Genomic DNA, 57,671 nt, shown 5'->3' on the forward strand with positions numbered 1-57,671 from the left:
ATGAATCTGCGCGAATCTCGGGAGGGGCATCGAAGGGTGGCGCCAGAGCCGACGAGTCCCGGATTTCCGCGGAAGCAGGCGCGGGAGCACCGCTTGTGAGCGTCGACCGGTCGAACGGTTCATGCAGCCTCGGGAGCCTCCGCGGGTATCGCACGACGAGACGGCTCTGTCGTCGTGCATAGGGTGGGCGCGGAGTCGGTGCCTCCGCGCCTCAACTCGCTGGGTCTCCTGCGTGTTGTTCGTGGGGATCGCGTGCGACTGGGCCGATCGGGTGATGTGGTCTGGCTGACGCGGCGCCCTCGTCCTGCTGTTTCGTTGTCGTTCGGAGGAAACCCATGGCCACACGACCCACGCGCACTCGTGCGAACACATCCCGCACAGCACGTGCGCTCGGCGCGATCGCAGGTGTGCTCGCCCTGACGTCGGCTGCCCTGGCCGTGCCGTCGGTCGCCGTCGCTGGCACCCGTGCGCCGGCCAATCCATCCACCGTCACGACCCAGGACGCCACGCCTGGTCCGGACGTGGGGGGAGCGCCGGAGATCACGAGCCAGCCGGTGGATCAGCAGGTTCCGGCGGGGCAGGATGCGACGTTCACGGCCAGCGCGAACCGGTATCTGGAGGTGCAGTGGTACGAGCTGACTTCCGAAGACGCGATCTTCCAGCCCATCGAAGGGGCAACCTCCCCGACCCTCACGTTGAGTGCGGTCACCCGGGATCAAAGCGGCACAGCGGTCCGCGCCGTGTTCGCCAACGGTCCGGGTGAGACCGCGACCCGGGCGGCGCTCCTCACCGTGCTGCCCAGCACCGACGAACCCACGCCAGGCCCGGAGGTGGGGAGTGCGCCGGAGATCACGAGTCAGCCGGTGGACCAGCAGGTTCCGGCGGGGCAGGATGCGACGTTCACGGCTGATGCGTCCCGGTACCTGGAGGTGCAGTGGTACGAGCTGACCTTCGAAGACGCCGTCTTCCAGCCCATCGAAGGAGCGACCTCCACAACGCTCACATTGAGCGCGGTCACGCAGGATGAGAGCGGCACTGCGGTGCGGGCGGTGTTCAGCAACGGCGCGGGAGAGACCGCAACCAGTCAGGCGCTCCTCACCGTCTTGCGTGACTCCGAGGAGCCGGCGCCCGAACCGGTGCCCACGGGGAGCCCAACCCCTGAACCAAGCGCAAGCAGCCCCGCCATGCCCGACGCGGGCGCTGACGACTCCACCCCGCCCACGACGAGCCTTGCCGCGACCGGATCCGAAACGCCGTGGCCTCTCGCCGGGATCGCAGGAGCACTCCTGATCACGGGAGCACTTGCCCTCCTGACCGCGCGACGCCGCAACAGAACACAGAGCTGACTGCGCTCACGCACGCGGGAGACGGCAACTTCCCGCGTGCGTCGAGGCGAAGGCGGATGAACGGTGAACGGCCACCGTTCATCCGCCCGTAACCCTCGCGTCAGCTCCTCGGCCCCGAACCAGGGTCTACTGACGCGGTGATGTTCCCTCGCGCCGCGATGATCCATTGCGGCGTCCTCGCCCTCGCCGGGGCGCTCGCGCTGTGCGGGTGCGCTGCAGCGGATCCCGACGCAGCTCCCGCCGCCGAGCCGGCCGGCGCGAGCACCGTCGTCCCGGAGCCTGGCCGAACCATCGAGGCGACACCGCCCGGCACGGCACCGGCGATGACCGGGTACCGCATCGCCGTGGTCCACCCGCCGACCGCTGAAGCAGACAGGCTGCTTCAGGGTGTGCTCGCCCTCGCGGATGACGCCGGCGCGAGCATCCAGACCTACGACGCGGCGTCGACGGCGGAGAGCGACGTCGCCCAGGCGTTGAGCGACGCGACCGCGGACCAGCCCGACCTCGTCGTGGGTGTGGGGGCGGATGTGGTCGACACGTTCTCATACGACACCGCCCAGATGCTCGACCAGCAGTTCCTCTTGATCGGGGCACAGCTGGCGGAGCCGACGCAGAACGTGACCGCCGTCATCTGGGAGGGCGCGACATCTCGCGGATCGGCGGCCGCCCCCGACGCCGACCTGTCCTCGGAGTCCGCGACCGTCGAGGTCGCCGAGCGCGCAACCGCGTCGGGGATGGCATCCATCCGCGACGGCGTCACCGGGGTCGTCCTCCATCTGTCAAGCCCGTAGGAGCGTTCCCAGCAAGCCGCGCAATCGATACCGGCCGTTCATCTTTCGTCCCCGCCCGGGTCACCCGACGCGACGAACGTGGGGCGGGCGCATCGCGCACATCCCCCTTTCGGTTGTGTTCCATCCCGTTTCCCCTGCCCAAGATTGGTGTGACCTTCCTTGCTCTCTCATGACGCTCTCCCGGCCCCGGCCGGAAACCCGCGCACGAGCCGCGTCTGGCGGCGCTACGCCGCCGGCGTGGCCCTCTGCTCCCTCACCGCGGCGTCGTTCGCCGCGACGGCTCTGCCCGCGGCGGCTGCCCCCGCGACGCAGACGGCCGTGACCGCCGCGGTCACCGGCATCGGCGTCGAGCCCGTGCGCATCCAGGCGGAGGACTACTCCACCGACAACGGCGGCGGTCTCAAGAAGGAGTCGAGCACCGACGCCACGGGTCAGTCGCTCGGCAACGTCGGCGGCACCTGGCCCGGCGGTGAGATCGTCTTCGACACGGTCTCGCTCGGAGCGGCCCCGCTGTCGACGCTGACCGTTCGCTACGTGAACAACTCCGGCCGCGTCGGTCAGAACGCGTCGCTGACCTTCTCCCTTGACGACACGAGTGCCGGCAGCGAACTCGTCACCGTTCCCCTCCCCGTGACCGGCGACAACTGGAACGCCTACGGCACGACGACCGTCGACCTGCCGATGGCCGTCTCGGGTGATCACAAGCTCATCGTGACGATGGATGCCGACACCGACTCGGGCCACCCCTACGTCGGCAACTTCGACTACTTCGAGTTCGGTCCCGAGGCGTTGCCCGACAGCTACCTCACCACCGACGACGAGTGGCGCTACTCCGACGACGGCACCGACCCGTCGGGTGACGGATCGCTCTCGTGGACCACCGCCGACTTCGACGACTCCGCCTGGAAGCAGGCGGCCGGCTCGTTCGGCTCCAAGCGCGGCGCGGCCGACCTCGGTGGCGGCTTCGTCGCCGACACCCTTGTGCAGTACGCGCAGACCGGTTCGTCGGACACGATCCCGACCTACCACTTCCGCAACGAGATCGAGATCTCCGCTGAGCAGCTCGCGCAGCTCGACGGCCTCGAGGGCACCATCACCTACGACGACGCCGTGCGCGTCTACGTGAACGGTGAGAAGGTCGCCGGATTCGTCGACGACCGCGTCGAGACCGCCGCGAACCAGAACCTCACCTACGCGGGCGCCAGCAACGGCAACCCCCTCACGAGCACCTTCACCATTCCGGCGGAGGCCCTCGAGGCGGGCGAGAACACCATCGCCGTCGCGCTCTACCAGGACCGCGAGTCCAGCAGCGACATCTACCTCGACGTGACCTCGCTCGTGCCGACCGTGACCGTGCCGGAACCCGACGAGGCGACGATCACCGACGTGGTGCTCGGCGTCGGAGCGACCGAATCCGAGCGCAACATCTCCTGGTACAGCGACATCGACACGGAGCAGGTGGCGCAGATCGCACCCGCGGCCGACGTCGACGGCGACACCTTCTCCGCATCCGCGACGACCATCGAGACCTCCAAGACCGGCGGCACCTCGAGCGGCGAGTACTTCCGCGACGCCTCGTTCACCGGCCTCGCCGAGAACACCGAGTACGCCTACCGCGTCGGCAGCGACGAGAAGGGCTGGTCGGATGTATACACCTTCCGCACCCAGGACTTCGACGGCGACTTCTCGTTCCTGTTCTTCGGCGACCCGCAGCTCGGTGCCTCCGGCAACGTGACCAGCGACGCCGCCGGCTGGGCCGACACGCTCGACATCGCAACGCAGAGCTACCCCGACGCCGAGCTGCTGTTCTCGGCCGGTGACCAGGTGGAGACGGCGCCGAACGAGCAGCAGTACGAGCTGTTCCTCGCGCCGGAGCAGATGCAGAGCATCCCGTTCGTCGCGACCAACGGCAACCACGACGTCGGTTCGAAGGCCTACGAGCAGCACTTCAACCTGCCCAACGAAGACCTCACGGCCGGTGCCGGTGGGCTCACCACGTCGGGTGGCGACTACTGGTTCATCTACAAGGATGTGCTGTTCATCAACATCAACTCCAACAGTCGCGACTACGACTCGCACAACGCGTTCATGGAGAAGGTCATCGCCGAGCAGGGAGAGAACGCCACCTGGCGCGTGCTCGCCTTCCACCACTCGATCTACTCGGTCGCATCGCACTACGACGACGGCGACATCGAAGACCGTCGCGCGCAGATGCCGTCGACGATCTCGGATCTCGGGTTCGACGTGGTGCTCATGGGCCACGACCACAACTACACCCGCAGTTACCTGGTCAAGGACGGCGAGCTCGCCGACGCGGCAGAGGTCGCCGGTCAGTCGATGATCGAGGCGAAGGACGGCGAGGTGCTGTACGTCACCGCCAACTCCGCCAGCGGCTCGAAGTACTACGACACGCAGGCCCCGGACGCCTGGTTCGCTTCGGTGATCAACCAGGAGAAGGTGCGCAACTACTCGGTGATCGAGGTCACCGACGACGAGATGACCCTGCGGACCCTGCGCAGCCAGGCCAACGGCTCGGCGATGCCGGTCAACAGCGTCGTCGACGAGGTCGTGCTCACGAAGGATGCCGCACCGGAGCTCACCGTTCCGGATGACGCGGAGATCACCGTCGGCGACGAGTTCGACGCCCTCGCGGGTGTGTCGGCCAGCGACAACGTCGACGGCGACCTCACCGACGAGATCTCGGTGGACGGCGCGGTCGACACCGCGACCGCCGGCAGCTACACGCTGACCTACACCGTCTCCGACGCCCGCGGCAACGAGACGGTCGCCACGCGCACCGTCACCGTGGTCGCCGACACTGAGGAGCCGGGCACTGAGGAGCCGGGCACTGAGGAGCCGGGCACCGAGGAGCCGGGCACCGAGCAGCCCGACTTCACGCCCAGCGCGCCCGTGACCGACGGCGCCGACCTGCCGGCCTCGCTCGAAGACGTGATCACCGCCACGCTCGACGGTCGCACCGTCTCGCTCAGCGGTCTCGCCGCGAACGAGTGGCACTTCGGCTACGTCTACTCCACGCCGACGGCGCTGGGCTGGATGGACGTGTCGGCGACCGGCACCGCAACGGTGACGCTGCCCGACTCGCTCGAGGCCGGCACGCACCGCATCGTGGTTCTCGACGCCGACGGCATGATCGTCGGCTGGACGGAGATCACGCTCGCCGCCGACGCCGCACCCGCAAGCGGCGGACTCGCCGCTACCGGTGGCGACCTCGCAGCGGGATGGGGCTTCGCCACCCTCGGCGCGCTCCTGCTCGCCGCCGGCGGGGCGCTGCTGATCGCACGACGCCGCGCAGCCGCCTCGCGCTGACGCCGGCTGCATCGGGGACCGGGCCCGCACCGCCCGGTCCCCGATGCACGGGCGCCTCCCCGCCCCTTCCCGCACCACCCCGCGCCTCGCCCCCGCATCCCCTCCCGAGCCTCACGCATCCCCCTTCCCGAGCCCCGCATCCCCCTGCCCTGGAGCCTTCCGCGCATGTCGCACACATCCCGTTCCCTCCGCTCCCTCTCCTCCGGCGTTCTCGCAGCGCTCGTCGGCGCCGCTCTGGTCGGGAATGCCGTCTTCGGGGCGGCCGTTGCGCCCGCGGTGGCCGCGCCGGTCGCATCCGCAGCCGCACCGACCGAGGGAACCGACTTCGCGGCGCTGGTGAACACCTTCGTGTCGACCGAAGACGACTTCGGCCAGGACCTGCCCGGCGCCGAGGCTCCGAACTCGATCATCAAGATCAACCCCATGACCACGCCGGGGCGGTCGCACAGCGGATACGACTACGCCGAGGACCAGATCGCCGGCTTCACGCACACGAACCTCAACGGCGTCGGCGGTTCCGGCGGCGGCGGTGACCTGCTGGTCGTGCCCACCTACGAGACCTACTCCGCGCGTCCTTCGTCGGGCACGTACGCGAAGACCTACAGCCACGACGCCGAGGAGGCCGAGCCCGGCTACTACGGCGTCGACCTGCAGACCTCGCGCGGCGCGATCCTCGCCGAGGCGACCGTCGACGTGCGCACCGGACAGGACCGGTTCACCTTCCCCGAGGCGGGAACCGCATCCGTCGTCGTGGACCTGCGAAACAACTTCACCAGTCGCCGCGACGCCTCCCTGACGACCTCGACCCTGTCGGACGGTCGCGCCGCACTGTCGGGCGAGTTCACCGGTCACTTCAACGGCTACGACTACCGCATGTACTACTACGCGGAGTCGACCGTCCCGGTCAGCTCGCTGCGCACGTGGGGGTCCTCGGGGGCGCTCGACACCACGGCGACCCGCACCGGCACCGACCTCGGCGCCGTGCTCGAGTTCGACGTGGATGCCGGTGAGCAGGTCGGACTCGAGGTCGCCATCTCCCCCATCAGCGCCGCACAGGCGCGCACCGACCTCGGCGTCGAGATGGGCGAACGCACCTTCGAGGAGGTCCGCGCCGACACCCACGCCGACTGGAACGCCATCCTCGGCCGTCTCGCGGTCACCGCATCCACCACGAGCGACCCCGACGGCGACCTGCAGCAGCTGTTCTACACGCACCTCTACCGCATGTTCGGCGCCCCGGTGAACGCCACCAGCACGAGCGGCACCTACCGCGGCCTCGACGGCGAGATCTACGCCGCCGACGGCTACATCCACTACGACGGCTGGGGATTCTGGGACGACTTCCGCAAGTACGAAGTGCTCGCGATCGGCTACCCCGAGGTCTTCCGCGACATGGCGCAGTCCATCGTCGACCTCTATGCGAGCTTTGCGAACACCGGCAGCGGGTCGCTGTCGAACCAGGTGCACTCGGTGCCGACCGTGCGCTTCGAGCGCGCCGCGGTCGTCGTCGCCGACGCCGTGGCCAAGGGCGCGCAGCTGAGAGGCCTCGAGGCGGCATGGCCCGCCCTGGTCTCGCAGTCGCAGGGTGGATACGCCGACGCCGGCAACGTGCAGCGCGGCTACATCGCGAACGAGGTCGACGACACCCTCGGCACCGCGTATGACGACTGGGCGCTCGCGACGATCGCCGACGCGCTCGGCAAGACCGCCGAAGCCGACGCCTACCGGCTGCGCGCGGCGAACTGGACGAACCTGTACAAGAGCGACGCGGTCACCCTCGCCGATGGCACGACGACTGGTCTGGTCTTCCCCAAGAACGCGGCCGGCGTGTGGGCGGATGTGAACCCCGAGCGCTTCGAGGCCGGCAACGTGTACCAGGGCACGCTGTGGCAGTACAACTGGTACGTCGCCCCCGACATGGGCGGGATGATCGAGAAGATGGGAGGCGCCGAGACCACCCTCGAGGCGCTGAGCTTCATGTTCGGCGAGCACGCTCCCGACGACGGCTCCCGGATGCTGCACGCCAACGCCAACGAGATCGATCTGCAGGCGCCCTATCTGTTCAACTACGTCGGCTCGCCCGCGCAGACCCAGCACTGGGTGCGCAGCATCTACACCGACGAGACTTGGAACCGCTACATCGCCACCGGCTCGACGCACGAGGCGCCGACCAACGGCGGCGAGTTCACCCCGCCCGTGAAGACGTCGGTCTACAGCAACTCGCCGCAGGGGTTCCTGCCGACGATGGACAACGACACCGGAACCATGTCATCGATGTTCGTCGCCGCCGCGATGGGACTGTTCCCCGTCGCCGCCGGGTCGGACGAGTACCAGATCGGCACGCCGTTCTTCGAGAACGTGCGGATCTCCTACGAATCGGGTCGCACGTTCGACATCTCCGCCGACGGTGTCTCGCCCGACGACTACTACATCCAGTCGGCGACCCTCAACGGCGAGAGCTTCGACCGCACGTGGGTCACCTACGACCAGCTCACCGGGGGCGGATCGCTGGCCTTCACGATGGGCGACACCGCCTCGGACTGGGCGGCCGACGGAGTGGCTCCCGCGTCGCTGAGCGACACCCTCCCGAGCTCGGTCTACAACCCGACCGGCGCCGTCGTGGTCTCCGAGCGCGAGTTCCGCTCCACCGCCGGCGACGGGTCGATCGAGAACACGGTGGCGCTGACCATCACCAACGGCACGTTCGCCGGGCGGAACGGTGACGATCTCGCCGCGAGCGGGGCGATCACCGCCTCCGGAGTTCCGGACGGCCTCACGCTGCGGGCGGAGCGCACCGGTGACCGCTCGGTGGATCTCATCCTCACCGGCAACGCGACGGCCTCGACGGAGTTCGACAGCATCGACGACCTCGTCGTGCAGGTGACCGACGCCGCGTTCAGCCGCACGCCGTCGACCGGCGCGCAGGAGTTCGTGTTCAAGGTGACCTTCACCGGCGCATCCCTCGCGGTCGATCGCACCACGGTGCTCGCCGCCGCCGACGGCACCGTCGACGCCACGGTCGGGCTCACCCTGCGCGGTGCGACCTTCGCCGGCGCCGACGGTCGCGACCTCGTCGCCGACGGTCTCGTGACCGTGCCGGGGCTGCCGGCCGGCGTCGCCGCCGCGTTCGTCAAGACCGGTGCCGCGACGGCCGACCTGCGCCTGACCGGGTCGATGGGGGATGCCGCCACGGCCGCCTTCGCGCTCGCCTTCACCGACGCCGCCCTCGAAGGAGCGGCCGCAGCCGCGCTGCGCGGTGACGGCGTCTCGGGGCTCGGAACGCTCACTCTCGCAATCGATCAGGAGTGGCGCCGTCAGCTGACCGAGGCGCTCGCCGATGCCGACCTGGTGGTGCGGGGTGCCTACTCGACGGCCTCGTTCGCCGCGTTCGACGAGGCGCGAGAGGCTGCCCGGTCCCTGCTCGCCGAGGACTCGGCGGGCGACGACGCGCTTCGCGCCGCGCTGGACCGGCTGGAACGCGCTGCGGACGACCTGCGGATCTCCCCGGCGACCGACCGGGTCGTGCTCGACGGCGTCGCCTACGCCGATGTCGCCTTCGACGACGACTTCTCGGTCGATCGACTGGCGGAGTACACCGCCTACGGCGACGCATCGGAGCCGGCCGCCGACCTCGCGGTCGATGCCGAAGAGGGCGTGCTGGAGGCCATATCCACCGACGGTCGCCGCTGGACGCACCTCGCCCTTCCGGCCGAGACGAGCGAGCCCTTCGCGCTCGTGGTCGAGCCGCGCGCCTTCGCCGGCACGGGTTCGGCGGAGGACAGCCTGTTCATCGGACTGACCGATGGGGTCGGCAACCGCGCGCACAGCTGGTTCAACAACACCCGCTCCGAGACCGGGTTCGACGTCGTCGTGGACGGTAGCGGACGGGATGTCGGCGCGGGCATCCAGGGCGGCGTCTCGTGGGAGCCGGGCGACCGCTTCGCGACGGTCGTCGACGACGGCCGGATCACCTCGTGGGTGGAGCGGAACGGCACCTGGTCCGAGCTGCGCAGCGGTTCGCTCGACGCCGTGCTGAGCGTCGACGAGCGTGCCGACTGGGCACCCACCGTGAGCCTGCGGCTCGACCCGGGCACCATCAGCCTCGACCGTGTGACGCTGCTGCAGGCCGACGACGACGCGCCGGTTCTTCCGACACGCGTCGAGGCGGAGGAGTTCACCTCGTCGAGCGGCGGCTCGCTCGTGGCCGAGGGCACGAGTCCGTCGGGCAACGTCGGCGGGACGTACGACGGCGGCGAACTGGTCTACGACGACGTCGCCTTCGGCACCGGCCCGCTCACGACGCTGACCGTGCGCACATCCACTCGCGACGAGCGCGTCGGGGCGAACCCGCGCCTGGAGTTCTACCTCGACGAGCAGACCGAGGAGAACCGGGTCGCGAGCGTCGCGCTTCCGAAGACCGGGGGCTGGGGGAACTACGTCACCACCACCGTGGACCTCGAACGCGAGGTGTCGGGACGCCACACGCTCATCGTCGTGATGCACTCCGACCCTGTCCCGGGGCAGGCCTATCAGTACGTGGCGAACTTCGACTGGTGGGAGTTCGCGCCGGACGAGCAGACGCCGCAGCCGGTGAATCGCGACGAGCTGCAGACGGCCGTGTCGTCGACATCCGAGCTCGTCGCTCAGGAGGAGCGGTTCCTCGCGATCGACTTCGCCGTGTTGGAACGGGCCGTCGCCGAGGCGGAGGCCGTGCTGGGCGACGAGGCGGCGACCCAGGCCGAGGTCGACGAGGCGCTCCGCGTGCTGCAGGCGGCGCAGGGGCAGCTCGAGTGGAAGGTCATCCGCGCTCTGCCGGTGCTCATCGCCGAGGCGGAGGCCGTGGACCGCTCCCCGTACACCGACGAGTCGCTCGGCCGCCTCGACGACGCTCTGGCGCAGGCACGCGCCGTCGCCGGAGGGTCGAGCTACGAGACGTACACCGCCGCGCACGACGCGCTGCGCGAGGCGCTCGCCGCACTCGAGCAGCCCGAGGAGCCGGGGACGGAGGAGCCCGGCACGGAAGAGCCGGGCACGGGGGAGCCTGGGACCGAGGAGCCTGGCGCGGGAGAGCCTGAGACGGAGCAGCCGGGCACGGAGGAGCCTGGGACCGAGGAGCCTGGCGCGGAACAGCCTGAGACGGAGGAGCCCGGGACGGAGGAGCCGGGCACGGAAGAGCCTGGGACCGACGGGCGACCGGGCTTCGTGCCGGCTGCTCCGACCGTTGACGGTGACGATCTGCCGCTCGTGTTCCGCGACGTCATCACCGTCTCCGTCGCGGGCCGCGACGTGACGGTCGGCGGTCTGGCCGCGGACGAATGGCACTTCGGATACGTCTACTCCGAGCCGCAGCCTCTCGGCTGGGCGCTCGCCGACGCTGACGGAGGCGCCACCCTCACGCTCCCCGCAGGCCTCGACGCCGGCGAGCACCGTCTCGCAATGCTCGACGCCGACGGCGAACTCGTTGGATGGGCCGAGTTCACCGTGGCGGATCTGCCGGTGACCGGAGGAGACGCGACGGCCGCGTGGGTGATCGGCGTTCTCGCGCTGGCCGGCATCGCGGGCGGAGTCGTGCTCGTGCGCCGCCGCTCCCGCGGAACCGCCGCGGAGTGACCAGCGTCCTGACGGGTGCCGGTCAGGCTGCTGCCCGTCCGGTCAGGGCGCTGCCCCGGTGCCGGTGAGGTCGCTGCCCATCCGGTCAGGCCGCTCCCCCGGTGCACCAACTCAGGCTGAGACGGCGGATTCGGTGCCGTGGCGGCGTCCAGAGGCCGTCCCAGCCTGAGTTCCGGCACGGGGCGGTTCGGATACCATCCGGACGCCGCCGGTGGACACGGACGGCGGGAGGCAACTGTTCACGTGGGCGGGTGCGACCAAACGGGGATCGGGTCGCGGGGTTGGTTCCGGCTCCTCCAGAGCCGTCGCGCCCGGTGCGGCGACCTCTCATGCACCAACTCAGGCTGTGCGGGCGGATTCGGTGCCGCAGCGGCATCCCAACACCGTCCCAGCCTGACTTAGGTCCGGCGGAAGGGTCGAAGGACGGAGGCGGCGACGCCTCGGGGCGACGGGTCAGTGAGGCGGAACCAGCTGCTGGAACTCGTTGAACATTGCCATCACCTGATCGTCGAGGTCGACCTGCGCCAGCAGGATGCCGATCGTGCCGTCGGGGTCGACGAAGAAGTCGGTGCCGAGGCCGCCCGACCAGCCGAACCGACCGGCGTGGTCGCCGCCGGTCTGCACGCCGACGCCGAAGCCCCACCCCATCTGGTCCCAGAAGCCGGGGAAGAAGCTGTCCGGCCGCTTGAGTGCGCCCGGGATACGATCGGATGTCATCAGCTTCAGCAGCTCCGCCGAAACCAGCGGCCCGTCACCGACCTCGGCTCCGTGGCTGAGTGCGCGGAGAAAGCGGGCGTAGTCCGCGACGGTGGACACGAGCTCTTCGTGGCTGACGTCGTGGGCGGGAGGTCCGGCGTAGAACCCGCCACCGGCGGGTTCGCTCTCGACCAGCACGTCGCCGTCGCGTCGGTAGGTCGCCGGCAGTCGGTGCGCGGATGCTGACGGGGTCCAGAATCCGGTGTCGACCATGCCGAGCGGGACGAGGAGGTCGTCACGCAGATGGTCGGGCGTGGAGCGGCCGACCACGCGGGAGATGAGGACGCCGAGAATGCCGAAGGAGTGGTGGTAGCGCCATCCCTCACCCGGGGCGAAGGCGAGCGGAAGGCTCGCCGCCCTTGCCAGCCACTCGTCGGCCCCGAGGCCGCTCGGCTGCGGACCTGCCTCGAGTCCTGTCTCGACCATGGCCTGGGCGAGAGGGGAATCGGTCGTCATCATGCCGTATCCGCTGGTGTTGGTGAGCAAGTGGCGCACGGTGATCGGCCGGGGCGATGGCCGCGTGTCGTCGAGCGGCGCGTCCGGATGCGACAGCACGACCGGGTCGGCGAGCTCCGGCAGCCATCGCGCCACGGGGTCGTCGAGCTTGATGAGCCCACGATCGACCAGCCGCAGCGCCGCGACGGTGGTGACGGGTTTGGTCATGGACTGGATGCGGAAGATCGCGTCGACGTCGAGGTCCGGTCCGCCGAGCGCGGACGCACCCACGGCGAGCGGTGCGGGGTCGGCACCCGGTGCGACAACGACGGCGACGGCTCCGGGAACGGTGCCGGTCGAGACGTGACGCGCCAGCAGCTGCTCGAGCGGGGAGGTCATGAGATCACCGTGCCACGCTGTCGCCGTCTGTGCACCAACTCGGCCTCCTGTGCGCCAACTCAGGCTGAGAGGGCGAAATTGGCGCCGCTGCGGGTGTCGAGGCCCGTCTCAGCCTGAATTGCTGCGCGAAGGCGTGCGCGAAACGGGGTGAAGGCGGTGTGAGGCCGACCGGCGGCGTGGTGAGACCGGCCGACGCCGGGGCGAGGGCGACCGGCGCCGTAGCGGAAGCCGCGTGACACCAACTCAGGCTGAGAGGGCGGATCGGGCGCCGCAGCGGCCGTTCGGGGCGGTTCCAGCCTGAGTTAGGGCAAGAAGGGCGGGGGTGAAGGCAGCGGCGAAGATCGGGCAACGGCGAAGACCTGGCGACGGCGACAGACGGGCGGGCCGGCGGACGCGAAGGTGGGACCCTGAAAGGCGGGCGTGCGCGAAGGAGGGCCGCACCGACCCGCGCCGACCCCCGCCGACCCGCGGCGACCCCCGCCGACCCGCGCCGACCCCCGCCGACCCGCGGCGACCCGCGGCGACCCGCGCCGACCCGCGTCGACCCGCGCCGGGCCCGTGCGGAATGCGTGACGCTGCCGACGGTGTTGCCCACGGTGTGAGCTGAGGCGTCCGCGCAGACGGCGGACGGGGAAAAGGACGGTACTCATGGCACGCATCACGGTTCTCGGCGGCAGCGGATACGCTGGAGCGGCGGTGGCCGCTGAGGCGGCGCGCCGCGGACACGAGGTCACGTCGGTCAGCCGCTCGACTCCCGACGCGTCGGCCGAGGGGATCGACCACGTGGCCGGAGACGCGCGCGACGCGCAGACACTGTCGAGCGTCGTGCAGGGCCGCGACGCCGTCGTGGTGGCCCTGTCGCCCCGCGGTGACATGGCAGGCGAGGTGGAGGATGTGCTGGAGCGCCTCCTGGACGAGGTCGCGGGCTCCGCGACGCGCGTGGGCTATATCGGCGGGGCGTCGTCTCTGCAGCTCGAAGAGGGCGGGCGGACACTTTGGGACGTCTCCCACGAGAACCTCCCCGCCGAGGTCAAGCCCGAGATCGAGACGGGTCTGCGCACCCTCGACATCCTGAAGCAGTCCCCGGAGTCGGTCGACTGGTTCTACGTCAGCCCGCCGTCGGACTTCGGCGCCTGGTTCGGCACGCCCTCGCGCGGGTCGTACGTGCTCGGCGGCGACGTTCTCCTCAAGGACGCCGACGGAGCCTCGACCATCTCCGCCGCCGACCTGGCGCTGGCGATCGTCGACGAGATCGAGCGCCCCGCCCACCGGCGTGCCCGCTTCACCGCCATCTGGGGTCCGGCCTGAGCGGCACCCCCGCTGCAGCTGACTACCCGGTCCCGGCGGTCGCGATGGATGCGCGCTCGGTCCACGTGCGCGCGGTGACGCGGTCGAGATCGACCTGGCGACGCATGGCCACGGGTCGCCGTAGCTGGTGAGCACCTTCACGATCACCGGCAGCAGCTCGATCATGAAGAACAGGCCCGCGATGAGCAGGTGCGCCCACCGGATCGCCGGTTCCTGCTCAGCCAGGCGCTCCATGGCGCTCATCTGGCTGAGCAGCCCCGTCGCACCCGCGTTGCCCGACGCGACGGACTCGGCCTGCTCGTTATATGCCGCCAGCGCCATGTCGTATTGCTCCCGGGCCACGGGCAGCTCGTCTTCGGCCTGCTGCTTGTTGATCTCGGATGCGCTCGCCGCGGCATCCGCGCTGGCTCCGTTCGCGGCGGTGAGGGCGTTCTGCGCCTCCAGCAGCTGGGCGGCCGTCTCGTCGTATGCCGCCTGTGCCGCGCTCAGCTGCGCCTCGGCGGCCTCGGAGCTCGATCCTTCGCCCGTGACGCCGGAGCATCCTTCGACCTCGCCGGCACCGGCGCCCGTCAGCTCGCACTGGTAGAGCAGGCGCGCCTCGTCGATGACCGCCTGCTTCTCGGCGAGCTGGGCGGTGAGCTGGTCGACCGTCGTCTGCGCGGCGGCCGCCTCGGCAGAGGTCGACGACGTGCCCGCGATAATGCCCGTCGCCGCCTGGTTCTCCAGTTCGGCGAGGCGCTCGCCGGCAGCGTCGAGCGCCTGCGCTTCGGGCCCGTCGGTGACCGCCGTCTGGTCCTCGAGGGCCTGCACCACGTTGGTCGCGTTCATCTCGCGCGTGATGTCGTTCTGGAAGATCTGCAGCACGAGCGGTTCCGCCACGACGACGCCGATCAGCGCCGCCATCACCACGCGCGGGAACGCGAGACCGAGCAGACGCCACGGATTGCGCGTGGAGGTCATCGTCGAGGTGAGGAACCGGTCGAGGTTGAAGATGATGAGGGCCCACACGATCGCCAGCGGCACGGCGATCCACACGATCACCTCTACGCCGGTCAGGAGCGCGAAGAACATCGACAGCGCCGAGACGACGGCGGTGCCGAGCAGCACGAAGAACATCTGCACGAAGCGCGGGGTCTCAGCCGGCACGTCGTCGAGGATGTCGCCGTCTGCGCCGCCGAGGATCGCCAGGCGTCGTGACAGCGGCATCCGGCGTCGGCGTCCGGCACGGGGACGGCGCCCCCGCGGCGCGACGTCGGGCTCCGGCTCGTCCGTCGCGGTGTCGTCGAGGACGACGGTCGGCTCCGTCGCGGTGCCGGCAGGGAGCGCGGATGCCGCCTCAGCGGCGCCGGTCTCCTGATCGACGTCGTCGCGCGCGGGCTTCAGGTCGGAGAGGTACTGGGGTTCGGCGTCATCGTCGACCGGGAACTCGATCTGGCCGTCGGAGCCGAACTGGCCGGGGCGATGAGCGGAATAGTTCACCGGGACACCCTGCACGTTCTCGCTATGGCCAGCCTGGGCGAACGCCGCATGCGACCCGCGGATCCGCCGGGCGCGGATCCGCCGGGCTCCGTGCCCGGCGCGCGCGTCACACCTCGACGGGAGCGTTCCGGCGCGCCGGCGCCGTGACCACGTCGAGAAGGTGCGGTCCGAGCGGGCGGTCGGTGCCCAGCACCATGCGTGTTCGCACTCCCGGGTGGTCGACGGCACCGAGGCGCTGCCCGCGCAGGTCGGCCACGGTCTGCCCGCGTCCGGGGCCGTCGGTCGTGTCGACGACGACGGGCACGCGCGGGGCGAGGGTCGGGATGACGCCGCCCGCGGCGATCGCCGCCGCCAGCGGATCGTGCAGCGCCGAGCTTCGCGTGCCGTAGGTGGGCAGGTAGAAGTCGAAGTAGAGGTCGAGGATCTCGCCGAGAGCGCGCGCGCCGGGAACATCCGATTCCAGCAGCCGCAGCCGGTCCGCCTCGTGCAGCACGTTCTCCATCGTGACATCCAGCGGCACGATCGTGAGGTCCCAGTCGGCCTCGACGACAGCGGCCGCCGCCTCCGGGTCGTTGCCGATGTTCGCCTCGGCAACCGGCGAGAGGTTTCCCGGGGCGAGCGCGGCGCCGCCCATGATCGTCACGGCGATCACGCGGGACGGCAGGGTCGGGTCCTCGCGCAGCGCCAGCGCGAGATTGGTGAGCGGTCCGATCGCGACGATGTGCAGGTCGCCGGCGTGCTCGTGCGACAGATCGATCAGCAGCCGGGCCGCCGATGCCGCCACCGGTTCGTGGGGCGAGGTCGGCAGGTCGACGTCGCCCACGCCGTTGACTCCGTGGATGTGCGGCACGCCGCCGTTGTACGTCTTGCGCAGGTGATCGCGCGCCCCGATCGCCACCGGAACCTCCGGCGCGCCGAGAAGGGCCAGCAGATCCAGGGAGTTGCGCGCGGCCTGCTCGCTGCTGGTGTTCCCGCTGACCGTTCCGATCCCGACCAGCCGCACCGCCGGCGACGACAACAGATAGGCAAGGGCGAGGGAATCGTCGACTCCGGTGTCGCAGTCGAGGAAGACGGGCATCGGGGCGGTGGCGGGGGCGTTCATCGGGAAGAACCTACCCGCGCCGGGGCGCGCGGACCGACTCGGGAGGAGCATCCGAGGCGAATCTTCACGCGCCCGAAACAGGCGGACGGCTAGCGTCGGATGACACGCACGGAAAGCGACGCCCTCCAGGGGTGGGGAAAGCCTGATGCGGCAACCCACCGCGGTCGCCCGGACCGCCCTCACCGAAGGAGTCACCATGACGTTCCACGTTCCCTCCGTCGACACCTCCGCCTATGTCACCGACGGCTCGCCCGAAGAGCGCTTGGCCGTCGCCGCAGCCATCGACCACGCGTGCCGCACGGTCGGGTTCATCCAGATTCACGGGCACGGCATCCCGCCCGAGATCATCGACGGCCTCACCGAGGCGATGGATGCGTTCTTCGCGCTCGATCTCGACGCGAAGAAGGGCTATCGCACGCCGCCGGAGATCAACCGCGGCTATTCGCCGCCGAAGTCCGAGTCGCTCAGCCTCTCCCTCGGTGTCGAGGCGGCGACGCGGATGAACGACTTCTTCGAGGCCTTCAACATCGGGGCGACCGCCGCCGACTACCCCGAGTCCGCGGATCTCCCTCAGCCCGACTACGCCGACAACGTGTGGCCGGATGTGCCGGACTTCGAGCAGAAGGTGCAGACGTACTTCGGGGAGGCCGCTCGCGTGGCCCGCACGATGACGAGCATCTTCGCCGACGCGCTGGGACTCGAACCGGACTTCTTCGCGGACCGCACCGGTCACTCGCTCGACGTCTTCCGCATGAACAACTACGCCCTTCCGCCCGGCACCGACGTGACCCTCGACGGCGACCTCACCGGCATGGGCGAGCACACCGACTACGGCATCGTCACGATCCTGTGGGCCGACCAGGTGCGCGGACTGCAGGTGCTCGGCGCCGACGGCTCGTGGAACGACGTGCAGCCCGAGGCCGGCGCGCTGCTGATCAACCTCGGCGACGTGACCGCGCGCCTGACCAACGAACGGTGGATGTCGACGCTGCACCGCGTGAAGCCTCCGGTGATCGACGGCACCATCGAGCGCCGCCGCAGCGCGGCGTTCTTCCACGACGGCGATGTCGACGCCGTCATCCGCACCCTTCCCTCGTGCATCGACGACGAGCATCCCGACCTGTACGAGCCGGTGACCGTCGGCGAGCACATCGCCGCCAAGCTCGCCGGCTCGCGAGCCGGCGTACGCAACGTGACAGCTGAACGCGAATCGGCGCGGGTGCTGGCCAGCAAGCGCTGACCTCGCCCGCCGCCGTCGGCGTATGCCGGCGGCGGCATCCGTTCAGATCGTCGCGGACTCGAGGAACAGCAGCGACATCGGAGCGACCATCAGCAGCCCGAGCACGGCGGCCACGATCGACCAGACGAACCTCGAGTGCCGGCGTGCACCGACGACGATGCCGATGATCGCGAGCACGAGGACGACGACGCCCAGCATCGCCAGCAGCGGGATGATGATGATGCCGAGCCACCAGATCGCGTTCATCTCCGGCACGAGCCCGATGAGGAAGACCGCGAGGGTCGGCAGCAGACCGATCGCGGCGACGATCACCGCGACGATGCCGAGCACGTCGCGCTTCCGCGCCGGCGGAGCGTCGACCGGTGTAGTCGGCTCGGTCGTCATGGGCCGCTCGGCCTCCGGGCCGGGTGCTGCGGGAGTGGTCATCGGGTTCCCCTCTGGTCGGATGAGATCCTAGGGCCCGGTGACCCGCGCCGCGCGCGTTCGCCCACGTGTGTCAGTGGAAGAGGCGGCGCCACACGTTCGTGTCGGCGAGGTCGAGCAGCTCATCCCCCCGCCCGGACATCACGGTGCGAAGCGCATACAGCGCGAAGCCCTTGGCCTGAGCGGCGCTGATCGACGGCGGGATCGACAGCTCCTGACGCGCGACCGCCACGTCGATGAGGGCCGGACCCGGTTCGGACAGGGCCCGCTCGAGGGCGCCGCGCAGCTGACCCGGCTCGTCGACGCGGATGCCGGTGATGCCGACCGACTCGGCGACGGCGGCGAAGTCGGGGTTGTCCAGCCCGGTGCCGAAGTTCAGGATGCCGGCCGCCTTCATCTCGACCTCGACGAAGTTCAGCGAGGAGTTGTTGTAGACGACGATCTTCACCGGCAGATCGTTCTGGCGAAGCGACAGCAGATCGCCCATGAGCATCGCGAGACCCCCGTCGCCGGCGAGGGCGATCACCTGCCGGTCTCGGTCGACTGCCTGCGCACCGAGCGCGTGCGAGAGGGCGTTGGCCATCGACCCGTGGGAGAAGGACCCGACGAGGCGGCGACCGGAATGGATGTGCAGATAGCGCGCCGCCCACGTCACCGGCGACCCGACGTCGGGCACGAACACCGCGTCGTCCGCGGCCATCTCGTCGATGAGGCGCGTGAGGAACTCCGGGTAGATCGACGTGTGTCCGTCGTCCGTGGCCAGCTCGTCGAGCTGCGCGCGCGTCTTGCCGTAGTGCTCGAGCGCCGAGCGGAGGTGATCGCTGTCGCGGCCGACGCGCAGCATCGGCAGCAGGGCGCGCGCGGTCTCGCCGACATCGCCGACGAGGCCGAGGTCGATCGGGGCGCGCCTGCCCAGCTGCTCACCGCGCACATCCACCTGGATGATCGTGGCGTCCTGCGGGTAGAACTGCCGGTAGGGCAGGTCGCTGCCGAGGATGAGCAGCGTGTCGCACTTCTCCATCGCCCGGTACCCCGACGCGAAGCCGAGAAGACCGGTCATCCCGACGTCGAAGGGGTTGTCGTGTTCGATGTGCTGCTTGCCGCGCAGGGCGTGCACGATCGGTGCCTGGAGCCGGTCCGCGAGCGCGACGACCTCTTCATGGGCACCCGCGACCCCGGCGCCGGCGAGGATCGTCACGGCGTCGCCGGCATCCAGCAGCTTCGCAGCGGCCTCGAGCTCGCTCTCGCCGGGAACGATGCGCGGCCGGGTCGCCTGAATGGCGGCCGCGGGGCGTCGCTCGGGCGCCTTCTCGAAGAAGATGTCGCCGGGCACGACGACGACGGCGACGCCGCGCTTCTCCACGGCCGTGCGCATCGCCGTCTCCAGCACCCACGGGAACTGAGCCGGGTCGGAGATGAGTTCGCAGTAGTCGCTGCACTCGCGGAACAGCTCCTGCGGGTGGGTCTCCTGGAAGTAGGTGGAGCCGATCTCGGACGACGGGATGTGCGAGGCGATCGCCAGCACCGGAACCCGGCTGCGGTGCGCGTCGAAAAGGCCGTTGATGAAGTGCAGGTTGCCGGGTCCGCAGCTTCCGGCGACGACGGCGAGCTCGCCGGTGATCTCCGCCTCCGCCGCCGCGGCGAACGCGGCCGCCTCCTCGTGCCGCACGTGCATCCAGGCGATGTCGCTGGTGCGCAGCGCATCCGTGAAGGCGTTCAGGGAGTCGCCGGGCAGGCCCCACACCCGTTCGACGCCGGCGCGCTCGAGGATCTCGACGGACTGATCGGCGATGGTCTGTGCCATGGTTCTCCTCGTCTCGGGCTGGTCCCACGGTATGCGCGGGGCGGTGCTCGCTCGCGAGGGGTCGACACCGGGCGGCGGTAGCGTGAGAATGTGCGCGCGCTGGTCATGGATGAGATCGCCGGACCGCTGTCGGTCCGAGACGTCGCCGCGCCGGCCGCCCCCGTGGGCGGAGTCGTCGTGGCGGTGAAGGCGACGGGGCTGTGCCGCAGCGACTGGCACGCCTGGGTCGGGCACGATGACATCGCCCTGCCGCACGTTCCCGGCCACGAGCTCGCCGGCGTGGTCGACGCCGTGGGCGCGGGCGTCGAACGCTGGAGGGTCGGCGACCGGGTCACCGTTCCGTTCGTGTGCGGATGCGGCCGGTGCACGTGGTGCCGCCGTGGCGACGCGCAGGTGTGCCCCGACCAGCAGCAGCCGGGGTTCACCCACTGGGGGTCGTTCGCCGAACGGGTGGCCCTGCACGCCGCGGACACGAATCTCGTCGCGATCCCCGACGACGTGTCCTTCGAGGCCGCCGCCGCGCTCGGGTGCCGCTTCGCCACCGCCTTCCGGGCCCTCACGGCACGTGCGCGCCTGTCCGCCGGGGAATGGGTCACGATCGTCGGCGCCGGCGGAGTGGGTCTGAGTGCCGTGATGATCGCCAAGGCGCTCGGCGCGCGGGTCGTCGCGGTCGACCGCAGCGAACGCGCGCGGCAGACCGCCGTGCGACTGGGCGCCGACCACGTCGTGCCGGCCGGCGACGATGTGCCGGCGCGCATTCGGTCGTTGACCGACGGCGGAAGCCACGTGTCGATGGATGCCGTCGGGTCGGAGCAGACCTGCGCCGATGCCGTGCTGTCGCTGCGCCGCCGCGGACGCCACGTGCAGGTCGGACTGCTGCCGAGCCCCACAGGTCTGTCGCCGGTGCCGATGGCGCGCGCGATCGCGTGGGAACTCGACGTTCTCGGCAGCCACGGCATGGCCGCCGTCGACTATCCGGCGATGCTGTCGCTCATCGAGCGCGGCGATCTGCGTCCGCAGGACCTCGTCGAAGCGGTCGTCTCGCTCGATGACGCCGCCGCCCTCCTGCCCGTGCTCGACCGGTCGTCGCCGGCCGGCATGACGCTGATCGACCCGAGCCGATGACCCGCTCCGACATGCCGCTGCTCGAGCCCGGCGCGCCCGCACTGCCCGGACGGGCACGGATCGCCCAGCGCTGGAGCCGTGCCGTGTTCCTGCACTGGCGGGTGGATTCCGACCGCATCCGGCCGCTGATGCCGGCCGGCGTCGAACCCGATGTGTTCGACGGGTCGGCCTGGATCGCCCTCGTCCCCTTCGTGCTGTCCGACTTCCGGTTCCTGCCCTTCGGGCCGGTGCCGCGCCTCGGCACCTTCTGCGAGATCAATGTCCGCACCTATGGCGTGGATGCCGCCGGAAGGCGCGGCGTCGTCTTCCAGACGCTCGAGGCCGAACACCTCCTCCCCGTGCTCACCGCGCGAGCCCTCTTCGGACTCCCCTACCGGTGGTCGCAGATCGGCATGCGCGATGAGCCCGGCGCGCTGGTGCGGGAGTTCCGCTCACGGCGTCGATCCTCGAGAGGACGACCCGGAGAACCGCGCACGCGCATACGCGTGGCGATCGGCGAGACCGCGGTAGACACGCCGCTGTCCCGCTTCCTCACCGCGCGATGGGGGTTCCATGAGCGGCATCTCGGCCGCACGATCTGGGCGGCGAACGAGCACGAGCCCTGGCCGCTCGTCGAGGCCGAGCTGCTCGCTCTCGACGACGACCTGCTCGCCGCGGCCGGATTCTCCGACCTCGCCGATCGAGCACCCGACTCCGTCCTCGCGATGCCGTTCGACCACCCGGGCCTGATCACGCGGTTCTCGGGCGCCCGCCGGGCCTGACACCGCCCCGACGCGCCGTTCCCGCGCCCACTCCGCGCCCCTACCGCGCCCGCTCAGCGCCGTTTCCGCGCCGGTACGTGGGTCCTCGCGTCAACAAAACAGGAGATCGGCGCCGTGGCGGCGGGGAACAGGGCCGATCACGCCTGGTCGCCGCGAAATCTCCTGTCTTGTCGACGGCGTGGGAGCCCATCCGCAGGCCTCGTAACCGGTTGTTCATCTGCCGGTGAGCATTCCGTCCATAATCGCGGTCTAACTTGGACGCTGCGTCCACATGGACGCGGAAGGGACCCACGTGACCGGCACCATCGTCTTCGACCTCGACGGAACGCTCGCCCTCGGCGACGGACCGATCGTCGCCTACGCCCGCTCCCTCGCCCGGGTCGCCGGTGACGGCTTCCTCACCACGGCCGAGGCGGAACTCGCCTCCTTCGCGGCGGGAGACTCGGGATACCGCGACGGGTACCACGCCGTCGGAACCGCCGCGGAGCACGCCGGCATCGCCTCCGACGACGTCAGCGCGGCCTACGAGACCAGCCGTGACGTGCTCGGCACCCCCGCGGCGCCGGTGGCACCCCCGGCCGGAATCGCCGACCTCCTGTGCGACCTCGCCGGCGACGCCCGGCTCGTGCTGGCGACCAATGCTCCCGACGCCGGCGTGCGGGAGCTCCTCGCCGACTGGGGCATCGCCGACCTCTTCTCGGCGATGCACTTCACCGTCGGCAAGCCGGACGGACTGTCGGCCGTGATCCGCGGCGCACTCGAGGACGGCCCCGTGCTCTCGATCGGCGACATCGCCGAGTTCGACCTGGCCCCCGCGGCGGCTCTCGGTGCCGACACGGCGCTCGTGGGCGCCACCTGCGACTCCTCGCCGTTCCCCGCAACGCTGCGCGGGCGCACGATCGCCGACCTCTCCGACGATCTTCGCGCCTGGACCGCCGCGGCGGCATCCGGCTCGTCTCCCGCTCACCGCTGAGAGGCCTGTCGCGAGTCACCCGGCCTGCTGCCCGGCATCGGCAACATGCTGTCGAACTACACCGACTACCGAGAGTGGGATACGGTCGGCATGCTCCTGATCGTCGTGGTCGCGGCCACGATGCTCATGGATGCGATCTCCGGCGCGATTCGCCGCCGGATCATGGAGGGAGCGGGCGCACGTGACCTGGGTCGGATCCTCTGACGCACCCCCGAGCGCGCGTGTCGCCGCCCTCGCCCCCTCGATGCAGCCCAGCGAGCGACGGGTCGCCGAGGCGATCGCCGCCGACATCGAGTCGGCCATCGACCGGTCGGCGCAGGAGGTCGCCGAGGCCGTCGGGGTGGGCCGTGCCACCGTCATCCGGACCGCGCAGACTCTCGGCTACGACGGCTATCCGCAGTTGCGGGTGGCCCTCGCCCGTGAGCTCGCACGCGGATCGGCGGCCCCCGCCGTGACGAGCGACGGCTCGATGCTCGGCGCGCTGCGGGCCGAGGTGGATGCCTTCAGTGCGCGCCTGCCGCAGACGGTCACCGCCCTCACCGACGACCAGCTCGAAGGCTTCGTCGGCGCCCTGGACGGCGCGACGCGAGTGCTGGTGGCCGCGAACGGCCTGTCCGCACCGCTCGGACTGGACATGGTGCTGCGCCTGACGGCCGCCGGACGCCCCTCAGAGTACCTGCCGGACACCCTCGGACAGGAGATCGCGGCCCGCCAACTCGGCGCGAGCGCCGTCTGCCTCGTCATCTCGGGGTCGGGGGTCAACCGTGCCACGCTCGCGGTCATGACCGCGGCGCGCGAGAGCGGCGCCCGCGTGATCGCGATCACCTCCTTCGCGCGGTCGGCGGTCGCCGAATCCGCCGACATCGCGCTCGTGATCCCCCCGGTGCGCGGATCCTTCCGCGAAGAGCTGGAGCACGCCTCCCGAGCGTCGCTCATGCTCGTCACCGAATCGGTCGTGGGCCTTCTGGTCGCGAGCCGCGGCGACCAGGGTCGCGACGCCCGTTCGGCCACCCTCTCCGTGCTGGGGCACTCGCTCGACGAGTGAGGACTCACCTCCCCCGGCGGAGGTGCGACAATGGGGACCATGCGTCAGTCACGGGCACCTCGGGTCGCTCGTGGTCTCGTCGCCGCATCCGTCGCGACATTCGTCGCGCTGCTGTCCCACGTCGCCGGTGGCGGTGCGATGCCCGGATGGCTCGGCATCGTCGTGCCGTGGGTGCTGTGGGTGTTCGTCTGCACCCTCTTGGCCGGTCGACGCCTCTCCGTCTTCCGCCTGTCGCTGTCGGTCACGCTCAGTCAGGTGCTCTTCCACGTGCTGTTCGTGCTCGGCGCGGCCGATGCCGGGGCGGTGACGGCCGGCGGCCACCACCACGGTGCGATCACGCTGGCGCCGCTGTCCGGCGAGACGACCGCCGCGTTGTATGCCGATGCCGCCATGTGGGGCTGGCACGTGCTCGCGGCCGTCGTCACGGTCGCGGCGCTGCACCGAGGCGAGCGGGTACTCGCCGCGCTGCGCACCCTGGCCGGCGAGCTGGTCGCGTGGTGGCGCCGGCGTCAGCCCGTCGCCGTGCTCTCCCCGGTTCCGGATGCGCCCCGCGCCCCTCTCTTCGTCGTTGCCCCGTCGGTCGACGACGCCCCCCGCCTGGCGCGCCCCTGCGGCGCCGCGGACCGCCCGCCCTCCGAGTGCTCTGACCACCGCCGTCGTCCGTTCCGGGCGACGGGTCGTTCGCGCTCGGCCGAGGCCGAGCGGAGTACTCGCGCACGATCGTGCGCAGAAGGGCGTCGTCGATGTTCCGCATCCGCACGCGCCTCGTCACGGCGGTTGCCGCGACGAGCATCGTGCTCGGATCCACCGTCGTCGTCGCGGCCCCCGCCGCCGCGCACGACGAACTGATCTCGAGCACCCCGGCCACGGACGAGCAGCTCGCCGTGGCTCCCGAGTCGGTGACGCTCACCTTCTCGGGTGAGATCCTCCCGATGGGGGCGGCCGTCGTCGTCGCCGACGCCGATGGCCATGACTGGGCCGACGGCGAGCCCGAACGGAGCGACAACGTCGTGACGATCGCGCTCGAGCCGGATATGCCGGAAGCGGGATACGAGGTGCGCTGGCGCGTCGTCTCCGAGGACGGCCATCCGATCAGCGGTCTCGTGCCGTTCACGATCGGTGATGCCGAGCCTCTCGAGCGGGCCGCGACCGACACGACCGCGAGTACGGGTGACAGCGTCGGCGACCCGGCGTCGTCGCAGAGTCAGAGCACACAGGAGAGCGCGGGCGCGATGCGTCTCGTGCTCATCGGCGCGGGTGGGGCGGCCGTCGCGGTCGCCGCCTTCGCGCTCATCTCCCTCACCCGCCGGCGAAAGGCCGGCACCGGCGACGAGTCGTGACCCGTCGCCATCGCACCCTGAAAGGCAATCCTGTGAACACAACCATCCGCACCACCTCTCGTTTCGGCGTGCTCCTGGCAGCGGGCGCACTTCTGCTCGCCGGCTGTGCGTCCACCTCGACGCCCGCCGCCGACACCGAGGCCGCCACCCAGGCGGACTCCTTCGCGATCAGCGACGCGTGGGTGAAGTCCGCCGAGTCCGGCATGTCGGCGGCCTTCGGGGAGTTGGAGAACTCCTCCGGCGAAGACATCACCGTCGTCGCCGCCTCGACGGAGGTCTCCCCGATGATCGAGCTGCACGAGACGGTCACCGACGAGACCGGGGAGATGGTCATGCAGCCGATCGACGGCGGCTTCGTCATCCCCGCCGAGGGCACCTACGCGCTCGAGCCCGGCGGCAGCCACATCATGCTGATGGGGCTCGAGCAGCCCATCGTGGCCGGCGAGGAGGTCACCTTCACGCTGACCTTCGCCGACGACTCGACGGTGGAGTTCACGGCCCCGGTGAAGGACTACTCGGGCGCCAACGAGAACTACGTCGGCGACGACTCCGAGATGGACATGGACATGGACGAGTCCGACACGAGCGGGTCGGACGACAGCTGATGGCCGCGCCCGACAAGGGCGCGGGCCGATCCGGCTCGACCCGGCGGCAGTTCCTCCTCGGGGGAGCTGTCGCCGGCGTCGGCGCCGCTGCCGCGATCGGCGCCGACCTGGCCCTCTCCCAGAACGACTCCCCGACCGCATCCGCCTCGGTGCCGCTGAACGGCGACACCGTGGTGCCCTTCTACGGAGCACATCAGGCCGGCGTCGACACCGACGCCCAGGCGCACGGCACCTTCGTGGGCCTGAGCCTGCACGACGACGTCGACCGCGACGGGCTCCGCCGTCTCATGCAGGTCCTCACCGATGATGCGTCGCGCCTGACGCAGGGCGAGGCGGCCCTCGCCGACTCCGAGCCCGAGATGGCCTCCCCGCCGGCGCGCCTCACGGTGACGTTCGGCTTCGGTCCCGGATTCGTCGCACGCGCGGGCGGGACCGGACCCGCCTGGCTCGCGCCGCTGCCCGCGTTCGGCATCGACAGGCTGCAGCCGGAGTTCAGCGACGGCGACCTGCTCATCCAATTCGCCGGCGACGACCCGACGACCGTCGCCCACGCCACGCGCATGCTGCTCAAGGATGCGCGCAGCTTCGCCGACGTAAAGTGGACGCAGCACGGCTTCCGTCGCGCCTACGGATCGGTCGCCCCCGGGACGACGATGCGCAACCTGTTCGGCCAGGTCGACGGCACGGCCAATCCGCAGCCGGGCACGAGTGAGTTCGACACCGTGGTGTGGAACACCGAGGGCTGGATGGCCGGCGGCACCGGCGCGGTCGTGCGCCGCATCCAGATGGACCTCGACACGTGGGACCAGCTCGATCGGCCCGGGCGGGAGCAGTCCGTCGGCCGCTATCTGTCCAACGGTGCGCCGCTGACGGGCACCGCGGAACACGACGAGCCCGACTTCGAAGCCACCACGGCCATCGGGTTCCCCGTGATCCCGGAGTTCTCGCACATGCGGCGGTCCCGACCCGACGACCCGACGCAGCGGATCTTCCGGCGCGCCTACAACTACGACGAGGCGCCCACCGGCGACCGGGTGTCGGACTCCGGGCTCATCTTCGTGTCGTTCCAGGCAGACGTCGAGAAGCAGTTCACGCCCATCCAGCGACGCCTCGACGAACTCGATCTGCTCAACGAATGGACGACGCCGATCGGTTCGGCCGTCTTCGCCGTGCCGCCGGGCTGCGCCGAGGGCGGATACATCGGAGAGACCCTCCTCGCCTGACGTTCTGGCTGCGCGGGATCGGGCAGGACTGATGCGTCCCGGACGGGCGTGGAGTACCCGCACAGGGGCGACGACCTAAACTGGACGCATCCGTCCTGTCCGTCAGGACCACCTCCACAGGAACCATCGTGACTTCATCTCCGTCTTCGCGCGCCTTCGACGTGCGCCACGTCCAGGTCGCGCGTGCGGTCTTCGCGGCGATCGCCGCGGTGATGATCACCTTCTCGAGCGACCACTCGGCCGCCGTGGGTCTCGCCGTCTTCAGCGGGTTCGCCCTCGCCACCGCCCTCGTGCACCTCGCCGCGGCGTGGCTGGTGTACCCGGCGGGCGCCCGGTGGCCCGCGGTGCTCCTCGGTCTGATCTCGGCCGCCGCCGGCATGGCCGCCGGCCTGCCGCCGTGGCGCACCACGACGCTCTTCTTCGTCATCGTGGTCGCGTGGGCGGTCCTCACGGGAGTGACCGAGCTCATCGCGGGCATCCGCGGCATGCGCGGCGGGGCAGGCAGCATCCCCACTCGCACCGAGTCCCGCGACGGCGTCGTCATCGGCGCGCTCACCCTCGTGTTCGCCGCAGCGACGCTGATCGTGTCGCCGGAGTATTCGCTCAGCTACACGATCGAGGAGGCCGGCACGTTCGAGCTGACCGGCACCATCATCGCCGTCGGCGTGCTGGGCTTCTACACCGCCATCGTTGCGGTGTACCTCGGCATCGCCGGAGCCAGCCCGCGGCCCAAGACTGCGCCCGCCGAGACGGCCGGATCCGACACCGCCGAGCAGGGTGCTGCCGAACAGGGCGCTGCAGAACAGAGGGGCGCCGACGCGTGACCGACAAGCCCACCCGCCGCGACCTGCTCAAGCCCGTTCAGCTTCTCGGGCTCGCCTTCGCCGCCGCCGCGTTCGCCGGGATCGTCGCGCTCGTGGCGATGGGGTTCTTCCAGGCGCTGCCGGCTGAGGACCACCAGCGCGCGATCGTCGTCGCGCTCGTGGTGGCGGGGGTGAGCTTCATCGCGACGCTTCTCATCGTCGCCCTGCTGCTGCTCGCGGTCGATCCGGCCGAGATGGAGAAGCCGATCGATCGCCCGGTACTTCTCCCCGACGAGGTCGACTCCGCGGGCGACGAGTCCCCCACCTCCTCCTGAGCCGTCTACGCGAGCGTGTCGACGAGGGACGACGCGAGCCCGGTGTAGCCGCCCGGGGTGAGCGCGATCAGGCGCTCCTTGGCGTCATCCCCGATGTCGAGACCCCGCACGAACTCGGCCAGCTCCGCCGCGCCTACGCGACGACCGCGCGTGAGCTCCTTGAGCAGCGCGTAGGGGTCGGAGATCTGCGATCGTCCGGCGGTGATCTCGGCGCGAACGACGGTCTGGATCGCCTCGGCCAGCACCTCCCAGTTGGCGTCGAGATCGGCATCCAGCATGTGCTGCGACAGCGAGATCTCGCCGAGCCCGCGCTCGAGGTTGTCGAGGGCGAGCAGCGAGTGCCCGAACGCGACGCCGATGTTGCGCTGCGTGGTCGAATCGGTGAGGTCGCGCTGCATGCGGCTGGTCACGAGGGTCTGGGCGAGCGTACCGAACAGGCCGCCGGAGATCTCGAGATTCGCCTCGGCGTTCTCGAAGCGGATCGGGTTGATCTTGTGCGGCATCGTCGAGGAGCCGGTTGCTCCGGCGACCGGGATCTGCGCGAAGAAGCCGAGCGAGATGTAGGTCCATGCGTCGGTCGCGAGATTGTGGAGGATGCCGCCCGCGTGCCGCACGCGGTCGTAGAGCTCGACCTGCCAGTCGTGCGACTCGATCTGCGTGGTGAGAACGTTGAAGCCGATGCCGAGGCCCTCGATGAACGAACGCGACAGCTCCGGCCAGTCGACGTCGGGCTCGGCGGCCAGGTGCGCGGACCACGTGCCGGTGGCACCGGAGAACTTCGCGAGGAAGTCGCCGCCCTCGATCTGATCCGCGACCCGCGCAAGACGCCATGCGAACACGGCGAGCTCCTTGCCCATCGTGGTCGGGGTGGCCGGCTGGCCGTGGGTGCGCGAGAGCATCGCGGCGTCGCGGTGCTCGACCGCGAGAGCCTCGAGCTTCGTGATCACCGCGCGGAGCTCGGGCAGCCACACCTGCGTCACCGCTCGCTGCACCGTCAGGGCATAGGCGGTGGAGTTGATGTCCTCGCTCGTGCAGGCGAAATGCGTGAGCTCGGCGATGCCGCCGAGATCGAGTCGGTCGAGCCGGTCGCGAACGAGGTATTCGACGGCCTTCACGTCGTGACGGGTGACCCGTTCCTTCTCGCCGAGCCAGGCGATCTCCTCGGCGCCGAAATCGATGTAAAGCGCGCGCAGGCTGCGCTTGGCCTCCTCATCCAGGGGTGACGTTCCGAACAGCGAACGGCCGGTGAGGGCGAGCAGCCACTCCACCTCCACCTCGACGCGCGCGCGGTTCAGGCCCGCCTCGGAGAGGAAATCGGAGAGCGGGGCCACGACGGCGCGGTAGCGGCCGTCGAGCGGGCTGAGGGGCTGGTCGGGCAGAGAGGTCACCGGAGACTCCCGTCGTCGCGCGTGAGGGGACCGGCGTCAGGACGCCGGTCTGATGGCGGGTTCGAGCTGCCGGAAGAGCGCCCGGCTCGCACCCTCGATCATAGTCAGCACGTCGTCGAACATCCCGGGGCCGGCGTAGTAGGGGTCGGGCACGTCGAGGGTCGGCGCATCCGTCTCGAACGACATCAGCAGCGCGAGCTTGTCGGTGTCGCCCTCGGTGCGGGCCCACTCGTGCAGGATGCGCTCATGGCTGCGGTCGAGCGCGACGATCAGGTCGTTGCGCTCGAAGTCCTCGCGGGTGAACTGCCGGGCACGGTGTCGCGATCCGTCGTAGCCCTTGCGCTCCAGGGCTTCCAGCGTGCGGTGATCGGCTCGCTCGCCGACGTGCCACTCCCCGGTTCCCGCGCTCGTCGAGACCACACGATCGCTCAGTCCGGCCGAATCCGCGAACCAGCGGAAGACGACATCGGCCATCGGGGAGCGGCAGATGTTGCCGGTGCAGACGAAGACGACGCGGAACGGTTCGTACTCGTTCGCGCTCATGATCCCCATTGTGCGTGCACCGGATGCGCTTCGCGCAAGAGGCGGATGCCGTCCGGCCGCTCTCCTCCTGCACAGGTCGCACCTGTCCCGCCTCCGTCCTCAGGCTCGCCGTCGCGGCTGCGACCGAGGCCGGACGCGGCCGCATCCTGAACGCATGCTCTTCACGTTCCCCTCCCCCGCCTCGACCATCTCGGGCGCCGACGTGGCAGCGGCCGAGCGCGCGGAACGGCGTCTCGCGCTCGCGGTCGAGCGCCTGCGGCAGGTCGAGACCGACGCCGTGCGGCTGGCCGAGGCGACGTCGTGGCGCTCCCGCGGCGGGCGGGAGTTCCGTGATGCCGCGCAACGCTGGTGCGACGACATCGCCGGCGCGGCCGCACAGGCCGACGTGCTGCGCGATGACGCGGCCCGGCAGGCGATGCGACTGCAGGATGAGGCGGAGTGGGGATGAGTGAGCGATGAGCGACGACCTCGACATCTCCGCCGGCGGCGCCGTCGCCGTCGACACCGACACCCTCCGTCACGCTGCGCGTGGCTTCGACGTGCTGCACGCCGACCTCGACGACGTCGATCGCTACCTGATGCTCGCCGCCGACGATCTGATGGTGGGCCCGGCGACGTCTCAGCGGCTCGGGGCGGAGATCGACGCGCTCCGGATGCGCACCGCGGAGCGGCGCGAGACGGCCGCCGAGGTCGCGCGAGCGCTCCGCGATGCTGCGGCCGTGTACGAGACCGTCGAACTGTGGGCGGAGCGCCGTGCGGCGGAGCTCGCGGGCGACGACGCGCGAGCCGGTCTGATCCAGCGTCGCCTGACGGCCCTTCACGGCGACCACCCCGACGCGGGGATCGGCGCCGCGATGCTCCTCATGCGTCACACGCTCACGTGGCCGAGCGACCTGGTCGCGCAGGCCCACACCACCGGCGCGCTGCTGAGTCCCTTCGGGGCGGCCGGGCTGTTCGTCGGCGGCCTCGCCGCGAGCGCGCACGGCACCGGCGCCGGCCGGGTGCCGGCATCCGCCCGCCTCACCGGAGCCCCGGCGTCGGTGGCCGTGCGTCGCACCGCGGCGTCGTCGCTGCCGGCACCGCGGTCGTTCGCCGACATCGCCGCGCGGATGCCGGCCGGGGCCGCGCAGGTGCGCATCGAGAAGTACACGTTCACCGGAGCACCCGCGCAGTATGTCGTCTACGTCGCGGGCACGCGGTCGTCGCAGCTCGGCGGCACCCAGCCCTTCGACAACCGCTCCAACCTGCAGCTCTACAGTCGGCAGCGGTCGGCCTCCTACGACGCGACCATCGCGGCGATGGGAGATGCCGGCATCCGGCCGGGAGACGTCGTGCACACCGCCGCGCACTCCCAGGCCGCCATGGTCACCTCGCACCTGGCGCTCGAGGGCACCTACGACGTGCGCACCGTCATGACCTTCGGCTCCCCCGTGCACGCCGACGTCGGCGACGACGTGCTGGCGGTCACCGTGCGGCACACCGATGATCCGGTGGCGGCGCTGTCGGGCGGGGGTTACGCGCAGGCGGTGGGCGCACCCGGAAGCGTCGTGGTCGAACGCAGCGCCGATCCCGACGCGGGGATCGACGATGTCACGATGCCCGCGCACCATATGTCCGCCTACGCCGAGACGGCGGCGTTGATCGATCAGAGCGACGATCCGCGCGTGGACGGCGTGCACGACCTGGTCGATGCGCTGGCCGAGGCGGACGGTGTCGAGGTGTTCGAGTACACCGCCCACCGCCGCTCCGACCGGTCCGCGGGAGGTGGCGGACAGTGAGCCGCGGTCGGCTCAGCCCTTGTCGCGAGGGCGCAGGATGATGCCGGCGATCCAGTTGATGAGCGAGATGACGATCGCCGCGACGATCCCCCACCAGAAGTCCTCGACCCGCAGGCCGAAGTTCCAGAATCCCGTGATCCAGGCGGTCAGCCACAGCAGGAAGCCGTTGATCACCAGGCCGATCAGGCCCAGCGTGAGGATGTAGATGGGGAAGGCGAGCACCTTGATCACGGTGCCGATGAGCGTGTTCACGAGCGCGAAGATCGCCGCGACCAGGAGCAGGGTGAGCACCAGCTGCAGCGTCTCGCCGGGCTCGAAGGGGATGACGCTCACACCGAGCACCGGAATGAGGGTGACGATCCAGATGGCGAACGCGTTGACGACGACTCGAAGCAGGAAGCCCATAGTGGCGACAGTCTCCCACGCGCGCACCTCGGTGCGACAGTGCGCGAGTCGTAGACTCGGGCCGTGACCGACGGATCCGACATCCCCGTGCGCGTGCGCGCCGACATCGCGGCGCTGCCCCCCTACAAGCAGGGGCGCCAGGCGGGGGCCGACGCCTACAAGCTCTCCAGCAACGAGAACCCGTTCGATCCCCTGCCGGGCGTCGTCGAGGTGCTGCGGGAGTCCGTCGGCGTCAACCGCTATCCGGATGCGGCGGCGACCCTGCTGCGCGAGCGCCTCGCCGCACGCTACGACGTCGATGTCTCGCGCGTGCACATCGGTGCCGGCAGCGTGTCGATCCTGGCCCAGCTCGTGCAGGCCGTCTCCACTCCGGGCGACGAGGTGATCTACGCGTGGCGCTCCTTCGAGGCCTATCCCTGGTTGACGGTGCTCGCCGGGGCGACCGGCGTGCAGGTCCCGGTGACCGACGACGCGCGTCATGACCTGGACGCGATGGCGGCGGCCGTCACCGCCCGCACGCGAGCTGTGCTCGTCTGCTCGCCGAACAACCCCACCGGGCCGGTCGTCACCCAGGCCGAGTTCGACGCGTTCGTCGCGCGGGTGCCCGATGACCTGCTCATCATCCTCGACGAGGCCTACGCCGAGTTCGTGACCGATCCCGACGCGGTCGACGGCACGCGTGTGCTCGCGACCGAGCGGCCCAACGTCGTGGTCTGCCGCACGTTCTCCAAGGCCTTCGGTCTCGCGGGACTCCGCGTCGGGTACGCCCTCGGCCACCCTCGGGTGCTCGATGCGGCCCGCAGCACCGCGATTCCGCTGTCGGTGACCGGGCAGTCCGAAGTTGCGGCGATCGCCAGCCTCGAGCTGGAGGACGAGCTCCGAGCGCGTGTCGCCGTGATCGGGGAACGGCGGGATCGCTTGGCCGCACAGCTGCGCGAGGTGGGGTGGCGGATTCCGCAGGCGCAGGGGAACTTCGTGTGGCTCCCTTCCGGTGACGCGTCGATGACGATCGCGGCGGCGTTCGAGGCAGCAGGCCTCATCGTGCGGCCCTTCGCCGGTGACGGCATCCGGATCTCCGTCGGCGAAGAGGAATCTGTGGACAAGGTCCTACGCATCGCGGAATCCGTTGTGCATGATCTCCCAGCGGGCCACCCCGGACGGCGGGCTAGCGTAGAACGGTGACCCCGCCCGAAGCGCCCGCACACGGCACGTCCGAACATCCCGACGTCGTACGCCTCCTCGACGCCGACGGCTCGCTCTCCCCGAGCGCCGCCGCCGAGGCCTATCTGCCCTACATCGAAGCGCTCGACGACGCCGATCTCAAGACCTTCTATCGCGACATGGCGGTGATCCGAGCCTTCGATCAGCAGGCGACGCATCTGCAGCGTCAGGGTCAGCTCGCGCTGTGGCCGCCGAGCTTCGGGCAGGAGGCCGCGCAGGTGGGATCCGCTCGGGCCGCCCGCGCGCAGGACCACCTCTTCCCCTCCTATCGGGAGCATGCCGTCTGCCGCATACGCGGAGTGGACCCCGTCGACATCATCCGTCTCATGCGGGGTCTCACGCACGGCGGATGGGATCCGGCCGACCCCAAGAACGGCAACACCCACATCTACACGCTGGTGCTCGGTGCGCAGGCGCTGCACGCGACCGGGCTGGCCATGGGCATGGTCTTCGACGGCCGAAGCGGCACCGGAGACCCCGACCGCGACGCGGCGGTGATCGTCTACTACGGCGACGGTGCGTCCAGCCAGGGCGACGTGCACGAGGCGATGGTCTTCGCAGCGAGCTACCGCACGCCCGAGGTCTTCTTCCTGCAGAACAACCACTGGGCCATCTCGGTGCCCGTCGCGACGCAGTCGCGCGCCCCGCTCGTCCAGCGCGGCACGGGATACGGCATCCCCAGCGTGCAGGTCGACGGCAACGACGTGCTCGCCAGCTACGCGGTCACGCGCCGGGCGCTCGACGAGGCGCGCGGCGGCGACGGTCCGCGTGCGATCGAGGCGCTCACCTACCGAATGGGTGCGCACACCACGAGCGACGACCCCACCAAGTACCGCACGTCCGACGAGGAGCAGTCCTGGGCGCGGCGCGACCCGATCGCGCGCATGCGCGCCTACCTGGAGGGCCGCGGCGCGTCCGCGGCGTTCTTCGCCGACGTCGAGGCGGAGTCGCGGGCGGTGGCCGACGACGCCCGCGTGCGCACGAATGCTCTCGGCGGAATAGACGCCGAAGCCATGTTCGCCCACGTGTATTCCGCCCCGCATCCGCTGATCGATGAGCAGCGTGCGTGGCTGGCGGCCTACGAAGCGACGTTCGAGGGGGAGACGCGATGAGCACGGATGCCGCGACGGCCACGCCCACGGCAACACCCGCAGCGAGCGAGACCACCGCGGTCATGCCGATCGCCAAGGCCCTCAACGCCGGCCTGCGCGCCGCGATGTCCGCGAGTGACCGCGTGCTGCTCATGGGCGAGGACATCGGCCGCCTCGGCGGCGTCTTCCGCGTGACGGAGGGGCTGCAGGCCGAGTTCGGCGAGCGTCGCGTGCTCGACACCCCGCTCGCCGAGTCCGGCATCGTCGGCACCGCGATCGGCCTGGCGATGGGCGGATTCCGACCGGTGATCGAGATCCAGTTCGACGGGTTCGTCTTCCCGGCGTTCGATCAGATCACGACGCAGCTGGCGAAGATCACCAACCGCCACGAGGGCGCCGTGCAGATGCCGGTCGTGATCCGCATCCCCTACGGCGGACACATCGGCGCGGTCGAGCACCACCAGGAATCGCCCGAAACCTACTTCGCCCACACGCCCGGGCTGCGCGTGGTGAGCCCGTCGACGCCGAACGACGCGTACTGGATGATCCAGGAGGCGATCGAATCGCCCGATCCCGTCGTCTTCCTCGAGCCGAAGGCACGCTACTGGCAGAAGGGCGAGGTCGATCTCACGGCTCCGGCCGTGCCGCTGCACGCCTCCCGTGTCGTGCGGCGCGGCACCGACGTCACCCTCGTCGGTCACGGCGCCATGGTGACGACGCTCCTGCAGGCGGCCGCTCTCGCGGAGTCCGAGGGGACCAGCTGCGAAGTGGTCGACGTGCGCTCGCTCTCGCCGGTCGACTACGGCCCCCTCCTCGACTCGGTGCGGCGCACCGGCCGCATGGTCTACGCGCAGGAGGCGCCCGGGTTCGTCAGCCTCGGATCGGAGATCGCGGCGACGGTGACCGAGAAGGCGTTCTACGCTCTCGAGGCGCCGGTGCTGCGCGTGTCGGGCTTCGACACGCCCTTCCCCGCGGCCAAGCTCGAAGGCGTCTACCTGCCCGATCCCGACCGCATCCTCGAGGCCGTCGACCGCGCCCTCGCCTACTGACCCGCCCCAGCAGAGGAACGCCATGAGCACGCAGACATTCGTCCTCCCCGACGTCGGGGAGGGTCTCACCGAGGCCGAGATCGTCTCGTGGCGCGTCTCTCCCGGCGACGAGATCGCCGTCAACGACGTGATCGTCGAGATCGAGACGGCCAAGTCGCTCGTCGAGCTCCCCTCGCCGTTCGCCGGTACCGTCGGCGATCTGCTCGTCGCCGAGGGCGACACCGTCGAGGTGGGTGCGGCGATCATCACCATTGCGGATGCCGCCTCCGGCGTCGACACCACCGTCGGGCGCTCGGAGCACGGGGAGGCCGCCGAGGCCCCGGAACCGGACGGATCGGGATCGGTCCTCGTCGGCTACGGCTCCGGCGGCCCCGTCCAGTCCCGGCGTCGGAAGCCCCCGGTGTCGGCCGCGGAGCGCATCACGTCGTCGGTCGGCGTGGTGGCCAAGCCGCCCATCCGCAAGCTCGCCCGCGACCTCGGGGTCGACCTCTCGGCCGTGACCCCGACCGGCGCTGCCGGCGAGGTGACCCGCGACGACGTCGTGGCGCACGCCTCGCAGGCGAGCGTCTTCCGCAACATCGAGACGCCCGCGTGGGGCGAGGTGCGCGAGGAGACGATCCCGGTCGCCGCCCCCGCACCGCCGGCCACGACCGCCGCGGTGTCGCCGGCGGATGACCGCGAGGAGACCATCCCGGTGCGCGGCGTGCGCAAGGCGACCGCGAGCGGCATGGTGCGCAGCGCCTACACCGCTCCGCACGTGTCGGTGTGGGTCGACGTCGACGCGACTCGCACGATGGAGCTCGTCAAGCGCCTCAAGGCCTCGCCCGAGTTCGCCGACACCAAGGTGTCGCCGCTGCTGATCATGGCCCGGGCCGTGGTGTGGGCCGTGCGCCGCACCCCGATGGTGAACGCCGCGTGGGTCGACACCGACGAGGGCGCCCAGATCCGCGTGCGTCACTTCGTGAACCTCGGCATCGCGGCGGCGACGCCGCGCGGGCTGCTGGTCCCCAACATCAAGGACGCGCAGGCGCTGTCGGTGCGCGAGACGGCGAAGGCGCTCGAGAAGCTGACGCTCACGGCGCGCGAGGGCAAGACGACCCCGGCCGACCAGCAGAACGGCACCATCACGATCACGAACATCGGCGTGTTCGGGGTCGACGCCGGAACGCCGATCATCAACCCCGGTGAGGTCGGCATCGTCGCCCTCGGAGCGATCCGGCAGAAGCCGTGGGTCGTCGACGGCGAGGTGCGGCCCCGGTGGGTCACGACCGTGTCGGGTTCGTTCGACCACCGTGTCGTCGACGGCGACCAGGTCTCCCGCTTCATCGCCGACATCGCCGCCGTCCTCGAGGAGCCCGCCCTCCTCGTCGAGTAGCCGCCGTTTCGCGTCCGGGCGCCCACGACCGGGCGTTCGGTTGCCGCTCGTTGTCGCTGTGGTGTGGGGATGCGGCATCCGGGGACAGGTGAACGGATCAGGGCAGGGATCGGCGCCAGGCACCTGCTCATGATTTTGGGAACGATTATCACTAGGCGTAGGATCTCCCCCATGCGTGACTCCCGAATCCTGCCCTCCGTCGGTATCGCAGCCGGCACCGTCCTCGTCCTCGCCGGATGCGGCTCCGCGGCCACCGAGCCGGCCGCCGACAGCGACGACACGATCGCCGTCGTCGCCTCGACCAACGTCTACGGCCAGATCGCCGAGCAGATCGGGGGAGACGCGGTCACCGTCACGTCGATCATCGACAGCTCCGCACAGGACCCCCATGAGTACGAGGGCAGCGCGCAGGATCAGCTTGTCGTCAGCGAGGCCGACATCATCATCGAGAACGGGGGCGGATACGACGCGTTCGTCGACGCGATGATCGAATCGAGCGGATCGGAAGCGCACGTCATCACCGCGGTCGAGTACTCGCACGACTACCCCGGCGAAGAGGCTGAGCACGACCACTCCGAAGAGGAGGAGGCCGAGGAGGAAGCGGCCGAAGAGGAGGAGCACGAGCACGAGCACATCGAGGGCTTCAACGAGCACGTCTGGTACGACCCTCACACGATGGAGCACGTCGCCGAGGCGATCGCCGAGGAGCTGAGCGAGCACGACCCGGAGCAGGCGGAGACGTACGAGGCCAACCTCGCCGCGTTCGTCGAAGAGATCGCGACCATCGAAGACGACCTCACCGCCGTCGCGACCGATCACGAGGGCGACGAGATCTTCGTGACCGAGCCGGTTCCGCTCTACCTGTCGTCGGCCGCCGGACTCGTAGGCGTCGCCCCCGAGGCCTTCACCGAGGCGGTCGAAGAGGGTCAGGATGTCGCGCCCGCGACCCTCCTGGAATCCCTCACGCTTCTCGAGTCGGGCGATGTGAGCCTCGTCATCGTCAACGCCCAGACCGGCGGTGCCGAGACCACGCAGATCATCGACGAGGCTGACGCGCAGGGCATTCCGGTGATCGAATTCTCCGAAACCCTCCCGGAGGGGGAGACTTATGTCTCGTGGATGCAGGCGAACGTCGCGGCGATGGCCGACGCTCTGACGGAGTGACGCCTCCGCTCCAGATCCGCGGCGCGGCGCTGCGGCGCGACGGCCGGGAACTGTGGGCGGGGCTCGACCTCGAGGTGCAGCCCGGCGAGCTGATCGCCGTGCTCGGACCGAGCGGCTCGGGCAAGACCACCCTGCTGCGGGCGATCCTCGGCCTCGAGCAGCTGAGCGAGGGCAGCGTGACCGCGCTCGGTGAGCCCGTGCGCGGGGCCGGCAACCGCCGGATCGGATACATCCCGCAGCAGCGTCCCCTGCCGCCCGAGACCGCCCTGCGCGCCCGCGACCTCGTCGCCCTCGGCGTCGACGGCCATCGGTTCGGGCTCCCGCTGCCCCGACGCGGTGACCGTGCTCGCGTCGACCGCCTCCTCGAGGCCGTCGGCGCCGGCGACTACGCCGACCGTCGCGTCGGGGAGCTCTCCGGCGGCGAGCAGCAGCGCCTGCGCGTCGGACAGGCGCTCGCCGACGATCCGCCCCTCCTTCTGTGCGATGAGCCCCTCACCAGCCTCGACCTCGCCAACCAGCGCGCGGTGATCGGTCTCATCGACCGGCATCGTCGCGCCACCGACGCGGCCGTGCTCTTCGTGACCCACGACATCAACCCGGTGCTCGACCGTGTCGACCGCATCCTCTACATCGCGAACGGCCGCTTCTCGCTCGGTCGCCCCGACGAGGTGCTCGAGTCGGCCACACTGACCCGCCTCTACGGCGCCCCCGTCTACGTGCTCAAGGCCGGCGGACGCCTCGTCGTCGTCGGCGCGCCCGATGCCGAGGAGCACCACCATCACCACGACGAGGCCGGCGCATGAACTGGGCTGACGTGTGGGACGCGATGTTCGGCGGGCTGCCGTACTACGGGCAGATCCTCGAGCTGGTGTGGAACTCCGTCGTCGCCGGCGCCGTGCTGGGGCTCGTCGGCGGCCTGATCGGCGTGTTCGTCATCCAGCGCGACATGGCCTTCGCCGTGCACGGCATCAGCGAACTGTCCTTCGCCGGGGCCGCCGCGTTCCTTCTCATCGGCCTCGACGTGGTCACGGGGTCGATCGTGGGATCCCTCGTGGCTGCGGCGCTGATCGGATGGCTCGGCGCCCGCGCGCGCGACCGCAACTCCATCATCGGCGTGCTCATGCCCTTCGGCCTCGGCCTCGGCATCCTCTTCCTGTCGCTCTACAGCGGCCGCAGCGCGAATCGGTTCAGCCTGCTCACCGGGCAGATCGTCTCCGTGCAGTCCGATCAGCTCGGCTGGCTCATCGGCATCGGGGCGCTTGTGATGCTCGGCCTGCTGCTCATCTGGCGACCCCTGCGGTTCGACTCCCTCGACCCGCAGGCCGCCGCCGCGCGGGGCGTGCCCACGACGGTCGTCTCGCTCGGCTTCATGCTCCTGCTCGGGCTGATCGTCGCCGTCGCGGTGCACATCATCGGCGCGCTCCTGGTGATGGCGCTGCTGGTCACTCCCGCCGCCGCCGCGATGCGCGTGGCCTCCGGCTCGCTCGCGGTGCCGGTGCTGTCGGCCGTCTTCGGGTTCGTCTCGGCCGTCGGCGGCATCCTGCTGGCGATCGCGGGCACCCTGCCGGTGAGCCCCTACATCACCACCATCTCGTTCGCCATCTATCTCGTCTGTCGCGTCGTCGGTCGCCGGCGGGGTCGCGTCACCCGCGAACGGTTCGCATAAGAATCGCCCGGGGCTTGCCCAGGCGCCGCGGGTAGACTCGCGGCATGGTCGAGCGCAACACCTGGCAGCGCGAGCGCGTGCGTGAGGCGCTCGGAGATTCCCCCGGATTCGTCAGCGCCCAGGCGCTGCACGCTCACCTTCGCGAGGAGAACACGGGCATCGGGCTGGCCACCGTCTATCGAGCACTGGCGGGCCTGGCCGCCAAGGGCGAGGCCGATTCCCTGCAGAGTCCCGAAGGAGAGAATCTCTACCGAGCCTGCGAATCGCCGGGCCATCACCATCATCTGATCTGCCGATCCTGCGGGCTGACCGTCGAGATCGCCGCGAGCGACGTCGAGACGTGGGCTCACGCGACCGCCTCGCAGCACGGCTTCACCCAGGCCGAGCACATCGTCGACATCTTCGGCCTGTGCGCCGCGTGCACGGCCGCCCAGGCGAACGAGCGTGCCGTCGACTGACACGCGCCGCCGCTCGGAGACTCTCCACGAGCCGTCGTCGACCGCCCGCGCGCTGGTGTGGGCGGGTGTCGGCGTGGCCGTGGTGCTGGCGCTGTTCGCCATCGACCTGCTGCTGCCGTCGCTCTACCCGCTCTCGCTTTCAACGCGCGCAAGATGGGCTGACCCTCGCGATCAGCGTGCTGATCGAGTCGCTGCCGTTCATCGCCCTGGGCGTCGTGCTCTCGATCGTGGTGCAGGTGTGGGTGCCGCCCGGCGTCATCGAGCGGTGGCTCCCGCGCGCGGCGTGGGCCCGTCGCGCCGTGCTGTCGCTGCTCGGGATGCTCATCCCCGTATGCGAGTGCGGGAATGTGCCGTTCGCGCGCGGGCTCCTGATGCGCGGGTTCAGCGTGCCCGAGACGATGACCTTCCTCATTGCGGCACCGATCGTGAACCCGATCGTCATCATCACGACGCACGCCGCGTTCGGATTCGACGACGGCATCCTCATCGCCCGCCTGGTCGGCGGCTACCTCATCGCGAACCTCATCGGATGGCTGTACAGCCTGCACCGCGACCCCGATGGCCTGCTCACGGAGCGCTTCCGCGAGACGTGCGAACTGGTCGCGCACGAGCCGGGCGGACGCGTCCGCCGCAGTCTCGCGCAGTTCGTCGTCGAGCTGCGGGCGGTGATGCCCGCCCTCATCATCGGCTCCGCGATCGCCGGGGCGGTGCAGGTGCTGGTGCCGCGGGAGACGCTGCTGGCGATCGGCTCCGACCCCGCCCTGTCGATCGTCGCGATGATCGCGCTGGCGATGGTGGTGTCGATCTGCTCCAACGTCGACTCGTTCTTCGCGCTGTCGTTCGCCTCCACCTTCACGCCGGGGTCCATCGTCGCGTTCCTGCTGGTCGGTCCGCTCGTCGACGTCAAGATGCTCGCGCTGCTGCGCACCACCTTCACCACCCGCACCCTCGCCGGCGTGGTCGTCGTGGTCGTTCTCAGCGCGTTCGCCATCGCGACGGGTGTGAATCTCTTTGCGTGACCTCGGAGCGCTCGGCACGCGCTGGCTCGGTGTCGGACTCGCGGCGATCATCGCCGTGGTCACCGTCTCCCTCGCCCTCACCGGCGACCTCGACCTCTACATCAACCCCGACTCGTCGTGGTTCGCGGTGTCGATGGCGGTGCTCCTGCTCGTCGGGGCGGCCGCCTCGTTCGCACTCCCCTTGGGCGCCGAAGCCGAGCACGGGCACGACCACGGTCCGCCGCCGTCCGAGCCCGCCCCCGGACCGCGCCGGCGCGATCCGGAGCCGGTGCCGGACGCGAGTGCAGCACCCGAGGCCTCCGGCGTCTCGACCCTCCAGGAAGCGGACGCGCGTCCGACCTCGCGCGCGCAGGCCCGCGCGGCTCGCGAGGCCGCCGCGATCCCCCAGCCGCCCCGCGAGCACGTCACTCCCGACGAGCCGCATTCGTCCGAGGCCGATCCGCACGACGCTCGTCCCCCTGCGCACCCCCACCACGCGCATCCGCTCGCCCTCGCCGCGTCGATCACCGGCGGCGCCATCGCGTCGGGCGTCGTGCTGCTGACGCTCGTCCTTCCCGCCACCTCGCTGTCTGCCGAGATGGCCCTCGCGCGAGACGTCGGCGTCACGCCGCTGTTCGCGGGTCAGGATGCGGTGACCCTCGCCGCATCCGGCGACACCTCGACCTTCGGCATCGGCGAGTGGGCGACGGTGTTCGCGACCTCCACCTCGCCGGAGACCTTCGACGGCCAGGAGGTGACCCTCACCGGATTCGTCGCCCCGACCGACGACGGCTTCGGCCTGACCCGCCTGGTCATCACCCACTGCGTCATCGACGCGCAGCCGGCCAGCGTGCCGATCGCCTCCGGGCAGGCGGCGCCCGAGGCGGGGCAGTGGGTCGAGGTCTCCGGCACCGTGCGGGCCGCGAGCGACGGCACCCTCACGGTCGATGCAGCCGAGGTGACCGCGATCGACGAGCCCGAGGACCCGTATGAGTACTGACAGGCCCGAGGTCGCGCGCCGGCGCCCGCTCGGCTTCGCGGCCGTCTTCGCGATCGTCGTCGCGACCCTCGTGGTGCTCGCCGCCGTCGGCGCCGCCGTGAGCGTCGCCCAGGGGCCGCGTGCGACCGACGTCGCGGTGGATCCCGAGGCCGCCGTGGAAGCATCCGGCACCCGCGTCATCTTCACGACGACCCAGTCGCTGCAGGAGGTCGACGCCTCGCAGGTGACGATCACCCCGGCGGTCCCGTTCGCGGTGGACACCTCGGGGCGCAGCGTCGGGGTGCGGTTCACCCTGCCGCTGTGGGATGAGACCGAGTACACCGTGACGATCGACGACGTGACCGGGTTGGGGGGCGGAGCCACCTCGACCCTCACCGAAACCTTCACGACCCCCGGCATCGACCTGTTCCTGCTGCAGCGCGGCGGCGAGAACGGCGACACGGTCTTCGTCACCGACCTCGACGGCGAGCAGGCGATCCCGGTGTTCACGCACCCGGCGATCGAGGACTTCCGCATCACCGCCGACCACCTGGTGTTCTCGGTGCGGGATGAGAACGATCAGTCGCAGCTGATCGTCACCGACCACGAGGGGCAGAACGAGCGCACGCTGGCCCTGCCGGGCGAGGGCACGATCTCCGACCTGCAGGCCGCCGACCGGGGCGATCGGATCGGCTACCTCTTCACCGACGCGGCGGTCGGCACCGACGGCGCCCTCGAGAGTGCGCTGTTCACGGCATCGGTCGACGACTCCGCCGCCGAGGAGGCGCCCGTGCAGGTCGCCGTCGAGGGGAGCGACGCGCGCGTCGATTCGTGGTCGTTCGTGCCCGACACCGACAGCGTGCTGTTCGTCGGGTTCGACAGCGCCCTGACGCTCACCGGGCCGACGGGGGAGAACCCGGCCTCGTTCGGACTGGCGAACGCGATCGCCGGCATCACCCCCGGCACGTCGGAGGCCGTCATCGATCGTCCGGAAGGATGGGTGGTGCTCGACCTCTCGACCGGTGACGAGACGCCCCTCGTCGCCTCGGCAGAAGACCTCGGCACCCTCAACGACGTGGAGCCTCTTCCCGGCGGCGGCACCCTGCGCACGACGTCCTTGCGCGACGAGGGCGGACAGCCCATCGCCACCACGATCGCGACCGTCGACGACGAGGGTGAGACCGCGATCGTGATGGATGTGCCCAACGAAGACACCGTTCTCCAGACGTGCGTGTCGCCCAGCGGGCGGTATGCGGCCGTGCTCATCGCCCCCGACGTCGTCTCGAACCGCTACGACGGGTATCTGCTCCCGCTGCCCGAGCGGGTCGAGACGCACATCCTCTCCCTCGCCGACAACGCGGAGATCGTGGCGCTCGCGGGGTTCGACGCGTCGTGGTGCCGGCTGCCGCCCGGATGAGCGGGGTCGGCGACGGACTGCGCCCCGCCGCGCGCGAGGACCTGCGCGCGCTCGCCGTGGACGTGGCGCCACGCCTGCTCGGCGGCGTGCTCGTGACCGACGTCGCCGAGGAGCGGGTGGTGGTGCGCATCACCGAGGTCGAGGCCTATCTCGGGCTCGGAACCGGCGACGTGCCCGATCCTGGCTCGCACGCGCGGATGGGTCTCACGGCGCGGAACGCCACGATGTGGGGCGAGCCGGGTCACCTCTACGTCTACCTCAGCCACGGCATCCACTCGTGCGTCAACGTCGTGGCCGCCCCCGCCGGCGGAGCCGGCGGCATCCTGCTGCGCGCCGGTGAGATCGTCGACGGTGAGGATGCTGCGCTCCGGCGCCGGACCGCCGGTCGCGGCGTCGTGCGCCGACCGCGTGACCTCGCCCGCGGTCCGGGTCGACTGGGCGACGCGGTTGGCCTGCGGCATCCGGTCCACGACGGGATCGACGCGATCGAGCCGGACGAGCGAGCCGGCGCGCGGGCCCGACTGTGGCTTCGCGAGGAGCCGCTCGCGGCGGTCGCCCGCGGTCCGCGCGTGGGAGTGGCCGGCGTCGCCGGCACCGCGGAGTATCCGTGGCGCTTCTGGATCGAGGGGGATCCGACCGTCTCCGCCTTCCGGTGGGGGAGGGGAGCGGCCGCCCTGTCGTAGCCGACACGCCCGACGTGCTAGGGTGGTTGTTTGTCTGCGCGCACTCCAGCGCGTAGTTCGCACCCCACACCATCGCTCGACCCGCAATCGGGACGGCTTCGGTGCGGGGCGCAGACAAGGGATCTTGGGTGGAGCCGTCCGGCTTCACGGTACAGAAGGAGACACCATGGCCGCAGTGTGCCAGGTGACCGGAGCGGTTCCCGGCTTCGGTCACAACATCAGCCACTCGCACCGACGGACGAAGCGCCGCTTCGACCCGAACGTGCAGAAGAAGACCTACTACGTTCCGTCGCTCGGTCGCAAGGTCACCCTGAACGTGTCCGCCAAGGGCATCAAGGTGATCGACGCGCGCGGTATCGAGTCGGTTGTGAAGGACCTCGTCGCGAAGGGTGTGAAGCTCTAATGGCGAAGAAGGCTCAGGACGTCCGTCCGATCATCAAGCTGCGTTCGACCGCGGGCACGGGATACACCTACGTCACGCGCAAGAACCGCCGCAACAACCCCGACCGTATCGTGCTGAAGAAGTACGACCCGGTGGTCCGCAAGCACGTCGATTTCCGAGAGGAGCGCTGATCATGGCCAAGAAGAGCAAGATCGCGCGCAACAAGCAGCGCCAGGAGGTCGTGGACCGCTACGCGGCGAAGCGCCTCGAGCTGAAGAAGCAGCTCGTCGACCCGACCTCGACCGACGAGCAGCGTGAGGAGGCCCGCGTGGGCCTGCAGAAGCTGCCGCGCAACGCATCGCCGGTGCGCCTGCGCAACCGCGACGTCATCGACGGTCGCCCGCGCGGACACCTGAAGAAGTTCGGCATCTCGCGCGTGCGCTTCCGCGACATGGCACACCGTGGGGAACTCCCCGGTGTGACGAAGTCGAGCTGGTAAGCGAGACGCGTTTCACGAAGGCCCGGATCCACCTGGATCCGGGCCTTCGTCATCCCCGCGGGCGGATCCCGCCGGTCGTCATCCCCGCGGGCGGATCCCGCCGGTCGTCATCCCCGCGGGCGGATCCCGCCGGTCGTATCCCCGCCGGCATCCGTTGGTCGTTCCTCGATCGCCGTGTGCCCTGTCTCAGGCTGACGGCGTCTGAATGCGGCTGAAAGGCCTGAATCGGGCTTCCCGCGAGACCCCAGCCTGAGTTCGTGCACGCGGGGGAGTGGTTCCGAGCGCGTACGGTGGGTCACAACGGACGCCTCAGGCGCCATGGACGCCTCGGGCACTATGGACGCCTCGGGTCACGACGGACGCCTCAGGCACCACGGGGGCCTCACCCGCCGACGAGGATTCCCGTCCACCGCCTCGAGGAGGCCACGATGCCGCTGGACCCCTTCTTCGCGGAGCGCCTGCGCGTGCATCGCCGCTACCTGCTCGGCAAGGCGTGGCACCGGGTGCGCGACGCCGTGCGAGGCCTCCTGCCTCCGCGAGACCCGGGTGTCCGTCCGAGACCCGGCGGCACGCGGCCCGGTCTCGGACGCAGGCCCCAGTCTCGACCCGCGCCGGCCCGTCCGAAGCGCCGCCGCGCGGCCCGAACGCCGGCATCCGCCCGCGCGAAGCACCGCCGCGCGGCCCTCGCATGGGACCGCACCGAGCTCGAGACGGTGGGCACGCCGGGGCCGGAGCTGCGCATCACCGAACACTACGTTCCGGTGCCGGGATTCCCCGACGTGAGGGTGCGCGTCTACCATCCGCCCCAGCACGAACGGCCCGTGCCCGGCGTGCTGGCGTTCTTCGGGGGAGCGTTCCGGATCGGCGGCATCGACTACCCCACGACGGATGCCGCCTTCCGGCGCCGCGCACACGATGCCGGCGTCGCGATCATCGCCGTCGACTACGCGCTGGCTCCCGAGCATCGGTACCCCACCCAGGTCGAGCAGGGGTACGCGTGCCTGGAGTGGCTCATCGCACACGCGGACGAGCTGGGCATCGACGCCGAGCGGATCGGCATCGCGGGCACCTCCGCGGGCGGCTCACTCGCGGCGGCCCTCACGCTGGTCAACCGGGACCGCGCGCGGCACCCGCTGCGGCTGCAGCTGCTCGAGGTGCCGGTCGTCGACCTCACCGGACGCCATCTCGACCTGCGCGCAACGTGGGCGCTCGGCATTCCGGCGCTCATCGCCCTGCGCGAGCTGCGCTCGGTCGCCTGCCGCGTCCCGCCGCGGCGCGCGAGCCGCTCGCCTCGCCCATACGAGCGGCGTCGCACCGCGGGCTGCCGCCCGCGGTCATCCTCACCGCCGAGTACGATCCGCTGCGCGGCCACGGTGACGCGTACGGCGCGGCGCTGCGACGCGACGGCGTCGCCGCGAGCGTCGTGCAGTACCGCGGCGGAACGCACGACACCGCGCTGTTCACCGGTGCGCTGCCGCTCGCGCGCCGGTGGCACGACGACGTCGTGGCGGCTCTGCGGTCCCTGCACACGCTCGAACCGCCCTCGGGGTGAGACACCGCGATTGCCGCGAGAAACCGCGCATCGCGGTGTTTCTCGAGCCGAGAAGGGTGTCTCACGCGTCACACGGGCCCCACGGAGGCCGCGACACGCCGGGTGACCCCCCTCTCGAGGCCCGAAATCCGCATGATTCCGCGGTTCGTGGGTATATTCGAGGCGGTCGTTCCGACCAAGCCGGGAGGCAGTCGCCGCTCGGTCCAAGAAACGAGAGGCGACGATCCGTCGCCTTGGAGGACACACATATGGCTGACAAGTCCATCACCAAGACCGAACTCGTCGCGAGCATCGCCAGCGCGACCGGCCAGAGCCAGTCCGCCGTCTCGAGCGTGCTCGACTCCCTCTTCGCCACCGTCTCGGAGGCCGTGGCCAAGGGCAACAAGGTCTCGATCCCCGGATGGCTGTCGTTCGAGCAGGTCGAGACCTCGGCTCGCACCGGCCGCAACCCGCAGACCGGCGAAGAGATCGCCATCCCCGCCGGCAAGCGCGTCAAGGTGACCGCCGGCTCGAAGCTGAAGGCTGCCGTCAAGTAACGACCGCGCCGAACCACACCGGAGGGGATGCCGCTGAGCGGCATCCCCTCCGGTCGTTCCCCAGCGGGAACGATCTACGCTTAGGGGGTGAGTCCCCGCGTGCTGCGGGCCGCCGGGCCCGTGATCCTCGTCGCGGCCGCGCTCCTGGCACTCGTCTGGGCGCTGGCCTACGGCGGTGGTGCAGCGCCCCTCATCCTCGGCGATGCGGGCCCCGTGGTGCGGTGGGGGATCCCGGTCGTCAAGCTCGCGGTCAACCTCGCGGCCGCCGGCATGGTCGGCACCCTCGTCGTGGCCTTGTACGCGCTGAAGGCGGGTGAGCGCGAGTTCGACGTGGCGCTCGATGCCGCATCGGTCTCGGCCGCGGTGTTCACCGTCGCCGCCGGCGCGAACGGCTTCCTCGTCTTCCTCGACTCGTTCAACGCGCAGCTGAGCCTCGGTCCCGAGTTCGGTGCCCAGCTCGGCCGTTTCCTCGTCGAGACCGAACTCGGCCGCGTGTGGCTGATCACCACCGTGCTCGGCGCCATCATCACGGTGCTCGCTTTCGCGGTGCGCTCGTGGACGCCGTCATTCCTGCTCGCGCTCCTCGCCCTCGCCGCGCTCGTGCCCATGGGCACGCAGGGGCACTCGGGCGAGCAGGCGAACCACAACCTCGCCGTGTCGTCCCTCGTGCTGCACATCATCGGCGCCGCCGTGTGGCTCGGGGGCCTGCTGCTCATGGTGCTCATCCGGCCGATCGTTCGCGGCGAGACCATGCGTCGGGCCATGCGGCGCTACTCCACGCTCGCCCTGGTGTCGTTCATCGTGGTCGCGATCTCGGGAACGGTGCGCGCCGCGATCGGCATCGGAGACCTCGGGGGCCTGCTGACCCCCTACGGCGTCATCGTGCTGGTCAAGGTCGTCGCCCTCGTGGCCATCGGCCTGCTGGGCGCGATCTACCGCAATCGCCTCATCGACCGCATGACGGATGCGACGCGCGGCGTGTTCTGGATGCTCATCGCCCTGGAACTCGCCTTCATGGGCATCGCCAGCGGCGCCGCATCCGCCCTCGCCCGCACCGCGCCGCCGACCGACAGCGGCATCCCGGAGGACGTGTCGCCGGCGTTCTACCTCACCGGCGACGAGCTGCCGGCGGAACTGCTGCCGAGCCGCTGGCTGACGGTGTGGGACATCGATGTGCTGTGGGCGTTCGCGGCCGGCTTCGGCCTGTTCTTCTACCTCGCCGGCGTGTGGCGCCTGCACCGGCGCGGCGACGCCTGGCCGATCTACCGCACCGTGATGTGGGTGTCGGGTCTGCTGCTGCTGGTGTGGGTCACGTGCGGAGCCCCGAACGCCTATCAGGATTACCTGTTCAGCGTGCACATGCTCGGCCACATGCTGCTGAGCATGGGCATTCCGGTGCTGCTGGTGGCGGGAGCGCCCGTGACGCTCGCGGCACGGGCCATCCGCAAACGCGACGACGGCACGCGCGGCGGGCGCGAGTGGATTCTGTGGATCGTGCACTCGCCGTACATGCGCGTGCTGACCAACCCCTTCGTCGCCGCCGGCCTGTTCGTGGTGTCGCTGTGGCTCTTCTACTACACCGACCTCTTCCGCTGGGCGCTGTACGACCACATCGGGCACGTGTGGATGGTCGCGCACTTCCTGCTCACCGGCTATCTCTTCGCGCTCACGCTCATCGGCGTCGACCCGGTGGCCTATCGGCTGCCGTATGCGGGACGACTGCTGCTGCTGGTCGGTGTCATGGCGATGCACGCGTTCTTCGGCGTCGCGATGATGATGCAGACCGGTCTCATGGCCTCGGAGTGGTACGGCGCGATGGGGCGCGCGTGGGGCCTTCCGCCGTTGGATGACCAGTACCTCGGCGGCGGCATCGCGTGGTCGGTGGGGGAGATCCCCACGCTCACGGTGGCGATCACGCTGGCGATCCAGTGGAGCCGCAGCGACGAGCGCATGCAGCGTCGACGCGACCGCGCCGCCGATCGCTCGGGCGATGCCGAGCTCGAGGAGTACAACGCACGTCTGGCCAAGCTCGCCGAACGCGACAAGCGCGCCGAGGAGGCCCTGCGTCGATGACCGATCACTACCGTCGGCGCTGGGTCGGCCTCGTCTTCATCAGCGTCGCGGTGTCGCTGATCATCGTCGATTCGACGATCGTCAACGTCGCCGTTCCCTCGATCGTCGAGGACCTCGGCATCTCGTCGACCGAGGTGCAGTGGGTGCAGGAGGCGTACACGCTGGTGTTCGCGTCGTTGCTGCTGCTGTTCGGCAGTCTCGCCGACCGCTTCGGACGCAAGCGCCTCATGCTCGTCGGGGTCGTCGTCTTCGCGGGTTCGTCCGTGCTGGCCGCGCTTGCGCCGACAGGTGAGCTGCTCATCCTCGCCCGCCTGGTGCAGGGCGTCGGCGGCGCCATGATCCTGCCGACGACCCTCTCGGTGATCAACGCCACCTTCCGCGGGCGCGAGCGGGGCATCGCGTTCGCGGTGTGGGGCTCGACGATCGGGGGCATGGCCGCCGTCGGGCCGCTTCTCGGCGGGTGGCTGACCACCGACTTCTCGTGGCGGTGGGCGTTCGGCATCAACATCCCGCTCGGGATCGCCGTGTTCATCGGAATCGCCCTCGCGGTGGCCGAATCGAAGGAGGCGCGCGCGAAGGGCATCGACGTGGTCGGTGCGGTGCTGTCGGTGCTGCTGTTCGGAGGACTCGTGTTCGGCCTCATCGAGGGCCGCACCTACGGCTGGTGGACCAGCGCCGAGCCGTTCACCCTCGGCGGCTTCACGTGGCCGTGGACGATCTCACCGGTGCCGGTCGCCTTCGTCATCTCCGCGCTCGCACTCGTCGGCTTCCTCTCGTGGGGGATCTCGCGCGGTCGCCGTGGGCGATCATCGCTGCTGGAGTTCTCGCTGTTCCGCATCCGATCGTTCTCGAACGGCAACATCGCCGCGCTGGTGATCGCGCTCGGCGAGTTCGGTCTCATCCTGTCGCTGCCGCTGTGGTTGCAGTTCGTGCTCGGCTTCGACGCCCTGCAGACCGGCCTGGTGCTGCTCGCGCTCGCCGTCGGTTCCTTCGTCGCCAGTGGCATCGCGGGGGCGACCAGCGGCCGCGTGGACCCGATCGTCATCGTGCGGTTCGGCATCGCCGCCGAGATCGTCGGCGTTGTGGCGGTCGCGGTCGTCATCGCTCCCGACGCGGTGTGGGGATGGCTGCTGCCGGCCCTGTTCGTCTACGGGATCGGGGTGGGCCTCGCGACCGCGCAGCTCACCGGCGTCATCCTGCAGGATGTTCCGGTCGACCTCTCCGGGCAGGGATCGGGCACGCAGTCGACCTCGCGCCAGGTCGGCTCGGCGCTCGGCATCGCCATCCTCGGCACGGTGCTGTTCACGTCCACCGGCGGCATCCTCTCGAACAGCCTCGACGATGCGGGCGTGCCCGAGGCGCAGCGGGATCAGATCGTCTCATCGGTCGTCGACAGCGCGGGTGCTGCCATCGCGGTGCTTGATGAGAACGATCCGTCCGGGGTGGCTGCGGTTGCCGCCAGAGCGGCGTTCTCCGACGGGACCCGGCTGTCGGCGCTCACCGCGGCAGGCTTCCTGGTCGTCGGCCTCGGTGCCACGTTCGCGCTCGGCCGCGGCGCCCGGCGCGCCGAGCTCGTCGAGACCGACGCGGGCGGTGCCAGGGCCTGACGTCAGCCGGCGCCGACCACGATCGAGGCGCTGCCGTCGGGGAGCACGGTGATGGTGCCGGTGACGAGGAACGGCACCTCTTCGCTGACGTCGCGGATGCTGCCGTCGAAGAACGACTGGATCTGCACGTCGATGCGGGCGACGGCCTCGGTCGCGGGGATCTTCCAGCTCGCTCCGTCGGGTTCGACCGTGACGGCGGGCTGCTCCGTGATCGACCAGGACGGCAGACCGACGATGCGATCGTCGACCGTGTAGCCGAACGGGCACGCCGTCGGCTGCAGCACCTCCTGCGTGGCGCACGCCGTGAGGAAGTCCTCGACGCGATCCTGCACGACCTCGACGAACTCCTCGGTCGGCTCGGCTGCGACGGTGACCGGCACCTCTGTCAGCGGGGCGTCGCTGAGCACCGCCACCCCGGGCGTCGCCGCGATCGCGGTGTCGACGGAGACCGAATAGAGGCCGGGGGAGAACACGAGCATCGAGATCGGCGCGGTGGGGTCGGCGTCCACGCCGTCGGGGGAGACCTGCCTCTTGTCGATCTCGAACCCGTTGACCGCGAACTCCATCGACCCCTCCACCGACAGGTCGATCACGGCGAGGGGGCTCGTGGCGAAGGCCCAGGTCGGGGCGATGCCGATCCAGCCGGTGTGCTCGACCTCGAAAGTGACGGTGCCGGGAACGCCGCCGGCGTCGTATTCCGCGATGACCGTGGTGACCTCGCCGTCGGACACCTCCGACACGATCGAGACATCGCGCAGCGAGCCCATCGCCGCCGCGCGCAGGAGGGCGTCGGAGTCGGGTGTCTCGAGTCCCGCGGCCTGCAGCTCGGCGCTGTCGATCGCGACGCCGGGAACGGCGAGCGCCCCGGCGGCGTCGTTGTCGTGCAGCAGATGCAGGTAGTGACGCACGAATGCCGAGGGGCTGTAGAACTCGCGGTAGGCCAGCGTGGCGGCGACCGCGAGGCCGGCCAGCACGAGTGCGGTGATCACGACGATGACGGTCAGGTCGCGCCCGAGCCTGCCGCCCCGCGATCGGCGCCTGGCGGGCGCGCCCGGTGCCGGAGGCGCATGCGACGCCTCCGGTGCGGCATCCGTCGCCCCCCGCTCCACGCCCCCAGTCTAGGAAAGTCCGCCTGACCGACCGCCCGATGCCGTCATGCGGCGTCGCATGGCTACCATGAACCGGTGACCACGCGCGCCCTCTCCCTCGAGCAGGAGTCGCTCTTCCGTCTCATCGAGGACACCCGCGAGCACGTGTTCGTCACCGGTCGCGCCGGCACCGGGAAGTCCACGCTGCTGCAGCACCTGGCGTGGAACACGTCCAAGCAGATCGCGGTCTGCGCACCGACGGGCGTTGCGGCGCTGAACGTCGAGGGTCAGACCATCCACTCGCTCTTCCGGCTGCCGATCGGTCTCATCGCCGACAGCGAGATCGACCAGTCCGATGCCACGCGCAAGATCCTCAACGCCATCGACACCCTCGTCATCGACGAGATCTCGATGGTCAATGCCGACCTCATGGATGGCATCGACCGCTCGCTGCGGCAGGCGCGGGGGCGCCGTGGTGAGCCGTTCGGAGGCGTGCAGATCGTCATGTTCGGCGACCCGTATCAGCTCGCGCCGGTGCCTCCGCGCGGCGACGAGCTGCGCTACATCCGGGATCACTACCGGTCGTTCTGGTTCTTCGACGCCAAGGTGTGGGTCGGCGATGTCGGCGGCGACGGGATCATCGACATCGGATCGCACGGCGCGCAGCTGCACGTGCGCGAGCTCGCCGAGATCCACCGTCAGGCCGATCCGGAGTTCAAGGCGATGCTGAACGCGGTGCGCCACGGCGTCGTCACCGCCGACATCGCCAAGATCCTCAACGACACCGGCGCGCGCACGCCGCCGGACCCCACGGCCGACGAGACACCGATCATCACGCTCGCCACGCGCAACGACATCGTGAACAACATCAACCGACGGCACCTCGATGCCCTGCCGGGACGATCGCAGACCGCGGCGGCGGACATCAACGGCGATTTCGGGCGCGGCGACGCGTATCCGGCCGACGCCGAGCTGAAGCTCAAGATCGGTGCGCAGGTGATGTTCCTGCGGAACGACACGGCGTCGTTCGGCGAGCCGCCGCGCTGGGTCAACGGCACGATCGGCACGGTGACGCGCATCGCCGGCGAGAACGTGCGGGTCGAGGTCGACGGCGAGGAGTTCGACGTCGAACCGGCCGTGTGGGAGAGGTTCCGCTACGCGTACGATCCCGCGTCGAAGTCGCTCACGCGGGAGATCGTGGCCGAGTTCACCCAGTTCCCGCTGCGGCTCGCGTGGGCGGTCACCATCCACAAGTCGCAGGGCAAGACGTACGACCGGGCCGTCATCGATCTCGGCTCGGGCGCCTTCGCGCCGGGCCAGACCTATGTCGCGCTGTCGCGACTGACGTCGCTCGATGGGCTGTACCTGTCGCGCCCGCTGCGGCCGAGCGACATCCGGGTGGATGAGGACGTGCGGCGATTCATGCGCGAGGTGCGCTCAGCGGGTGCGGCGAGTCCGCGGTGAGTCAGGCGATCGCCGCGGCTTTGGCGCGGGCGAGGTCCTCGAACAGCTCGGTGTTGAACCGGTAGGCGACCAGCACCTCGTCGATCACGCGCTCCTTCTCGGCGTCGTCCCACGGGGCGGCGTCGAGCTGCTCGCGGTAGACGTCCTTGAAGGCGTTCGGGTCGGCGATGTCTTCGAAGAGATAGAAGCCGACGCCGTTGGTCTCGAAGCCGAATCGGCGGCACATGAGCCGCCCGATGAACTGGCCGCCGGAGAGGTCGCCGAGGTAGCGCGTGTAGTGATGCGCGACGAAGCCGCCGGCCCACGTGGTGCCCACGAGGTTGATGCGCTCGACGTAGCGCTGCGTGGTGGGCAGCGGAGCGATCTTCTCGCGCCAGTCGGGTCCGATGAGGAACTCGAGGTCGGCCTCGAGAGCGGGAAGGCGCGTCAGCTTGTCGCTGATGAAGACCCTCGCCACCGGGTCGTTGCGCATGCGGTCGGCGGCCGCTTCGAGCGCCTGGTAGATGAACCAGTGCTGCGCCGTGAGAGCGATGTAATCGTCGCGGGTGCCGTCGCCGCGCACGAGGTCGGCCATGAAGCCGGCGTGCTCGCTCGAAGCATGGGCCGTGCTGGACCGCTCGCGCAGGGCGCTGGAGAAGGAGATGACCTCGCTCATGTCGCCATTGTAGGGGAAGAGTTAGGTGAACCTAACCGTGGATTTCGAGACGGGTGCGCGTCAGGCGTGCGGTCGGGGCTCGACCCCGAGGCGGCGGCACGCTTCGTCATACAGCGCGACGACCTCGCGACGCACCTCGGGGCGTTCCGAGATCGTGCCGCCCGGCCACGGGATGCGCACCTCGGTGACCGTTCCCGCGGCGGAGGTGACCTCCCACACGCCGCCGTCGCCGTCGAAGCCGGTCATCGTGGCCGCGGCGATGTCGCGCTCGGGAGCGAACGCGCGGGTGATGAGCAGGTTGTCGTCGGTGTGATCGCCGTTCATGTGGCGGAGGATCGCGGTCTGGACGTCGGGATCGAAAACGTGAGTCACGGAGCATAGCGTAAGGGCGGATGCTCGCCGTGCTGTGACCGAGTCGTTACGTGCGTGTGTTTGAATTCAGAGGTCACCGGGGGGTGGGAAGTCGAAGAACATGTTGCGCCGCAGGATTCTGGGAGTCTCGGCGATGGCCGTTGCCGTCGCCCTGACCGCCTCGGCGTGCTCGGGCGGCGCCACCGTCGAGATCGACGTTCCCGCGCAGGTCGAGGGCGGGTTCACCGACGAGATCCAGCAGGAGCTGCAGGCGGCGGCCGAGCAGGCGATGGCGGCATCCGGTGCGACCGGCGCGATCGTCGGGGTCTGGGCACCGTGGAGCGGCTCGTGGGTGGCGGGTCTCGGAACGACCGGTCCGGACGGGGCCGCGGTGTCCGAGGATATGACCTTCCGTGCCAGTCGGGTGACCCGCGCGATGACGTGCGACGTGCTGTACGTGCTCGATGAGAAGGGCACGGTGTCCCTCGACGACAGCGTCACCGACTATGTCACCGGCGTGCCCGACCTCGAGGCCGTCACCCTGGAGATGCTGTGCGACGGCACATCGGGTGTCGGTTCGTACGAGCCCTACCTGAAAGCCGATTGGCTCGAGTTCCCCGGACGCGAGTGGGATCCCGCGTTCCTGGCCAGCTTCGGGCTATCCGATCGCAGCGATGCCGAGCCCGGCGCGACCTTCCGGGAGTCCGATGCCGGCTACGTTCTGCTCGGCCAGGCGCTGGAGAATGCGACGCGCATGTCGGCATCCGATCTCATCGCCGAGTACGTCACCGAGCCGCTCGAGCTGACCTCCACCGAGCTTCCGGGCGCGGCGCCCGCCGAGCCCGGTGCGAACCCGCTGCCCGGATACCAGTCGCTGCGGGGCGAAGAGGGTCTGAACTGCGCCGAACCGACCGACTACACGGAGTCGTCGTCGAGCATCGGGTTCACCGATTCCGGTGTGACCAGCTCGATTCAGGATCTCGGCCGCTACGCGCAGGCGCTCGCGACGGGTGCGCTGCTCCCCGATGACACGGAGCGCTTCGACGACGCCAAGCCGGCCTACGGTGATGCCCCGTCATGGCAGACGACGGCCGGGGGAGCCCGCATCACCGGCTCGCTCATCGGTCAGTTCGGCACGACCCTCGGCTATTCGACCGCGGCGTTCTCCGATCCCGACACCGGCCTGACCGTCGCCCTCGTGCTGAACAACTCCGCCGGCGGCGTGGCGTTCCCCGCATACCTCGCGTGGGAGCTCGCCGCGATCGCGTCGAAGGCGCCCGCTGCTTCCGGCCAGGAGGCACCGACCGCGGGGCTGCCGTGGACGGCGGAGCAGTTCCACGCGCAGATCGCCGATCGCGCGATCTGTCCGATACCCGACGCCGAAGGCTGACGCCTCGGTGAGCGTGCGCACCGGCAACGCCACCGCGGTGCTGCTGGTGATCACCGGCCTCGCCTGTCAGGAGATCGGCGCATCGTTCGCGGTGCTGCTGTTCCCGGAGGTCGGCCCCCTCGGCATGGTGATGCTGCGGCTGGTGTTCTCCGCGGTGCTGCTCTGGATCATCGCCCGGCCGGCCCTGCGCGGACACACGCGCGACGGGTGGGCGGCGGTGGTCGGCTTCGGTGTCGTGCTCGCCGTGATGAACGGGCTGTTCTATCTCGCGCTGGAGCGGCTGCCACTCGGCGTGACGGTCACGATCGAGGTGCTGGGTCCGCTCACGCTGTCGATCATTGCGAGCCGTCGCGCATCCGCGTGGCTGTGGGCGGCGATCGCCCTCATGGGTGTGGTCGCGCTCGGCGGAGGCGGATGGGAGCGCCTCGATCCGATCGGCGTGCTCTTCGCCCTCGGGGCCGCCGCGAGCTGGGCGTTCTACATCCTCGCCTCGGCGCGCGTCGGGCGGGGATTCCCGAAGCTCGAGGGGCTGACCCTGGCGATGACCGCGGGAGCAGTGATCGCGCTGCCGTTCGGCATCGCATCGGCCGGCGAGGCGCTGCTGCGGCCGGAGCTGCTCGGTCTCGGTGCCGCCGTCGCGCTGCTGTCGTCGACGATCCCCTACGCCTTCGAGCTCGTGGCGCTGCGCCGTCTGCCCGCGGCGGCGTTCGCGATCCTCATGAGCCTTGCGCCCGCCACCGCGGCCCTCGCCGGGTTCCTCCTTCTCGGTCAGCTTCTGTCCTGGCTCGAGGTCGTCGGGATCGGACTCGTGATCGTCGCAAGTATCGGTGCGGTGCAGACCGCACCGCGGTCGGAGGCGAACCCGAACGAGGACGCCGCTGCCGGCGAGCCGGCCGCGGACGGGCCTCATCCCCCCGCCGACCCCGCGCAGGAGCCGTTCACCGAACCGCTCGCCTGAGGAATTCACCCGCGCGAAACGGCGGACGCGCTACGGTGGTCTCTCGCTGGGGAGGGAAGCGGAGGGCGCATCGATGTCACAGCGGATCCCCACGCGCCTGCGTTCTCGCGCAAGCGCCCTTCTGGCCGCGGTCGCCCTCGTCGCCGGGTTCGGCGTCGTCTCGGCGCCCGCATCCGCCTCCGAGTCCGGCTGGCTGCACACCGACGGTGCACGCATCGTCACCGAGGCGGGAGAGGCGCACACCATCCGTGCCGTGTCCTGGTTCGGTCTCGAAACGTCCAACTGTGCGCCGCACGGCCTGTGGACGATCTCACTCGATGAGGGGCTGCAGACCATCGCGGGGCTGGGATTCAACGCGATCCGCCTGCCCTACGCCAACGAGTGCCTCACCGCATCGAGCACATCCTCCATCGACGCGAACGCCAATCCCGACCTCGTGGGCCTCACGCCGTTGCAGGTGATGGACGCGGTCATCGACCGCGCAAGCGCGTACGGGCTCGATGTGATCCTCGATCGCCACCGTCCGACCACCTCGGGACAGTCCTCGCTCTGGTACACCTCGGAGGTCGACGAACAGCAGTGGATCGACGATTGGGTGATGCTCGCCGAGCGCTACGCCGACGATCCGACGGTGATCGGCGCCGATCTGCACAACGAGCCCCACGACAGCG

The 57,671-nt window shown here is 70.4% G+C and carries 50 protein-coding genes and 4 pseudogenes (1 of these 54 running past the window's edge); 43 read left to right on the forward strand and 11 right to left on the reverse strand.

Features of this window, described 5'->3' with window-relative positions; all coding sequences use genetic code 11:
• Positions 1 to 335 precede the first annotated feature (335 nt).
• The 4 genes from ACGG9C_RS14705 (at position 336) to ACGG9C_RS14720 (ending at position 11,074) form a co-directional block, all read left to right on the forward strand.
• Entirely contained in the window at positions 336 to 1,346 is a 1,011-nt protein-coding gene (locus ACGG9C_RS14705; protein WP_071045264.1) for an immunoglobulin domain-containing protein, read from the forward strand.
• 137 nt (positions 1,347 to 1,483) lie between these two features.
• Positions 1,484 to 2,137 carry a hypothetical protein gene (locus tag ACGG9C_RS14710; RefSeq protein ID WP_194384061.1) on the forward strand — a complete coding sequence of 218 codons (654 nt, stop codon included), beginning with the start codon at positions 1,484 to 1,486 and terminating at the stop codon, positions 2,135 to 2,137.
• 237 nt (positions 2,138 to 2,374) lie between these two features.
• Complete coding sequence (locus tag ACGG9C_RS14715; protein ID WP_194384060.1) at positions 2,375 to 5,464, forward strand: immunoglobulin-like domain-containing protein; 3,090 nt, start codon at positions 2,375 to 2,377, stop codon at positions 5,462 to 5,464.
• 165 nt (positions 5,465 to 5,629) lie between these two features.
• Positions 5,630 to 11,074: a glycoside hydrolase domain-containing protein gene (locus tag ACGG9C_RS14720; RefSeq protein WP_194384059.1), complete on the forward strand. Its 5,445-nt coding sequence runs from the start codon at positions 5,630 to 5,632 to the stop codon at positions 11,072 to 11,074.
• 453 nt (positions 11,075 to 11,527) lie between these two features.
• Here ACGG9C_RS14720 and ACGG9C_RS14725 read toward each other — a convergent pair whose 3' ends face one another.
• Positions 11,528 to 12,664, reverse strand: coding sequence for a serine hydrolase (locus ACGG9C_RS14725; protein ID WP_194384058.1), 1,137 nt, complete (start codon positions 12,662 to 12,664; stop codon positions 11,528 to 11,530).
• A 648-nt stretch (positions 12,665 to 13,312) separates the two neighbouring features.
• On the opposite strand from ACGG9C_RS14725, the gene ACGG9C_RS14730 reads away from it, so the two are divergent.
• Positions 13,313 to 13,972, forward strand: coding sequence for an NAD(P)H-binding protein (locus ACGG9C_RS14730; RefSeq protein WP_194384057.1), 660 nt, complete (start codon positions 13,313 to 13,315; stop codon positions 13,970 to 13,972).
• 177 nt (positions 13,973 to 14,149) lie between these two features.
• Here ACGG9C_RS14730 and ACGG9C_RS14735 read toward each other — a convergent pair.
• A pseudogene (locus ACGG9C_RS14735) lies at positions 14,150 to 15,178 on the reverse strand (DUF4407 domain-containing protein); the annotation flags it as partial.
• 379 nt (positions 15,179 to 15,557) lie between these two features.
• A complete protein-coding gene (locus tag ACGG9C_RS14740; RefSeq protein WP_194384056.1) occupies positions 15,558 to 16,553 on the reverse strand; it encodes a nucleoside hydrolase in 996 nt (331 codons plus the stop codon).
• Positions 16,554 to 16,749: 196 nt separating this feature from the next.
• Here ACGG9C_RS14740 and ACGG9C_RS14745 point away from each other — a divergent pair, with 196 nt between their 5' ends.
• Positions 16,750 to 17,793 (forward strand): isopenicillin N synthase family oxygenase, encoded by a 1,044-nt coding sequence (locus ACGG9C_RS14745; protein ID WP_228480866.1) that lies wholly within the window; start codon positions 16,750 to 16,752, stop codon positions 17,791 to 17,793.
• A 42-nt stretch (positions 17,794 to 17,835) separates the two neighbouring features.
• Here the strand turns inward: ACGG9C_RS14745 and ACGG9C_RS14750 are convergent, their stop codons facing one another.
• Both ACGG9C_RS14750 and poxB read right to left on the reverse strand, forming a co-directional pair.
• Positions 17,836 to 18,219: a hypothetical protein gene (locus ACGG9C_RS14750; RefSeq protein ID WP_194384054.1), complete on the reverse strand. Its 384-nt coding sequence runs from the start codon at positions 18,217 to 18,219 to the stop codon at positions 17,836 to 17,838.
• A 70-nt stretch (positions 18,220 to 18,289) separates the two neighbouring features.
• The gene (gene poxB, locus ACGG9C_RS14755; protein WP_194384053.1) at positions 18,290 to 20,020 is read right to left on the reverse strand and encodes a ubiquinone-dependent pyruvate dehydrogenase; all 1,731 of its coding nucleotides are present in this window, start codon (positions 20,018 to 20,020) and stop codon (positions 18,290 to 18,292) included.
• A 90-nt stretch (positions 20,021 to 20,110) separates the two neighbouring features.
• Between poxB and ACGG9C_RS14760 the strand changes: the two genes are divergently transcribed.
• From ACGG9C_RS14760 to ACGG9C_RS14810, 11 genes and pseudogenes are all read left to right on the forward strand, one after another.
• Positions 20,111 to 21,145: a zinc-dependent alcohol dehydrogenase family protein gene (locus tag ACGG9C_RS14760; RefSeq protein WP_194384052.1), complete on the forward strand. Its 1,035-nt coding sequence runs from the start codon at positions 20,111 to 20,113 to the stop codon at positions 21,143 to 21,145.
• Entirely contained in the window at positions 21,142 to 21,906 is a 765-nt protein-coding gene (locus ACGG9C_RS14765; RefSeq protein WP_194384051.1) for a YqjF family protein, read from the forward strand. Before ACGG9C_RS14760 ends, ACGG9C_RS14765 begins: the two co-directional genes overlap by 4 nt.
• Positions 21,907 to 22,198: 292 nt before the next feature.
• Positions 22,199 to 22,879 carry an HAD family hydrolase gene (locus ACGG9C_RS14770; protein ID WP_228480865.1) on the forward strand — a complete coding sequence of 227 codons (681 nt, stop codon included), beginning with the start codon at positions 22,199 to 22,201 and terminating at the stop codon, positions 22,877 to 22,879.
• 33 nt (positions 22,880 to 22,912) lie between these two features.
• Positions 22,913 to 23,083 (forward strand): annotated as a pseudogene (locus tag ACGG9C_RS14775) (phosphonate ABC transporter, permease protein PhnE); the annotation flags it as partial.
• Positions 23,061 to 23,924, forward strand: coding sequence for a MurR/RpiR family transcriptional regulator (locus ACGG9C_RS14780; RefSeq protein WP_228480864.1), 864 nt, complete (start codon positions 23,061 to 23,063; stop codon positions 23,922 to 23,924). The pseudogene ACGG9C_RS14775 and the gene ACGG9C_RS14780, both read left to right, overlap by 23 nt.
• 39 nt (positions 23,925 to 23,963) lie before the next feature.
• Positions 23,964 to 24,773 (forward strand): hypothetical protein, encoded by an 810-nt coding sequence (locus ACGG9C_RS14785; protein WP_194384047.1) that lies wholly within the window; start codon positions 23,964 to 23,966, stop codon positions 24,771 to 24,773.
• Positions 24,719 to 25,264: a copper resistance CopC family protein gene (locus ACGG9C_RS14790; RefSeq protein ID WP_228480863.1), complete on the forward strand. Its 546-nt coding sequence runs from the start codon at positions 24,719 to 24,721 to the stop codon at positions 25,262 to 25,264. Before ACGG9C_RS14785 ends, ACGG9C_RS14790 begins: the two co-directional genes overlap by 55 nt.
• Before the next feature lie 32 nt (positions 25,265 to 25,296).
• Entirely contained in the window at positions 25,297 to 25,869 is a 573-nt protein-coding gene (locus tag ACGG9C_RS14795) for a copper chaperone PCu(A)C (protein ID WP_194384045.1), read from the forward strand.
• Entirely contained in the window at positions 25,869 to 27,092 is a 1,224-nt protein-coding gene (locus ACGG9C_RS14800) for a Dyp-type peroxidase (RefSeq protein WP_194384044.1), read from the forward strand. The genes ACGG9C_RS14795 and ACGG9C_RS14800 overlap by 1 nt, the downstream gene beginning before the upstream one ends.
• 128 nt (positions 27,093 to 27,220) lie before the next feature.
• A complete protein-coding gene (locus tag ACGG9C_RS14805) occupies positions 27,221 to 27,916 on the forward strand; it encodes an acyl-CoA synthetase (RefSeq protein WP_194384043.1) in 696 nt (231 codons plus the stop codon).
• Positions 27,913 to 28,230, forward strand: a complete 318-nt coding sequence (locus ACGG9C_RS14810; protein ID WP_071045244.1) for an amino acid transporter — start codon at positions 27,913 to 27,915, stop codon at positions 28,228 to 28,230. The genes ACGG9C_RS14805 and ACGG9C_RS14810 overlap by 4 nt, the downstream gene beginning before the upstream one ends.
• A 5-nt stretch (positions 28,231 to 28,235) precedes the next feature.
• Here ACGG9C_RS14810 and purB read toward each other — a convergent pair whose 3' ends face one another.
• Together purB and ACGG9C_RS14820 are read right to left on the reverse strand one after the other, a co-directional pair.
• A complete protein-coding gene (purB, locus tag ACGG9C_RS14815; RefSeq protein WP_194384042.1) occupies positions 28,236 to 29,618 on the reverse strand; it encodes an adenylosuccinate lyase in 1,383 nt (460 codons plus the stop codon).
• Positions 29,619 to 29,654: 36 nt separating this feature from the next.
• Positions 29,655 to 30,161, reverse strand: a complete 507-nt coding sequence (locus ACGG9C_RS14820) for a low molecular weight protein-tyrosine-phosphatase (RefSeq protein ID WP_194384041.1) — start codon at positions 30,159 to 30,161, stop codon at positions 29,655 to 29,657.
• Between the two features lie 154 nt (positions 30,162 to 30,315).
• Between ACGG9C_RS14820 and ACGG9C_RS14825 the strand changes: the two genes are divergently transcribed.
• Together ACGG9C_RS14825 and ACGG9C_RS14830 are read left to right on the forward strand one after the other, a co-directional pair.
• The gene (locus tag ACGG9C_RS14825) at positions 30,316 to 30,609 is read left to right on the forward strand and encodes a hypothetical protein (RefSeq protein WP_194384040.1); all 294 of its coding nucleotides are present in this window, start codon (positions 30,316 to 30,318) and stop codon (positions 30,607 to 30,609) included.
• Between the two features lie 7 nt (positions 30,610 to 30,616).
• Positions 30,617 to 31,939 (forward strand): hypothetical protein, encoded by a 1,323-nt coding sequence (locus tag ACGG9C_RS14830; RefSeq protein ID WP_194384039.1) that lies wholly within the window; start codon positions 30,617 to 30,619, stop codon positions 31,937 to 31,939.
• A gap of 12 nt (positions 31,940 to 31,951) precedes the next feature.
• Here the strand turns inward: ACGG9C_RS14830 and ACGG9C_RS14835 are convergent, their stop codons facing one another.
• Positions 31,952 to 32,344: a phage holin family protein gene (locus ACGG9C_RS14835; RefSeq protein WP_071045239.1), complete on the reverse strand. Its 393-nt coding sequence runs from the start codon at positions 32,342 to 32,344 to the stop codon at positions 31,952 to 31,954.
• A 63-nt stretch (positions 32,345 to 32,407) separates the two neighbouring features.
• Here ACGG9C_RS14835 and ACGG9C_RS14840 point away from each other — a divergent pair, with 63 nt between their 5' ends.
• The 20 genes and pseudogenes from ACGG9C_RS14840 (at position 32,408) to ACGG9C_RS14935 (ending at position 51,094) form a co-directional block, all read left to right on the forward strand.
• Complete coding sequence (locus ACGG9C_RS14840; RefSeq protein ID WP_194384038.1) at positions 32,408 to 33,526, forward strand: histidinol-phosphate transaminase; 1,119 nt, start codon at positions 32,408 to 32,410, stop codon at positions 33,524 to 33,526.
• Positions 33,523 to 34,677, forward strand: coding sequence for a thiamine pyrophosphate-dependent dehydrogenase E1 component subunit alpha (locus tag ACGG9C_RS14845; protein WP_194384037.1), 1,155 nt, complete (start codon positions 33,523 to 33,525; stop codon positions 34,675 to 34,677). The genes ACGG9C_RS14840 and ACGG9C_RS14845 overlap by 4 nt, the downstream gene beginning before the upstream one ends.
• 62 nt (positions 34,678 to 34,739) lie before the next feature.
• A complete protein-coding gene (locus tag ACGG9C_RS14850; RefSeq protein WP_071045290.1) occupies positions 34,740 to 35,705 on the forward strand; it encodes an alpha-ketoacid dehydrogenase subunit beta in 966 nt (321 codons plus the stop codon).
• A gap of 22 nt (positions 35,706 to 35,727) precedes the next feature.
• Positions 35,728 to 37,080: a dihydrolipoamide acetyltransferase family protein gene (locus ACGG9C_RS14855; RefSeq protein ID WP_194384035.1), complete on the forward strand. Its 1,353-nt coding sequence runs from the start codon at positions 35,728 to 35,730 to the stop codon at positions 37,078 to 37,080.
• Between the two features lie 171 nt (positions 37,081 to 37,251).
• Positions 37,252 to 38,244 carry a metal ABC transporter solute-binding protein, Zn/Mn family gene (locus ACGG9C_RS14860; protein WP_194384034.1) on the forward strand — a complete coding sequence of 331 codons (993 nt, stop codon included), beginning with the start codon at positions 37,252 to 37,254 and terminating at the stop codon, positions 38,242 to 38,244.
• Entirely contained in the window at positions 38,241 to 39,047 is an 807-nt protein-coding gene (locus ACGG9C_RS14865) for a metal ABC transporter ATP-binding protein (RefSeq protein WP_194384033.1), read from the forward strand. The genes ACGG9C_RS14860 and ACGG9C_RS14865 overlap by 4 nt, the downstream gene beginning before the upstream one ends.
• Positions 39,044 to 39,910 (forward strand): metal ABC transporter permease, encoded by an 867-nt coding sequence (locus ACGG9C_RS14870; RefSeq protein WP_194384032.1) that lies wholly within the window; start codon positions 39,044 to 39,046, stop codon positions 39,908 to 39,910. Before ACGG9C_RS14865 ends, ACGG9C_RS14870 begins: the two co-directional genes overlap by 4 nt.
• Positions 39,911 to 39,954: 44 nt before the next feature.
• Entirely contained in the window at positions 39,955 to 40,368 is a 414-nt protein-coding gene (locus tag ACGG9C_RS14875) for a Fur family transcriptional regulator (RefSeq protein ID WP_071045233.1), read from the forward strand.
• A pseudogene (locus tag ACGG9C_RS14880) lies at positions 40,355 to 41,387 on the forward strand (permease). Before ACGG9C_RS14875 ends, ACGG9C_RS14880 begins: the two are co-directional and overlap by 14 nt.
• Positions 41,380 to 42,366 (forward strand): TIGR03943 family putative permease subunit, encoded by a 987-nt coding sequence (locus tag ACGG9C_RS14885; RefSeq protein ID WP_194384031.1) that lies wholly within the window; start codon positions 41,380 to 41,382, stop codon positions 42,364 to 42,366. Before ACGG9C_RS14880 ends, ACGG9C_RS14885 begins: the two are co-directional and overlap by 8 nt.
• Positions 42,356 to 43,762: a hypothetical protein gene (locus tag ACGG9C_RS14890; RefSeq protein WP_194384030.1), complete on the forward strand. Its 1,407-nt coding sequence runs from the start codon at positions 42,356 to 42,358 to the stop codon at positions 43,760 to 43,762. Before ACGG9C_RS14885 ends, ACGG9C_RS14890 begins: the two co-directional genes overlap by 11 nt.
• The gene (locus ACGG9C_RS14895) at positions 43,759 to 44,445 is read left to right on the forward strand and encodes a DNA-3-methyladenine glycosylase (RefSeq protein WP_194385612.1); all 687 of its coding nucleotides are present in this window, start codon (positions 43,759 to 43,761) and stop codon (positions 44,443 to 44,445) included. The genes ACGG9C_RS14890 and ACGG9C_RS14895 overlap by 4 nt, the downstream gene beginning before the upstream one ends.
• A gap of 166 nt (positions 44,446 to 44,611) precedes the next feature.
• Positions 44,612 to 44,848, forward strand: coding sequence for a 50S ribosomal protein L28 (rpmB, locus tag ACGG9C_RS14900; protein ID WP_071045229.1), 237 nt, complete (start codon positions 44,612 to 44,614; stop codon positions 44,846 to 44,848).
• Positions 44,848 to 45,018 (forward strand): 50S ribosomal protein L33, encoded by a 171-nt coding sequence (rpmG, locus tag ACGG9C_RS14905; protein WP_013584775.1) that lies wholly within the window; start codon positions 44,848 to 44,850, stop codon positions 45,016 to 45,018. Before rpmB ends, rpmG begins: the two co-directional genes overlap by 1 nt.
• 2 nt (positions 45,019 to 45,020) lie before the next feature.
• The gene (rpsN, locus tag ACGG9C_RS14910) at positions 45,021 to 45,326 is read left to right on the forward strand and encodes a 30S ribosomal protein S14 (protein WP_071045228.1); all 306 of its coding nucleotides are present in this window, start codon (positions 45,021 to 45,023) and stop codon (positions 45,324 to 45,326) included.
• Between the two features lie 428 nt (positions 45,327 to 45,754).
• Positions 45,755 to 46,441 (forward strand): annotated as a pseudogene (locus tag ACGG9C_RS14915) (alpha/beta hydrolase); the annotation flags it as partial.
• 86 nt (positions 46,442 to 46,527) lie between these two features.
• A complete protein-coding gene (locus ACGG9C_RS14920) occupies positions 46,528 to 46,878 on the forward strand; it encodes an alpha/beta hydrolase fold domain-containing protein (protein ID WP_390178798.1) in 351 nt (116 codons plus the stop codon).
• Between the two features lie 248 nt (positions 46,879 to 47,126).
• Positions 47,127 to 47,414, forward strand: a complete 288-nt coding sequence (locus tag ACGG9C_RS14925) for an HU family DNA-binding protein (RefSeq protein ID WP_071045226.1) — start codon at positions 47,127 to 47,129, stop codon at positions 47,412 to 47,414.
• A gap of 87 nt (positions 47,415 to 47,501) precedes the next feature.
• Positions 47,502 to 49,487 (forward strand): cytochrome c oxidase assembly protein, encoded by a 1,986-nt coding sequence (locus tag ACGG9C_RS14930; RefSeq protein ID WP_228480862.1) that lies wholly within the window; start codon positions 47,502 to 47,504, stop codon positions 49,485 to 49,487.
• Positions 49,484 to 51,094, forward strand: coding sequence for a DHA2 family efflux MFS transporter permease subunit (locus tag ACGG9C_RS14935; RefSeq protein ID WP_390178793.1), 1,611 nt, complete (start codon positions 49,484 to 49,486; stop codon positions 51,092 to 51,094). The genes ACGG9C_RS14930 and ACGG9C_RS14935 overlap by 4 nt, the downstream gene beginning before the upstream one ends.
• Before the next feature lie 2 nt (positions 51,095 to 51,096).
• Here ACGG9C_RS14935 and ACGG9C_RS14940 read toward each other — a convergent pair whose 3' ends face one another.
• On the reverse strand, positions 51,097 to 52,203 hold the full coding sequence (locus ACGG9C_RS14940) for a hypothetical protein (protein WP_390178794.1): 1,107 nt from the start codon (positions 52,201 to 52,203) through the stop codon (positions 51,097 to 51,099).
• Positions 52,204 to 52,278: 75 nt separating this feature from the next.
• On the opposite strand from ACGG9C_RS14940, the gene ACGG9C_RS14945 reads away from it, so the two are divergent.
• On the forward strand, positions 52,279 to 53,646 hold the full coding sequence (locus ACGG9C_RS14945; protein ID WP_071045222.1) for an ATP-dependent RecD-like DNA helicase: 1,368 nt from the start codon (positions 52,279 to 52,281) through the stop codon (positions 53,644 to 53,646).
• A gap of 1 nt (position 53,647) precedes the next feature.
• On the opposite strand, the gene ACGG9C_RS14950 is transcribed toward ACGG9C_RS14945, so the two are convergent.
• Positions 53,648 to 54,301, reverse strand: coding sequence for a heme oxygenase (biliverdin-producing) (locus ACGG9C_RS14950; RefSeq protein ID WP_194384028.1), 654 nt, complete (start codon positions 54,299 to 54,301; stop codon positions 53,648 to 53,650).
• A gap of 60 nt (positions 54,302 to 54,361) precedes the next feature.
• Entirely contained in the window at positions 54,362 to 54,673 is a 312-nt protein-coding gene (locus ACGG9C_RS14955; protein WP_194384027.1) for a DUF2470 domain-containing protein, read from the reverse strand.
• A gap of 133 nt (positions 54,674 to 54,806) precedes the next feature.
• Between ACGG9C_RS14955 and ACGG9C_RS14960 the strand changes: the two genes are divergently transcribed.
• The 3 genes from ACGG9C_RS14960 to ACGG9C_RS14970 all read left to right on the forward strand — a co-directional run.
• A complete protein-coding gene (locus ACGG9C_RS14960) occupies positions 54,807 to 56,042 on the forward strand; it encodes a serine hydrolase (RefSeq protein ID WP_228480860.1) in 1,236 nt (411 codons plus the stop codon).
• Between the two features lie 7 nt (positions 56,043 to 56,049).
• Complete coding sequence (locus ACGG9C_RS14965) at positions 56,050 to 57,000, forward strand: DMT family transporter (protein ID WP_194384025.1); 951 nt, start codon at positions 56,050 to 56,052, stop codon at positions 56,998 to 57,000.
• Between the two features lie 73 nt (positions 57,001 to 57,073).
• Positions 57,074 to 57,671: the 5' portion of a cellulase family glycosylhydrolase gene (locus ACGG9C_RS14970; RefSeq protein WP_390178795.1), read on the forward strand. 1,010 nt of this gene lie beyond the right edge of the window; 598 of the gene's 1,608 nt are visible here — the first part of the coding sequence; its start codon is at positions 57,074 to 57,076; the stop codon falls past the right edge of the window.

This window comes from Microbacterium sp. MTN4-26 (assembly GCF_042846595.1).
In the GTDB taxonomy this organism is placed as follows: domain Bacteria; phylum Actinomycetota; class Actinomycetes; order Actinomycetales; family Microbacteriaceae; genus Microbacterium; species Microbacterium luteum.

Bases quoted from the DNA above. Each gene is read 5' to 3' on its own strand.
- ACGG9C_RS14705 (WP_071045264.1), top strand. From the start codon at position 336: ATGGCCACACGACCCACGCGCACTCGTGCGAACACATCCCGCACAGCA.
- ACGG9C_RS14720 (WP_194384059.1), top strand. From the start codon at position 5,630: ATGTCGCACACATCCCGTTCCCTCCGCTCCCTCTCCTCCGGCGTTCTC.
- ACGG9C_RS14725 (WP_194384058.1), bottom strand. From the start codon at position 12,664: ATGACCTCCCCGCTCGAGCAGCTGCTGGCGCGTCACGTCTCGACCGGC.
- ACGG9C_RS14730 (WP_194384057.1), top strand. From the start codon at position 13,313: ATGGCACGCATCACGGTTCTCGGCGGCAGCGGATACGCTGGAGCGGCG.
- ACGG9C_RS14740 (WP_194384056.1), bottom strand. From the start codon at position 16,553: ATGAACGCCCCCGCCACCGCCCCGATGCCCGTCTTCCTCGACTGCGAC.
- ACGG9C_RS14745 (WP_228480866.1), top strand. From the start codon at position 16,750: ATGACGTTCCACGTTCCCTCCGTCGACACCTCCGCCTATGTCACCGAC.
- ACGG9C_RS14750 (WP_194384054.1), bottom strand. From the start codon at position 18,219: ATGACCACTCCCGCAGCACCCGGCCCGGAGGCCGAGCGGCCCATGACG.
- poxB (WP_194384053.1), bottom strand. From the start codon at position 20,020: ATGGCACAGACCATCGCCGATCAGTCCGTCGAGATCCTCGAGCGCGCC.
- ACGG9C_RS14765 (WP_194384051.1), top strand. From the start codon at position 21,142: ATGACCCGCTCCGACATGCCGCTGCTCGAGCCCGGCGCGCCCGCACTG.
- ACGG9C_RS14785 (WP_194384047.1), top strand. From the start codon at position 23,964: ATGCGTCAGTCACGGGCACCTCGGGTCGCTCGTGGTCTCGTCGCCGCA.
- ACGG9C_RS14800 (WP_194384044.1), top strand. From the start codon at position 25,869: ATGGCCGCGCCCGACAAGGGCGCGGGCCGATCCGGCTCGACCCGGCGG.
- ACGG9C_RS14820 (WP_194384041.1), bottom strand. From the start codon at position 30,161: ATGAGCGCGAACGAGTACGAACCGTTCCGCGTCGTCTTCGTCTGCACC.
- ACGG9C_RS14825 (WP_194384040.1), top strand. From the start codon at position 30,316: ATGCTCTTCACGTTCCCCTCCCCCGCCTCGACCATCTCGGGCGCCGAC.
- ACGG9C_RS14830 (WP_194384039.1), top strand. From the start codon at position 30,617: ATGAGCGACGACCTCGACATCTCCGCCGGCGGCGCCGTCGCCGTCGAC.
- ACGG9C_RS14835 (WP_071045239.1), bottom strand. From the start codon at position 32,344: ATGGGCTTCCTGCTTCGAGTCGTCGTCAACGCGTTCGCCATCTGGATC.
- ACGG9C_RS14850 (WP_071045290.1), top strand. From the start codon at position 34,740: ATGCCGATCGCCAAGGCCCTCAACGCCGGCCTGCGCGCCGCGATGTCC.
- ACGG9C_RS14855 (WP_194384035.1), top strand. From the start codon at position 35,728: ATGAGCACGCAGACATTCGTCCTCCCCGACGTCGGGGAGGGTCTCACC.
- ACGG9C_RS14860 (WP_194384034.1), top strand. From the start codon at position 37,252: ATGCGTGACTCCCGAATCCTGCCCTCCGTCGGTATCGCAGCCGGCACC.
- ACGG9C_RS14870 (WP_194384032.1), top strand. From the start codon at position 39,044: ATGAACTGGGCTGACGTGTGGGACGCGATGTTCGGCGGGCTGCCGTAC.
- ACGG9C_RS14875 (WP_071045233.1), top strand. From the start codon at position 39,955: ATGGTCGAGCGCAACACCTGGCAGCGCGAGCGCGTGCGTGAGGCGCTC.
- ACGG9C_RS14890 (WP_194384030.1), top strand. From the start codon at position 42,356: ATGAGTACTGACAGGCCCGAGGTCGCGCGCCGGCGCCCGCTCGGCTTC.
- ACGG9C_RS14895 (WP_194385612.1), top strand. From the start codon at position 43,759: ATGAGCGGGGTCGGCGACGGACTGCGCCCCGCCGCGCGCGAGGACCTG.
- rpmB (WP_071045229.1), top strand. From the start codon at position 44,612: ATGGCCGCAGTGTGCCAGGTGACCGGAGCGGTTCCCGGCTTCGGTCAC.
- rpmG (WP_013584775.1), top strand. From the start codon at position 44,848: ATGGCGAAGAAGGCTCAGGACGTCCGTCCGATCATCAAGCTGCGTTCG.
- rpsN (WP_071045228.1), top strand. From the start codon at position 45,021: ATGGCCAAGAAGAGCAAGATCGCGCGCAACAAGCAGCGCCAGGAGGTC.
- ACGG9C_RS14925 (WP_071045226.1), top strand. From the start codon at position 47,127: ATGGCTGACAAGTCCATCACCAAGACCGAACTCGTCGCGAGCATCGCC.
- ACGG9C_RS14935 (WP_390178793.1), top strand. From the start codon at position 49,484: ATGACCGATCACTACCGTCGGCGCTGGGTCGGCCTCGTCTTCATCAGC.
- ACGG9C_RS14950 (WP_194384028.1), bottom strand. From the start codon at position 54,301: ATGAGCGAGGTCATCTCCTTCTCCAGCGCCCTGCGCGAGCGGTCCAGC.
- ACGG9C_RS14960 (WP_228480860.1), top strand. From the start codon at position 54,807: ATGGCCGTTGCCGTCGCCCTGACCGCCTCGGCGTGCTCGGGCGGCGCC.